This is a genomic window from Desulfomonilia bacterium (assembly GCA_036567785.1).
Taxonomy (GTDB): domain Bacteria; phylum Desulfobacterota; class Desulfomonilia; order UBA1062; family UBA1062; genus DATCTV01.
Genome location: DATCTV010000034.1, coordinates 230,687 through 288,357 on the forward strand (window position 1 = coordinate 230,687; position 57,671 = coordinate 288,357).

Annotated in this window: 55 protein-coding genes and 1 tRNA gene (2 of these 56 running past the window's edge); 16 read left to right on the forward strand and 40 right to left on the reverse strand. The window is 45.1% G+C overall.

The window, feature by feature from the left end; translation table 11 throughout:
• From VIS94_09355 to VIS94_09375, 5 genes are all read right to left on the reverse strand, one after another.
• Positions 1 to 2,334, reverse strand: partial view of an alpha-L-rhamnosidase C-terminal domain-containing protein gene (locus VIS94_09355; protein ID HEY9161279.1) — the 5' portion only. 261 nt of this gene lie to the left of the window's left edge; only the first 2,334 of its 2,595 coding nucleotides appear in the window; the start codon lies at positions 2,332 to 2,334; the stop codon falls past the left edge of the window.
• 558 nt (positions 2,335 to 2,892) lie between these two features.
• Positions 2,893 to 4,260, reverse strand: coding sequence for an AMP-binding protein (locus tag VIS94_09360; protein ID HEY9161280.1), 1,368 nt, complete (start codon positions 4,258 to 4,260; stop codon positions 2,893 to 2,895).
• The gene (locus VIS94_09365) at positions 4,257 to 5,606 is read right to left on the reverse strand and encodes a lipid biosynthesis B12-binding/radical SAM protein (protein HEY9161281.1); all 1,350 of its coding nucleotides are present in this window, start codon (positions 5,604 to 5,606) and stop codon (positions 4,257 to 4,259) included. Before VIS94_09365 ends, VIS94_09360 begins: the two co-directional genes overlap by 4 nt.
• A gap of 9 nt (positions 5,607 to 5,615) precedes the next feature.
• The gene (locus VIS94_09370; protein HEY9161282.1) at positions 5,616 to 7,766 is read right to left on the reverse strand and encodes a beta-ketoacyl-[acyl-carrier-protein] synthase family protein; all 2,151 of its coding nucleotides are present in this window, start codon (positions 7,764 to 7,766) and stop codon (positions 5,616 to 5,618) included.
• A 2-nt stretch (positions 7,767 to 7,768) separates the two neighbouring features.
• Positions 7,769 to 9,013: a radical SAM protein gene (locus VIS94_09375; GenBank protein ID HEY9161283.1), complete on the reverse strand. Its 1,245-nt coding sequence runs from the start codon at positions 9,011 to 9,013 to the stop codon at positions 7,769 to 7,771.
• Between the two features lie 114 nt (positions 9,014 to 9,127).
• Between VIS94_09375 and VIS94_09380 the strand changes: the two genes are divergently transcribed.
• Positions 9,128 to 9,385 (forward strand): phosphopantetheine-binding protein, encoded by a 258-nt coding sequence (locus VIS94_09380; GenBank protein HEY9161284.1) that lies wholly within the window; start codon positions 9,128 to 9,130, stop codon positions 9,383 to 9,385.
• A gap of 71 nt (positions 9,386 to 9,456) precedes the next feature.
• Here VIS94_09380 and VIS94_09385 read toward each other — a convergent pair whose 3' ends face one another.
• From VIS94_09385 to VIS94_09415, 7 genes are read right to left on the reverse strand one after another with little or no spacing between them, the layout of a single operon-like run.
• The gene (locus tag VIS94_09385) at positions 9,457 to 10,269 is read right to left on the reverse strand and encodes a purine-nucleoside phosphorylase (protein HEY9161285.1); all 813 of its coding nucleotides are present in this window, start codon (positions 10,267 to 10,269) and stop codon (positions 9,457 to 9,459) included.
• Positions 10,259 to 10,450, reverse strand: coding sequence for a Trm112 family protein (locus VIS94_09390; GenBank protein HEY9161286.1), 192 nt, complete (start codon positions 10,448 to 10,450; stop codon positions 10,259 to 10,261). Before VIS94_09390 ends, VIS94_09385 begins: the two co-directional genes overlap by 11 nt.
• A gap of 10 nt (positions 10,451 to 10,460) precedes the next feature.
• Entirely contained in the window at positions 10,461 to 11,273 is an 813-nt protein-coding gene (speB, locus tag VIS94_09395) for an agmatinase (protein ID HEY9161287.1), read from the reverse strand.
• On the reverse strand, positions 11,273 to 12,115 hold the full coding sequence (speE, locus tag VIS94_09400) for a polyamine aminopropyltransferase (protein ID HEY9161288.1): 843 nt from the start codon (positions 12,113 to 12,115) through the stop codon (positions 11,273 to 11,275). Before speE ends, speB begins: the two co-directional genes overlap by 1 nt.
• Positions 12,116 to 12,121: 6 nt before the next feature.
• The gene (locus VIS94_09405) at positions 12,122 to 12,589 is read right to left on the reverse strand and encodes an arginine decarboxylase, pyruvoyl-dependent (protein HEY9161289.1); all 468 of its coding nucleotides are present in this window, start codon (positions 12,587 to 12,589) and stop codon (positions 12,122 to 12,124) included.
• Position 12,590: 1 nt separating this feature from the next.
• Positions 12,591 to 12,995, reverse strand: coding sequence for an adenosylmethionine decarboxylase (gene speD, locus VIS94_09410; protein HEY9161290.1), 405 nt, complete (start codon positions 12,993 to 12,995; stop codon positions 12,591 to 12,593).
• A gap of 56 nt (positions 12,996 to 13,051) precedes the next feature.
• Complete coding sequence (locus VIS94_09415) at positions 13,052 to 13,588, reverse strand: cupin domain-containing protein (GenBank protein ID HEY9161291.1); 537 nt, start codon at positions 13,586 to 13,588, stop codon at positions 13,052 to 13,054.
• 332 nt (positions 13,589 to 13,920) lie between these two features.
• On the opposite strand from VIS94_09415, the gene VIS94_09420 reads away from it, so the two are divergent.
• The 3 genes from VIS94_09420 to recR all read left to right on the forward strand — a co-directional run bounded on the left by VIS94_09420 (position 13,921) and on the right by recR (position 16,110).
• The gene (locus tag VIS94_09420; GenBank protein ID HEY9161292.1) at positions 13,921 to 15,030 is read left to right on the forward strand and encodes a hypothetical protein; all 1,110 of its coding nucleotides are present in this window, start codon (positions 13,921 to 13,923) and stop codon (positions 15,028 to 15,030) included.
• Positions 15,031 to 15,189: 159 nt separating this feature from the next.
• On the forward strand, positions 15,190 to 15,507 hold the full coding sequence (locus VIS94_09425) for a YbaB/EbfC family nucleoid-associated protein (protein ID HEY9161293.1): 318 nt from the start codon (positions 15,190 to 15,192) through the stop codon (positions 15,505 to 15,507).
• A gap of 3 nt (positions 15,508 to 15,510) precedes the next feature.
• A complete protein-coding gene (gene recR, locus VIS94_09430; GenBank protein HEY9161294.1) occupies positions 15,511 to 16,110 on the forward strand; it encodes a recombination mediator RecR in 600 nt (199 codons plus the stop codon).
• Here recR and VIS94_09435 read toward each other — a convergent pair.
• From VIS94_09435 to VIS94_09505, 15 genes are all read right to left on the reverse strand, one after another.
• Complete coding sequence (locus VIS94_09435; protein HEY9161295.1) at positions 16,105 to 17,364, reverse strand: pitrilysin family protein; 1,260 nt, start codon at positions 17,362 to 17,364, stop codon at positions 16,105 to 16,107. The two genes, recR and VIS94_09435, sit on opposite strands and share 6 nt — an antisense overlap.
• Positions 17,365 to 17,367: 3 nt before the next feature.
• On the reverse strand, positions 17,368 to 19,455 hold the full coding sequence (gene pnp, locus VIS94_09440; GenBank protein HEY9161296.1) for a polyribonucleotide nucleotidyltransferase: 2,088 nt from the start codon (positions 19,453 to 19,455) through the stop codon (positions 17,368 to 17,370).
• Positions 19,456 to 19,461: 6 nt separating this feature from the next.
• A complete protein-coding gene (gene rpsO / locus VIS94_09445) occupies positions 19,462 to 19,731 on the reverse strand; it encodes a 30S ribosomal protein S15 (protein ID HEY9161297.1) in 270 nt (89 codons plus the stop codon).
• 103 nt (positions 19,732 to 19,834) lie between these two features.
• Entirely contained in the window at positions 19,835 to 20,731 is an 897-nt protein-coding gene (gene truB / locus VIS94_09450) for a tRNA pseudouridine(55) synthase TruB (protein HEY9161298.1), read from the reverse strand.
• The gene (locus VIS94_09455; GenBank protein HEY9161299.1) at positions 20,722 to 21,639 is read right to left on the reverse strand and encodes a bifunctional oligoribonuclease/PAP phosphatase NrnA; all 918 of its coding nucleotides are present in this window, start codon (positions 21,637 to 21,639) and stop codon (positions 20,722 to 20,724) included. The genes truB and VIS94_09455 overlap by 10 nt, the downstream gene beginning before the upstream one ends.
• Entirely contained in the window at positions 21,629 to 21,982 is a 354-nt protein-coding gene (gene rbfA / locus VIS94_09460; protein ID HEY9161300.1) for a 30S ribosome-binding factor RbfA, read from the reverse strand. The genes VIS94_09455 and rbfA overlap by 11 nt, the downstream gene beginning before the upstream one ends.
• On the reverse strand, positions 21,979 to 22,263 hold the full coding sequence (locus VIS94_09465; GenBank protein ID HEY9161301.1) for a DUF503 domain-containing protein: 285 nt from the start codon (positions 22,261 to 22,263) through the stop codon (positions 21,979 to 21,981). Before VIS94_09465 ends, rbfA begins: the two co-directional genes overlap by 4 nt.
• Positions 22,260 to 24,872, reverse strand: coding sequence for a translation initiation factor IF-2 (gene infB, locus VIS94_09470; GenBank protein HEY9161302.1), 2,613 nt, complete (start codon positions 24,870 to 24,872; stop codon positions 22,260 to 22,262). Before infB ends, VIS94_09465 begins: the two co-directional genes overlap by 4 nt.
• Entirely contained in the window at positions 24,869 to 25,471 is a 603-nt protein-coding gene (locus tag VIS94_09475; GenBank protein ID HEY9161303.1) for a YlxR family protein, read from the reverse strand. Before VIS94_09475 ends, infB begins: the two co-directional genes overlap by 4 nt.
• On the reverse strand, positions 25,416 to 26,651 hold the full coding sequence (nusA, locus tag VIS94_09480) for a transcription termination factor NusA (GenBank protein HEY9161304.1): 1,236 nt from the start codon (positions 26,649 to 26,651) through the stop codon (positions 25,416 to 25,418). Before nusA ends, VIS94_09475 begins: the two co-directional genes overlap by 56 nt.
• Positions 26,652 to 26,668: 17 nt before the next feature.
• Positions 26,669 to 27,118 (reverse strand): ribosome maturation factor RimP, encoded by a 450-nt coding sequence (rimP, locus tag VIS94_09485; GenBank protein HEY9161305.1) that lies wholly within the window; start codon positions 27,116 to 27,118, stop codon positions 26,669 to 26,671.
• Between the two features lie 32 nt (positions 27,119 to 27,150).
• Positions 27,151 to 27,226: transfer RNA gene (locus VIS94_09490), tRNA-Gly, on the reverse strand.
• A gap of 117 nt (positions 27,227 to 27,343) precedes the next feature.
• The gene (locus VIS94_09495) at positions 27,344 to 27,742 is read right to left on the reverse strand and encodes a secondary thiamine-phosphate synthase enzyme YjbQ (GenBank protein HEY9161306.1); all 399 of its coding nucleotides are present in this window, start codon (positions 27,740 to 27,742) and stop codon (positions 27,344 to 27,346) included.
• Positions 27,742 to 28,536, reverse strand: coding sequence for a TatD family hydrolase (locus VIS94_09500; protein HEY9161307.1), 795 nt, complete (start codon positions 28,534 to 28,536; stop codon positions 27,742 to 27,744). Before VIS94_09500 ends, VIS94_09495 begins: the two co-directional genes overlap by 1 nt.
• A gap of 2 nt (positions 28,537 to 28,538) precedes the next feature.
• The gene (locus tag VIS94_09505) at positions 28,539 to 29,291 is read right to left on the reverse strand and encodes an inositol monophosphatase family protein (GenBank protein ID HEY9161308.1); all 753 of its coding nucleotides are present in this window, start codon (positions 29,289 to 29,291) and stop codon (positions 28,539 to 28,541) included.
• A 45-nt stretch (positions 29,292 to 29,336) separates the two neighbouring features.
• Here VIS94_09505 and VIS94_09510 point away from each other — a divergent pair, with 45 nt between their 5' ends.
• The 6 genes from VIS94_09510 (at position 29,337) to gyrA (ending at position 37,715) form a co-directional block, all read left to right on the forward strand.
• Complete coding sequence (locus tag VIS94_09510; GenBank protein ID HEY9161309.1) at positions 29,337 to 29,846, forward strand: hypothetical protein; 510 nt, start codon at positions 29,337 to 29,339, stop codon at positions 29,844 to 29,846.
• 115 nt (positions 29,847 to 29,961) lie between these two features.
• Complete coding sequence (locus VIS94_09515; protein HEY9161310.1) at positions 29,962 to 30,732, forward strand: AAA family ATPase; 771 nt, start codon at positions 29,962 to 29,964, stop codon at positions 30,730 to 30,732.
• The gene (locus tag VIS94_09520; GenBank protein ID HEY9161311.1) at positions 30,729 to 31,580 is read left to right on the forward strand and encodes a ParB/RepB/Spo0J family partition protein; all 852 of its coding nucleotides are present in this window, start codon (positions 30,729 to 30,731) and stop codon (positions 31,578 to 31,580) included. Before VIS94_09515 ends, VIS94_09520 begins: the two co-directional genes overlap by 4 nt.
• A 169-nt stretch (positions 31,581 to 31,749) precedes the next feature.
• The gene (dnaN, locus tag VIS94_09525) at positions 31,750 to 32,877 is read left to right on the forward strand and encodes a DNA polymerase III subunit beta (protein HEY9161312.1); all 1,128 of its coding nucleotides are present in this window, start codon (positions 31,750 to 31,752) and stop codon (positions 32,875 to 32,877) included.
• Between the two features lie 11 nt (positions 32,878 to 32,888).
• Positions 32,889 to 35,264, forward strand: a complete 2,376-nt coding sequence (gene gyrB, locus VIS94_09530) for a DNA topoisomerase (ATP-hydrolyzing) subunit B (protein HEY9161313.1) — start codon at positions 32,889 to 32,891, stop codon at positions 35,262 to 35,264.
• Positions 35,265 to 35,288: 24 nt separating this feature from the next.
• On the forward strand, positions 35,289 to 37,715 hold the full coding sequence (gene gyrA, locus VIS94_09535; protein HEY9161314.1) for a DNA gyrase subunit A: 2,427 nt from the start codon (positions 35,289 to 35,291) through the stop codon (positions 37,713 to 37,715).
• Positions 37,716 to 37,747: 32 nt separating this feature from the next.
• Here the strand turns inward: gyrA and VIS94_09540 are convergent, their stop codons facing one another.
• The 5 genes from VIS94_09540 to VIS94_09560 all read right to left on the reverse strand — a co-directional run bounded on the left by VIS94_09540 (position 37,748) and on the right by VIS94_09560 (position 42,237).
• Positions 37,748 to 38,854 carry a D-alanine--D-alanine ligase family protein gene (locus VIS94_09540; protein HEY9161315.1) on the reverse strand — a complete coding sequence of 369 codons (1,107 nt, stop codon included), beginning with the start codon at positions 38,852 to 38,854 and terminating at the stop codon, positions 37,748 to 37,750.
• Positions 38,844 to 39,314, reverse strand: coding sequence for a metallophosphoesterase (locus tag VIS94_09545; protein HEY9161316.1), 471 nt, complete (start codon positions 39,312 to 39,314; stop codon positions 38,844 to 38,846). The genes VIS94_09540 and VIS94_09545 overlap by 11 nt, the downstream gene beginning before the upstream one ends.
• A 3-nt stretch (positions 39,315 to 39,317) precedes the next feature.
• Positions 39,318 to 40,526, reverse strand: coding sequence for a 2,3-bisphosphoglycerate-independent phosphoglycerate mutase (locus VIS94_09550; protein HEY9161317.1), 1,209 nt, complete (start codon positions 40,524 to 40,526; stop codon positions 39,318 to 39,320).
• A gap of 86 nt (positions 40,527 to 40,612) precedes the next feature.
• Positions 40,613 to 41,560, reverse strand: coding sequence for a tRNA-dihydrouridine synthase family protein (locus tag VIS94_09555; GenBank protein ID HEY9161318.1), 948 nt, complete (start codon positions 41,558 to 41,560; stop codon positions 40,613 to 40,615).
• 2 nt (positions 41,561 to 41,562) lie between these two features.
• Positions 41,563 to 42,237 (reverse strand): acetate--CoA ligase family protein, encoded by a 675-nt coding sequence (locus tag VIS94_09560; protein ID HEY9161319.1) that lies wholly within the window; start codon positions 42,235 to 42,237, stop codon positions 41,563 to 41,565.
• Positions 42,238 to 42,402: 165 nt separating this feature from the next.
• Here VIS94_09560 and VIS94_09565 point away from each other — a divergent pair, with 165 nt between their 5' ends.
• The gene (locus VIS94_09565) at positions 42,403 to 42,726 is read left to right on the forward strand and encodes an RNA-binding protein (protein ID HEY9161320.1); all 324 of its coding nucleotides are present in this window, start codon (positions 42,403 to 42,405) and stop codon (positions 42,724 to 42,726) included.
• A gap of 156 nt (positions 42,727 to 42,882) precedes the next feature.
• Positions 42,883 to 43,647, forward strand: a complete 765-nt coding sequence (locus tag VIS94_09570) for an enoyl-CoA hydratase-related protein (protein HEY9161321.1) — start codon at positions 42,883 to 42,885, stop codon at positions 43,645 to 43,647.
• Between the two features lie 6 nt (positions 43,648 to 43,653).
• Here VIS94_09570 and VIS94_09575 read toward each other — a convergent pair whose 3' ends face one another.
• The 4 genes from VIS94_09575 to VIS94_09590 are packed head-to-tail and all read right to left on the reverse strand — an operon-like array spanning position 43,654 to position 49,620.
• Positions 43,654 to 44,568, reverse strand: a complete 915-nt coding sequence (locus VIS94_09575; protein HEY9161322.1) for an ROK family protein — start codon at positions 44,566 to 44,568, stop codon at positions 43,654 to 43,656.
• Positions 44,562 to 46,385 carry a LysM peptidoglycan-binding domain-containing protein gene (locus tag VIS94_09580; GenBank protein HEY9161323.1) on the reverse strand — a complete coding sequence of 608 codons (1,824 nt, stop codon included), beginning with the start codon at positions 46,383 to 46,385 and terminating at the stop codon, positions 44,562 to 44,564. The genes VIS94_09575 and VIS94_09580 overlap by 7 nt, the downstream gene beginning before the upstream one ends.
• Complete coding sequence (locus tag VIS94_09585; GenBank protein HEY9161324.1) at positions 46,386 to 48,839, reverse strand: PBP1A family penicillin-binding protein; 2,454 nt, start codon at positions 48,837 to 48,839, stop codon at positions 46,386 to 46,388.
• Positions 48,840 to 48,897: 58 nt separating this feature from the next.
• A complete protein-coding gene (locus tag VIS94_09590) occupies positions 48,898 to 49,620 on the reverse strand; it encodes a ubiquinone/menaquinone biosynthesis methyltransferase (protein HEY9161325.1) in 723 nt (240 codons plus the stop codon).
• Between the two features lie 157 nt (positions 49,621 to 49,777).
• On the opposite strand from VIS94_09590, the gene VIS94_09595 reads away from it, so the two are divergent.
• Together VIS94_09595 and VIS94_09600 are read left to right on the forward strand one after the other, a co-directional pair.
• A complete protein-coding gene (locus VIS94_09595; GenBank protein ID HEY9161326.1) occupies positions 49,778 to 51,400 on the forward strand; it encodes an amidohydrolase in 1,623 nt (540 codons plus the stop codon).
• Positions 51,397 to 52,626 (forward strand): zinc-binding dehydrogenase, encoded by a 1,230-nt coding sequence (locus tag VIS94_09600; GenBank protein HEY9161327.1) that lies wholly within the window; start codon positions 51,397 to 51,399, stop codon positions 52,624 to 52,626. Before VIS94_09595 ends, VIS94_09600 begins: the two co-directional genes overlap by 4 nt.
• Positions 52,627 to 52,693: 67 nt before the next feature.
• Here VIS94_09600 and VIS94_09605 read toward each other — a convergent pair whose 3' ends face one another.
• From VIS94_09605 to VIS94_09620, 4 genes are all read right to left on the reverse strand, one after another.
• The gene (locus VIS94_09605; GenBank protein ID HEY9161328.1) at positions 52,694 to 53,533 is read right to left on the reverse strand and encodes an arsenite methyltransferase; all 840 of its coding nucleotides are present in this window, start codon (positions 53,531 to 53,533) and stop codon (positions 52,694 to 52,696) included.
• A gap of 16 nt (positions 53,534 to 53,549) precedes the next feature.
• Positions 53,550 to 53,822: an HgcAB-associated protein gene (locus VIS94_09610; protein HEY9161329.1), complete on the reverse strand. Its 273-nt coding sequence runs from the start codon at positions 53,820 to 53,822 to the stop codon at positions 53,550 to 53,552.
• A gap of 309 nt (positions 53,823 to 54,131) precedes the next feature.
• Positions 54,132 to 54,326: a hypothetical protein gene (locus VIS94_09615; GenBank protein HEY9161330.1), complete on the reverse strand. Its 195-nt coding sequence runs from the start codon at positions 54,324 to 54,326 to the stop codon at positions 54,132 to 54,134.
• A 205-nt stretch (positions 54,327 to 54,531) separates the two neighbouring features.
• Entirely contained in the window at positions 54,532 to 55,929 is a 1,398-nt protein-coding gene (locus VIS94_09620) for a CoA-binding protein (GenBank protein HEY9161331.1), read from the reverse strand.
• 184 nt (positions 55,930 to 56,113) lie between these two features.
• Between VIS94_09620 and VIS94_09625 the strand changes: the two genes are divergently transcribed.
• Together VIS94_09625 and VIS94_09630 are read left to right on the forward strand one after the other, a co-directional pair.
• Entirely contained in the window at positions 56,114 to 56,716 is a 603-nt protein-coding gene (locus VIS94_09625; protein HEY9161332.1) for a peptidylprolyl isomerase, read from the forward strand.
• 306 nt (positions 56,717 to 57,022) lie between these two features.
• Positions 57,023 to 57,671: the 5' portion of a peptide chain release factor 3 gene (locus tag VIS94_09630; protein ID HEY9161333.1), read on the forward strand. The gene runs 968 nt beyond the window's last position; only the first 649 of its 1,617 coding nucleotides appear in the window; the start codon lies at positions 57,023 to 57,025; the stop codon falls past the right edge of the window.

Genomic DNA, 57,671 nt, shown 5'->3' on the forward strand with positions numbered 1-57,671 from the left:
GAGAAAAGCAAGGCCGCCCATTTGCGGCATTACTTCGAATTCGTCATATCCGGGTTTGACCGGGCGGATCCCGGCTGCATACATCGATAGAAGCGTCAGCGGCCCCCCGCTCCAGGCATGGTTGTAAGTGCCACCGCCGTATTCAAGACTTCCTATTTCCCAGCCCTCCCAAAGTGTTGAATAAGGGCTTTGAACCATTTCGGCATAGCGTTTTTTCATACGGCTCAGGGCACACTCTTCAAAGCCCATTAAAAACAGAGCTTCAAGGACATATTTTTCCATATACGGACTTGCATGAAAAGCGGTTGAAAGTATTCTTTTGATATCGGCATAATCTTTTATATCTGCCAGGCCCGCCACCACCGCCAGGGCATTGGCGCGATCATCGGTGCCGCGTTTATAGCCCGGAAACCGGTAGGCATTATACCTGGTGTTCCAGAAGTTTTTCCTGAAATTCTCTCTTATAAGCCGCATCTTTTCTTCGTAATCTTTGGCCTCCTCGGGCCTGTCCGCGACATCGGCCATTGCCCCGAGTCCTTTAAGGGCCAGGTAATACCATTCGGCCTCCAGAAGTCTCACATCCGCATTTTCTCCCCAGTCGCCCCAGTCCCATTTTGTCTTGCGGTGACTAATCTTTCCTTCTGAATTTACCTGCCACAGATCAATGTATCTTTTCACTTTAGGGTAGACCGTCGTTATCGTTTGTTTATCACCTGTATTCAGGTAATAGTTCCAGATGCCGAACCACCCGATACCCGCAAGGCTCTGCAGTGACAGTTCAATATTCCAGTTGCCTGACGGGACAGGGGAATAGAGCGAGCCGTCTTTTTTCTGCCATCCGCAAAGTTCATGTATGGCCTTTTTTGCAAGCATATGACTGGACGGGTCAAGGGCATAAAATGATTCTCCGATCTCAATGACGGCATCTCCCCACCATTGGGCGCGCTCCCTGTCGGGACAGTCCATATAGTTGTCGCGCATTGTCACATAAAGCGTACGGCGCGCCTTTTGCCACAGCTTGTTCAAAAAAGGATCGCTGCATTCAAATTTTCCGGCAAAGTCAGTATCAAATCCGGTTTCACGGAATTTGAGAGAAAGAATCCGAATACCTTCGGGAAACGAGTATATAACCTTATGTCCGTTCATCCATGCAGGACATTCAAAGGTCTGTTGACCTGCCCTTGTAATGTAGCAAGTCCGTATGCCATATTCCCCGCCGCCCTGATAATCATCCGTCCTGATGTCCACAAATAAACCTGCCTGTGCTTCGATTTCAAAATATGGCTGCACCTGTGCGTTATACGGAAGCAGGCATTCAATACTTTTGCCGTCGGAAACAACCGGAAATATTCGTGAGTTCACATATTCTTTCAATCCATAATCTTTCCACATGGGGATCGGCCTGGGTATAAGGTTGTTCCATGGTGATACGGGAGGCCTTCCTTCAAGTCTGACTGGTTTGAACAATTCGCCGCTGATATCTCCGGAAGTCCATCCAGGAATGTCCTTGTTTGCATCAAATAAGACATTAGATTCCGCCAGGCGGAAGTTGGGTTTAGGACCACCTGTTGTCTGAAATGCAGGATGAATTGCGGCAGTCCATGACGAATCCGAGATAAGACAGATTTCCTGGGAAATGGCATTGAATATGAAACCGGCCTGACCGCTATTCTTGTGAGAAAAAGAATTCCTGCCGAAATGCCAGACCAGAACCGCTATCAGGTTTCTCCCTTTTTTCAAAAAGGGGGCGATATCGATTGTATCATAATAAGTATCATACGGGTTGGGGCCGCGCTTTAGTCCTCCCTCTGCGACAACCTTATCACCGTTGACCCATAACCAGTATTTGCTGTCCGCTGCTATATCGGCATATAAATGCCCGGGGATGTTTTCCATATCGAATGTTTTTCTATAGCATATCCAGATATTCGATTCTGACATATCCGCCTTTGTGTCAGGGAGAATCCATTGGGCATTCCATCCGGTATGGGGTTTCTTATCTGGCACATGCCACCTGCCGGCCTCTTCCCTTTTTGCAGAGTTTACCTGAAAAATTGAATAGATGGCCGCAGCAAGCAGTATGAGTGATAATACTAAAGCGGAAGTCCTGTTATAAATAACCGAAACCGGATCAAGATCTGTAATTGCAATCCCTGACAACACGACTGCAATGCAGCAGATGAAAAAAACCTCAAGTACCCGGTAAAACTTCGCAGCTGTAATAATGCTGAAAAGGGAAAGCCTGATCTGATTAACAAGGATTATAAAAATGGAGAAGAAAATAGTCAGCACAAACATGGCTGATATTGCAATAGGGCCGTTTGTTTTTTTCATGTTCAGATGCAAAAAAAATGTTGTAAAAAAAAACACGGAGAGAAACAGGATAAGCAAAAAGACAGTCAATACCCATTTAATCTTAAGCCCGGTTGCCTTGCATATGAATTTGTTGATTTCCTCCCACAGGGGCCTGATTACCAAGAGCAAGACATCAAAGAAAGCCAGAAAGAACCCTGTAAGGCCCAGAATAAAAGATTGCATATTGCTTTGAATGATTCCCATATCCTTTATAAGGATAATTTATCCGGTGATGTTTTCAAAGGGAAATTCCATCAAATAACTTTGCGCTATTAACCGGAATCATTTCAAAATTTTGTTTCCGGGGTTGATTGAAAAAAATAATCGATTAAAATATGCATATATCGAGTACCAATGAAAAATGGCAAAGGAGGAAATTATGTCCAAGAGTCAGGATATCAAAAAAGACGTGAAAAAGAAGCCCACCAAATCCTTGAAAGAAAAGAGGCTTGAAAAGGCGGCGAAAAAGGCTGGCAAATAGCAAAACCTGAGATTGGAGCCATATTATATCCGGGAATGCATGCCCGGTATAATATTTTATCCCCGCAGCAATCCAAGCGCCGCCTGCCTGTCTTTTTTCCCGGCAGGTGTTACGGGGATGGAGTCTACTTTTAATATATGACGAGGCATTTCAATCGGGCTCAGTATCTTCCTGAAAAGTTTTTTCAGTTCTTTTATATCCAGGCTCGATTCAACAATGGCGGCAACCTCGTTATCACGCCCCTGTTTTGCGTTTACCTGAAATATGAAAATATCCTTTACGGCTTTAATTGACCTGAGTTTCTGTTCCACCGCATCGAGTTCTACACGGTTTCCTCCCACCTTGACAACACTGTCCACCCTGCCCAGGAGTTCGAAGCCTTCTTCCGAAAGAATCGCCCTGTCACCGGTCAAAAAATAGTCTTCGTCGTCAAGAGGAAGGCCTGGGGATATGAATGGGGACTTGACCAGAAGCCTCTCCTTTTCGATCTTCCATGACACGGGAGGAAAGGCCTTGAACCCTGTTTCGTCACGCATGCGGCTTCTGTGGGCAATTCCTCCCGTTTCGGTTGACCCGTACACCTCCTCGACCGGCGTACCGGTTGCCCTTGAAAATGCCAGACTGTGGGCCTTTTCCAGAAAACCTCCTGACGAAAAGGCAAGTTTGATACAATCTGGCACTGATCCTCCAACGGCAAGGGCTTTATAATGAAGTGGCGCCCCGATATAAACAGTAGCCCTGCTTGATGATACCCTCTCGATAATCTCAGCCGGGAACACCGGGGAACCCTTAATGATACGGGCCCGGGCGACAAACGGAAGCAGGACTGAAAAAAGCAGCCCGTAGATATGCCTTGGAGACACAGAGGCCAGAATGATATCATCGGGTGTAATCTTAAAATACTCCCTTAGAAAAACAGTTTCTGCAAACAGGTTTAAAGGTGTCTTGGGCCATATTATCGGCCTTCCGGTGGAGCCTCCAGAATAAAGCCACAAAAAGGGGGCATCGAAAGCCTTAGTTATGCTCAGGCTTTTTGAAAAATGTTCCTTTTCCAAGGGGATTATCTGCAGCAGGCTGTCAGGGAGCGCCTGCTTTTTTTCTGATATCACGGTTCCGGTTTTTTTCGCCATGCAGGCATCAATAATGACCTTCTCCGTCAGCACATGAGGAAATATCAGCTCAGGCCCTCCTGACAAAGAGGCCAGGATGGAGGCCATTATAAAACTTCTGTCTTCGCTGCAAACACAGACCGAGCTTTCATCAGGAGCTTTCCTTTTAACCGTCTCTCTTATGATTGCGGTCTTTTCAAGCAGTCCGGGGCCTTTTTCTCCGTCCGGGTCATGTTCTAAATCAGCACCGGCAGCAAGATCATCAATAAGGCATGCCAGCTCTTTTTCCATATCTTTTTTTATATTTTTCTTCATCCGATCAGTTTTTCCCACAAAGGTCCGACCCTTCCCCTTGAATAGAGCCTTGCCATGATCCTGTTCATTTCGCTGCCGCCCGAACCTATGACCCAGTTCCTTCTTCCGGCGGCCTTACTGACAATCATTTCCTCAATCTCTTCTGGTGATATCCCGTCGGAAAGGTAAAAAACAGGTTTGAGCAGATCTTCATCCGGTGAAATTCTTCCTTCTGCGAGCGCCATATTATAAAGCCCGGTACCCGGATATATCCTTATCCCGCAGAAAAAGAAAAATGCAGCAGATTCCAACTTTTCCGCATTTTCAAGCGTTTCCTTTATGCTCTCAATGTTTTCACCAGGGCCTCCCAGCAGGAAATAGTGACAGACATGAAGGCCTGCCCTTATGGCTGATTCGTGAGCGCTCATTACATCACCGACACTGAATGGTTTCCGGTATGTCAGGAGCATCTTCCCGGACAGCGATTCGGTGCCGAATTCGCAATGAGTGAGCCCTGATAATTTGAGTTTCTGATAAAGCCCTTCCTGGTCTTTGAGCGGAGAGAAAAAACCTCCCCACGGGATATCAAGACCTGCCTTTTCAAACTCTTCGGCGACCTTCAGACAATGTTCATAATCCGAATTGAAAACGCTGTCTGCAATATAGATATATTTTGCGCCCTTTTCTTTGAGGCTGACAGCCGTTTTTGCGCAAAGAGCAGGGTCGGCCCTGCGGATAGCCGCACCTTCAATAACAGGGTACGTGCAATATATGCAGTTAAACGGGCATCCGCGTTTTGTCTGCATGTTGAGCATGCCGGAGTTTTGAACGTAAAATTCGTTTGATGAGGCATTTTCAGGCAATTCCCTTCTGATGTCTCCTTCCCAGGGCGCAGGCCGTACAAAACCCTTTTGTCTGCAAACAACACCGGGAATGTCTTCTGGAGCGCTGCCTTTTTTAAGGGCATCCAGAAGAAGATTCAGGCGCTCGCCCTCTCCGGCAATACCATAGTCTGCCCCCAGTTCCCGGAAAAGGCTTTCCGGAAACAGGGAAAAACCAGCCCCGCCAAGTATCAGGGGAGCGCAAGTAGAATCACGTATGATTCTGGCAATCTCCCTGTATTCTTCTATATAGCTTATGGAATCCGTCGCCTCGCTGTTGTCTATGTTGCGAATTGAAAGGCCAACGCAATCAGGCTGGAACTCTTTTATCTCAAGAGGAATTGCTGAAAGGGCGTCCTTGTCGATAAGATCAAGCACTCTGACGGCATGTCCCGGCTTTAGCGCGCCTGCAAGATAATCAAGTCCTATCGGATATACCGGAAAAGGTGCGCGTACTTTATTTGCTGAAATCAGAAGAATTTTCATTTCAAGTTATTAAGGATTTATTTCTATGGCGCTCAATACACTGCCAAGTCCTAGTAGAAGAATTCCTCTACTGGCAAGTTCCGATTGGCCGCCGGAAACAATAAAGGGCAGCGTCCCTTTCTCCAGACAGGCTAAAGCATATGCGGCAGCTACTGCGCTAGATGTTGCAAACTGGCCGAAGAACTTTCTGTAATCGAATACTGCTCCTTGAAATGTCGTGCCTGTTATAACTTCTTCAATCTGAGATTCTGCATTTTGTTTTTCATTGGATGGAATTCCAGCAAAGATCGCGGCAAAGCGTTCGTTGATCCCTATGCTCTTGAGCTTTTCAATAAGGCCCTTCAAATGTTCCCTGGAATTTCTTTCATAAAAAAGCAGGGTTAATGAAGGACCGGCCAGAGCCGCTCCGCCGCTTACCAGAAAAGCCGCTCCGCCGTCCGCGTTGTCGAGTGAAATACCGGAGGAGGCATCGAGAAGGGGGGTCATCTCTTCGTGGAATTCATCGGCACCGATTAGCAGGGACTGCCTTCCCGTTTCATTTAGCAACTGCGCCATAAAGAGTGCCTGCTCGAAACTTGAATCTCCTGATGTGGCTGTGACATTGGCGCCTTTTGCACTGAAAAACAGGGCTGCCTGGCCTGCAGGGGCATTGTGGACCGAGCCCACAAAATCCGTCGGGCTTCCGTATTTGCCGCCTGTCTCGAAAATTTTACTTAAAAAATCACTTGTTTCGCTGAGTGCTCCCCATCCGGTTCCGAAAAAAACAGCCTCCGGTTTTTCAGAAGAACCGCCGGCCTTATATGCGGAATCACACAGTGCCAGGACTATCTGAGAGAGCCTGCCCAGCCTTCTGACAAGACGCGGGGGTAGATCTTTTGCAATAGAGTCAATATCCAGCCTGCCAGCACAGGGTTTCCCTTCCTCCAATGCTGTCATGATCTCTGCTGTATGGCCTGCGCCTGTTATCATTGAAAAACCTTTAACTTTAAGGCTTCTGATTTTTTTCTCCCGGATCATACCTGTTTCAGCCGGTTTTGAAATTATGAGCGATGCATTGTTGCCGCCAAAGCCGAATGAATTCGAGAGTACCGTATCAACACGGGTGTCCAACGTGTCAGAGACAGGAACAATTCCCAGTGTTTCATCTATCCGGTCAAGGCCCGTATTTGGCGGGATGAAATCATGCTTTACTGCAAGGCAGGCATAGCCCGCTTCGATAGCTCCGGCCGCTGCCAGGGGATGACCTGCAAGGCCTTTTGTAGAAGAAAGCAGGGGCGGTGTTTCACCGAACACATTCAATACAGCCTTTGCTTCAGCTGCGTCGTTATCCGGTGTGCCGGTGCCGTGAAGGTTTATATAACTAACTTCCTCCGGTTTAACGCCCGCATCTCTAAGGCAGGCGTTCATTGCCGCGATTGCGCCCTCACCTTCGGGATGCGGTTTTGTTGCATGATAGGCGTCGCAGCTGAGCCCGCCTCCCTTGAGTTCGGCAATTGCATTTGCAGGGGATATGTCTGCCGCTTCAAGGAGCAGCATGCCCGCACCTTCGCCCACAGTCATTCCGAGTCTGTTCTTATCCAGCGGCCTGGCCCCTGTTGGGTCGATAAGCTGCAACGTATAAAACCCGTAGCAGGTTAGCCTGCACAGGGCATCCACTCCGCCTGCGAGTATCTTCCTTGCAATGCCAGCACGTATCATTTCCAGGGCTGCTTTGAGGGCCAGGGCGCCGCTTGAACAGGCAGTGGAAACAGTGAACGCAGGACCGTTGCAGCCGAGCTCATGTGCAAGATATTCAGCAACCGTTCCTGTGCCATGATATTTATATGCTGAAGGGTTTCTAATCTTATCTTTCAGAAGTTCTTCAGACAGAGGCATTCCGCCGGTTGTGCTGCCTATTACCACCGCATCGGGCGGACCAGAATTTTTCATGGCCTCTCTTGCGGCCATTAAGGCCAGCGTATGCGTTCTGGGAAGCCCCGGTGATTCATTGACGGGAAATGCAATTTCTCCTGCCGGTGGCGCATTTTCGGCAGCCTCGAAATTAAAAAGGGTAAGCTTTTTTATGAACGTTTTATTGGCGCTCAGCGAAATAAGGTGTTCATCGGCATTCGAGCCAGCAGGCGAAATAAGACCTAAACCGGTTACAAATGCCCTCGGCATGCTCAATCTCCAGAGACAGATTTTTTTTCGGGATTTATGCTCATTCGTTCCTTCCTGCGCTTTTCCCTGAGAAGATTTGCTATGAGCCTTGTCATTTTTACGCTTTGCGGCTGCTCGCGGTAAAAGGAATCCCATGCATAATCATAGAGTTCCTGGAGTTTTTCAGGGCTCATCTGAAGGGGCTTGAATACAACGTTTCCGGCATTATATCTGGCCCAGTTCGTATCGATTATACGGCCCTGAGAACTAAGCTCATCCCAGACCTGGGTTTTCGGGAAGGGCGTCAGCACAGTGAATTCGGCAAGGTCGAGATCTATTTCCAGAAGGAAATCCACAAAGCGCTTGAGAAAATCTTCGGTATGATCATCCATGCCCAGAAGGATTGTGCCTTCAACCCCTATGCCGTGATCGTGGTAAAGTTTGATCCTGTCCTTTATCTTATCTGATATTGTGTATACGGCATGATAGACATACCAGCAGCCCGCATCTTTGGCCAGTTTGAGGATTTCCGGCTCAGCCGAAACCGGATGCGCCACCCAGTCCTTGCCCATGCCTTTCATTGCCGTGAATAGTTCTTTCTGCCAGGACACACTCTGCTCAAGAGAGTTGTCCACAATAAAAAGCCTGTCCGAGGCTGCTTCGATATCCTTAAGGACGTGATCTATCGGCCTGGTGCGATGTATGCGCCCGCCCAGGTACGGTACACAGCACGGGTAGCAGTTGAACCGGCACCCTCTCGATGTCTGGACCAGATCGACAAGTTCCCAGCCCTTGTGGGTATAGTGTTTTTTCTTGTCATAGAGGTCGCGCCTGGGGTTGGGGATATTATTGATATCAGGAAAGTCTTTCATTATGTAAGAGGGTTTGAGGCCTCCTTCCTGAAAGTCGAAGAGCATCTGTTCTATCAGACCCTCGCCCTCACCGACCACGATTGAATCCGCATGAAGGGCCGCCTCTTCCGGACAGAGCGCCACATGAAGCCCTCCCATGACAACCTTTTTACCTCTTTTCCTGAATTCAGCCGAAAGTTCATAGGCCCTGGGCGCCTGACAGGTAAGCATGCAGCCTATCCCGACCAGGTCGCAATCCCTGTCCATATCTATATTTTCAACATTTTCATCTGTGACAAAAACATTTATCCCATCCGGGACGGAAGCAGCCGCAGTGATGACGCCCAGGGGCGGCAGGTTGAATTCGGTCTGATATTTAAGCTTCGGCCATCTCGGATATATTATATGGAATTTCAAATGGTTGCCCTCCATCAAAAACTATAACGGTTGACTGAAAACCGGTTTTCAATTTATATATTAAGCCTTGCTGGTAGTAAAGCAGATTACAATACATTTGACAGGCGGGTGTTGATGAACAATCTGATGGAAGAGCTCAAGCTTAAAGTTCTGGAAAGGCTTAATATCAAAGACATAACTCCGGAAGAAATCAACGCAGAAACCCCAATGATCGGAGAAGGGCTCGGGATCGATTCAATCGACATACTTGAGCTTGTGATAATGATAGAAGAAGATTACGGCATCAAGATCGACAACAAGGAACTCGGGGCCAAGGTGTTCAGAACATTCGGAACAATGGTCGAATATATTTCAGCCAACAGGAAAAAATAGCTTTTCAGATAAGACAGCCCCTTATGAATTTTATTGGGGCCTTTACCTTTCACATGGTTTTATTCCGAGCTTTAATCACTTGAGATTGAATTAAGGACATCTTTGAATATCGCCGCAATTTTTGGTCCGGCCTCTTCCGCCATCGAGATTATATAATCAAGGGACGCCCCTTTATAGTCATCCGGGTTATTGTTGTTCGTTACGGCCGAAATCCCCAGGACATCCATCCCGCAATGAACGGCCTCTATGACTTCCATAACGGTTGACATGCCGACAGCATCCGCGCCAAGCCTCTGTATCATGCGTGTCTCGGCGGCTGTTTCCATTGAAGGGCCCAGAAGCTGAATGTAAACTCCTTCATGCAGCTTTATTCCCAGCCTGTTCGCCGATATCCTTGCCCGGTTCATAAGCTGAGGAGCATACGGCCTGTCCATCTCGGGAAACCGCGGGCCCAGCTCGTCATTGTTGGGACCAACAAGCGGATTTCTGCCTGTAAAATTTATATGATCCCTTATCATCATGACAGAACCCGGTGTAAGATCGGGCCTTAACCCGCCCGCCGCATTTGAAATGAAAAGTCTCTTTACGCCCATGAGTTTGAAAACTCGGACAGGAAAGGTTACTTCAACCGGGGTATAACCTTCAAAAAGATGGAATCTCCCGCTCATCGCGATGACCGGCACATCGCCGAGCCTGCCGAATATCATCCTGCCTGAATGATGCGGGGCGGTTGATCTGGGAAATCCCGGAATATCCCCGTATGGATAGACCTTTTCAATTGCAATGGCTTCTTCCATGATCCCGAGTCCTGTTCCGAGAATAATCGCTGTATCGGGTTTTGAAGCATGCGCCAGAAAGAAGGCGGCCTTTTTTTCAATTTCCATTCGCCGGGTTCCTCGCAAGGTCTATCGCCTCGTCTATGAGCATGATAGGGATTTCATCTTCTATTTTGTATTTGAGCATGCAGGCATTGCAGATGAGTCCGGATTGATCGTTTTCAAGAACCAGTTTCCCTTTGCATTTCGGACATGCAAGGATGTCAAGCAACTCCTTTTCCACAGGCATGATTTACCTCCTAAACCTTTCTTCCGATTGCTATCAGGCATTCTCTTACCAGTTTTGCAGCCACAACGGAAGAGGTTCCGGTAAGATCGCACATCGGGCAAAGTTCCACCATGTCGATAGCGGCAATATTCAAAGAGTTTATCAATTTAAGAAGTATTCCGGAAAGCTCATTAAAGGTTATTCCGCCGGGTTCAGGAGTGCCTGTTCCGGGAAAGATGGAAGGATCCAGTATATCAAGATCACAGGTCAAATAGATCGGGCTATTATGAGCCCATTTTATGATTTCCTCAGGGGTTGAGGATAATTTTGCTGCAAGTTCAGCCTCGGATCGGTCTGACGACCTGACGCCTATTTGTTTTATGCGATCAAAGCCTACTGTTTCCGAAATGCGCCTTATTACCGTGGCATGCGAAAACCTGGAGCCAAGGTATTCCTCCCTTAAATCCGCATGTGCATCGAGATGAACAAGCCTGATGTCACGATAATGTCTTTCAACCGCTTTAAAAGTACCGAGGGTTACCAGATGCTCTCCTCCCGTGAGAAAAGGGATTGCGCCGGATGACAGGATGTTGGAGCTTTTTTCTTCAATCATAAGAAGGGCTTGAGCGGGATCTCCGAAAGGCAGTTCCAAATCTCCGGCATCGATAAAGGAAATGTCTTGAAGGTCCATTTTCTGAACCGGCGAATATGTCTCCAGTCCGTGAGAGGCCTCCCTTATCGCCTGAGGCCCGAATCTGGAACCTGGTCTGAAACTAGAGGTCGAATCAAAAGGCGCACCGAAAAGACATATCGCTCCTTTTTCCTTCGACGCAATGAATCTCATTAAAGGGCCTTTTTTACATAATTAGGCAGTGCGAACGCAGCCCTGTGCATTTCAGAATTGTAGTACATGCAGTTTTCAGCAACTGTTTCAGCCTTTTTTTCATCGAAAACCAGAGGATTGCCAGCATCCTTGAATCCCAGAGCAAAAGACCAGAGTCCGGAAGGGTAGCACGGTATCGGGCAAAGATAGAGGTATCCATTTCCGAAAGCTTTCCTGATATTCCCCATGATACCCGCAACATCACCCATTCGCCATGCGGGTGATTCTGTCTGTGCTCCCATAGTTCCGCCTTTCTTCAAGGCATTACGGACATTTTTGTAAAATCCGTGAGTAAATAATCCTGTTGCAGGGCCTACAGGATCGGTGGAATCGATAAGGACACAGTCGAATTCATTGGCATGCGCCTTGACATATTCTATGCCGTCTCCGATGAAAATCTCCACCCGGCTGTCATTCAGAGATGAGGACAATGTCGGGAAATAATCCTTTGCTGCCTTTATTACCATCTCGTCAATCTCGCACAATACGATATGTTTGACTTCTTCATGTTTTAAAACTTCCCTTACCGAGCCTCCGTCGCCGCCACCGATAATAAGGACCGATTCGGGATTTCCAGCACACATCATAGGGACATGAACAAGCATCTCGTGGTAATAAAATTCATCCTTTTCCGTCAGCATCACAAGGTCATCAAGAAGCAGGACATTCCCGAAAAAGGGGTTGTTTAAAACCTTGACTTCCTGAAACCGGCTTTTCCCTTCAAAGAGCACATCGAAGACCCTGAAACTTGCAGCACCGACCGTTCCCTTGTATTCCTCAATGAACCAGCTGTCTAAAATCATGGCCTGCTACTCCCAGAGAACAACTGCGGCGAATGCGCAGCCGCATTTATTGACCCGGTGCTCTGCGGCAACACTCTTGATCTCGCGGATGGCCTTGCCTCGCATTTTCATACCTTCTTCTGCCATTTTCCTTACTTTCTTTTCGACAATGCTTCTCGATTCATGGGAGGAATATTCCATTATAAGACCGGCATGGTCTTCATCGTCAGGAAATGCAATGGCAACACCTGCCGCAATTATTTCACCCGCGCTTTCCGATGTGATTTCCGCATATGCCACAGGTACGAGCGAACCGTGAGGAATGTCCACTTTTTCAACTTCAGTGCAGTACGGTGGACATATGCTGCTCATCTTGACGAGATTTGTGTTTCCAATCCCGGCATTCATCAGCGCCCCGTCAAATGCATTGAGCGTCGTATAGCCTTCTGATATCCCCGTTGTCATAAAATATTTTACCGGTGTTTTTATGATCATCTCATATACCTCCTGCCGAAACCACGGCTGGCTTGTGTCTGAGTTCCTGGCCGACCACCTGAATCTGTCCTCTTTTCATTTCCATTGTCGAAAAGTGGCTGCTTTGAAGCTTGTCCCTTAGAAATACAAATGCCTTCCAGGGGTCTACGGTGTCACCACAAGTGAATATATCGACAGCCGCATAACCGTATTCGGGCCATGTGTGAATTGACAGATGGCTTTCGGCAATCACTATCACCCCGCTTACACCGAACGGGTTGAATGTGTGGAAGGCGCTTTTCACTATTGTTGCCCCTGCTTCGAGTGCGGCCCTGTTCATATATTTTTCTATCAAAATCTCGCTGTTAAGCAGGTTTCTGTCGCAATTGTAATATTCCGCAAGAATTTGTATCCCAAGCGCATTCATTTTCCGCCCTCCCGATATACCGGATTTTTTTGCCTTTTTTTCATTACACATCTCCTCTAAAAGCTCGGCGGAGATGATATCCACAATACCTTGGCTTCGGTCTTTGACCTGTTTTCAAGCCAGTGCTGTTTGTTCGCCTCGTAATAAAAGGCATCTCCTTTTTCGGCCTTGTATGTTTCCCTGCCCGCTACAATCCATACCGATCCTTCCAGGACAAGCCCGCATTCATCTCCACTGTGCGATCGTTCTTTAGGTGTTGCCGACCCCGGAGCAAGGGTCACTATGATCATGTCCATTTCCCGTCCCTGAGCTCCAGCTATCGGCACCTCGGTTATCATTCCGTTCTCATTGTCTATCACCACACGTTTTTCTTTTGGAAAAACAACATTCACAGCCTCCTCGTCTTCGAAAAACTCCGCCAAAGACGTATCCAGGGCATTTAGAATAAGTTCCAGCGTATCCAATGACGGCGATGTGAGATCGCGCTCGAGCATGGATATGAACCCCTTTGTCAGGTCTGCACGATCCGCCAGATCCTCTTGTGTAAGCTCTTGTGCAAGCCGTAAATTCTTGACTTTCTCGCCGATCTTCATTCAATCCTCTTATACATATAATAGTTATAGAAAGTTTAATATACTAAACCATAGGTTCGCATTTTTAATTTATTATGTGGCATAATGTCAAGAAAAATATTTAATATATTGAACAAATAGTTTTATACAGAAAAATACCACCAGAGGAACCTTAAAAATATGCCTTATTAATGAAATGATTTAACCATAAAAGGGGTAAAAAATTTCACTTTAAAATTCTCTTCTTAATAATATCAGGATGTTGTATTAGGCATATACATTGCTTAGGCTATTAGTGAAGACCTTCCTCGCTTCATATGAGGAATTAAACGGGCACTCGAAAGGAGATAAAAATGAAAAAAGGAAAGCAGATTTTCTTTATAATGATTTTTTCCATATTGCTCTTTAGCGCATGCGGAGGCGGAGGAGGCGGTGGTGGAGGGTCTTCTGACGAAGGCACTCCGGATGATACAGTTGATGTAAGCGCAGAACGGGCTCAGACTGAAGACGTATTGTATGCAGCCTTCGCGGGTTCAGCGGATGATGGGGTTACATTTCCCTTATATGAGATAATGGTAAACGGTTTCATTAATATGAGCACCTCTCTTGTCTATGATATTTTAGGAGAAGTGGATTTATCAAATCCCTTTGGAACGCATACCTTTACAATTACAAAAGATGCCTATACAGCGGTTTTGACATTAAAAGTTCCTATTGGTTTAACCTTCCCTGTTAAATTTGAGGGAACTTTAAATGTGGACATGAACAGTAATGGATATCAACCTTCATCCGGATTATGTACATATAAAGGAACGAAAAATGGAGATGAATTAGTTATAATTTTTAACGGTTATATTGACAGTGAATTCAATCCTTATATTCGGACGCTTAATATAACCGCTACAAATCAACTGCTGGCATTGTACGGAACCAAAACCGCCAAATATGACAATTGGAACATAGCCATGAATATATTTTACGGCAGCGAAGACCCCTATGCCGGAAAAAATGATCCAATAACAGAAAAAACGGTCAGCTCGACCAAAACTACCAACTTCAGTTTTTTAAGCGGTAGCATGACAAATGAAACAAGAGATTTTACGGTAGGAGGATCATTCATTCTTGCTGAAGGGACATACACTTTCACAAGCGGTTTCAAATATATCCAGTCTCTTGATACTACAGGAAAGCTGCTGCTTACTTCCGCAAACGGCAAAATAAAAGTCCCCGGCATGGCCAGCACTGCAACAATAAAAAGTTCTTTCAGCACCTCGAATCCAACGGGTAACAAAACTATTGCTTCCGCAGCCGATTCTTATTTATGGGATTCCGGTCAGATGACGATAACCGGCCAATCAGGAAGCATTATCGCAACTTTTGATAACGGTACTGTAAATTTCAGCGGTGATTTGGGCAAATGGTCATTAGCCGGCTGGCAGCTTTTACTTGATCCTTTGGCATAGCGTTACAAGAGGACTTCGGTTTTACTTAATGCCTGGAAAATAGGGCCACGTTATAGTGTGGCCTTATTCTTTTTTTGATTCATCCAACAAAATCAAAGCCCTCGTTTTAGACATTTAACCGATTGACTCTTAAAGGCATCCCGTCATATAAAAATCGTCATGGAAATCAATCTTACTGAAATCATGAAACAGGTGCAGAACATCCAATCACAGGTAAAGGACGTTCAGGATAAGCTTTCCCGGCTCACGGTTACGTCTGAAAGCGGCGGCGGCATGGTGAGCGTAACTGTTACCGGAAGACAGGAAATAAAGGACATAAAGCTGGATCCGATCTGTGTCGATCCCAGGGATGTCCCCATGCTTGAGGCCCTTATAATCGCCGCCGTCAACCAGGGAATTAAGAAATCAAAAGAACTCTCCTCCGATGAAATGAAAAAGCTGACCGGAGGAATTCCGCTCCCTATCGACTTGAGCTAAGGTATGGACCCTTACCCGAAACCGCTAAGAAATCTTATACGGGAACTGAAAAGGCTGCCGGGAATCGGGGAAAAATCAGCAACCCGACTGGCTCTTTATATACTGGGAGACAAAAAAATGCTTAGAGAAGGGCTTGTCGCTGCGTTGGAAGATATTCGCCAGATTCAGCTCTGTCCCATATGCTTTAACCTGACAGATAATGATAAATGCCCATTTTGCACGAACCCTTCACGTGATGCATCTCTTATATGCGTGGTGGAAGAGCCCGGGGATATTCTCTCGCTTGAGACATCAGGAGAATTCCGGGGCACATATCATGTCCTTCACGGCCTTATTTCACCGATGAACGGTGTAGGTCCCGGAGATATCCGCATAAATGAGCTTATTGAAAGATTGACACCTGAAATTAAAGAAGTGGTGACTGCGCTCAGCCCTTCTGTTGAAGGAGATGTAACTGCACAATATATCTCAAAACAGATAACATCGTCCGGACGCAATATTAATGTTACAAGGCTTGCCTCTGGAATACCGATGGGAGGGGAACTCAGATATATGGATCAGGTGACAATAGCGAGCGCAATCCGTTACAGAAGGGCTTTATAGCTGAAGAACCGAAGGTAGTTTCTGCTGTTCCTCAACATCTCGGCCAAGTGTTACAAGCGTAAGATTTTCTTCGGTAAATATGTTTCCCGCCAGTTCAATCAATTCTTCCTCGCTTACCGCATTTATCTTTTCTATGATCTCTTCAACCGGGATTTCTCGCTGAAAGAACATCTCGTTTTTAGCAATAGATGACATCCTGTGTTCGGTAATTTCCTGTGAAAGAAGGATATGCCCCCTCATCTGGGCCTTTACTTCATCAAGCTTGATCCCGCCGAAGTCTCCTTTTTTAAGTTTTCTCATCTGTTCGGAAAGGACTTCAAGCGTTTTTACCATATTTTCCGAGGTGGTTGCGGCATTGACGGCCAGAACCCCACAGTCTTCATATATGTTGAGGTATGAATATATGGAATATACCAATCCCAGCTTTTCCCTGATTTCCTGGAACAGCATCGAACTCATGCTTCCGCCCAGAATGGAATTGAGAACCGAATATACCCAGCGCTTTTCTTCCCTCATAGAAGGTCCCCTGACGCCCAGCGTGAAATGAATCTGTTCAAGATCCCTTTCGTATGCCTTGTGATTCAGCCCTCTGGGTTTGATTACAGGAGAAGTGCTTCTCGTCATGCTTTTGACGGTTTCGAATTTATTCCCTGCTATACCAAGCAGCCCTTCATGTTCAAGGTTTCCGGCCCCTGCAACAATAATGGAATCAGCATCGTAACAGGAGTTTATGTGATCCATCATATCGTTTCTGAGAATTGACCCGATTGAATCTGCATCTCCTAAAATCGGTTTTCCCAGGGAGGTGTCCTCGAATATCGCATCGGCAAACATCTCGGAAATAAGATCTTCAGGAGAATCTTCAACCATGTGAATCTCCTGAAGCACAACCTTTTTCTCCTTCTCAATCTCCAGGGGATCCAGTTCTGAATTGAGAAAAATATCAAATAAAACTTCTGATGCCTTCTGAAGGTGTTCATCCAGGACTTTGATATAATAGACCGTGTATTCCTTGCCTGTAGAGGCATTCATGATTCCGCCAAGGGCATCGATTTCTTTGGCAATCTGCAGCGCGCTTCTGGTTGTCGTCCCCTTAAAGAGCATGTGCTCGATAAAATGCGCGATCCCTGTTTTTTTTGCCGGATCATGACGGCTTCCCGTTTTAACCCAGACACCGAGAGAAACCGACCGGACCTGAGGAATGGTCTCGGTCAGTATTCGCACACCATTGGACAGGCGTGTCGATTGAGGCATATTTTATTTCCCTTCGGTCTGTTTAAGGGCTTCCTTGCGGCTCAGCCTAATCTTGCCGTTTTTGTCTATTCCGATTACCTTGACCACTACTTCGTCGCCCTCGCTGACAACATCTCGCACGTTCTGCACTTTTTCATTGGCAAGCTGAGATATGTGTATAAGGCCTGAGTCTCCGGAAGGGAAATCCACAAACGCACCGAAATCCATTATCTTAACAACTTTGCCCACGTATACCTTATCGATTTCGAGCTCCTCTGTCAGGTTGTTTATAATATCAACAGCCATGCGGGCATGTTCTTCGTCCGGCGAAAAAACATTTACAGTTCCGGAATCGTCGATCTCGATTTTTGTTCCCGTGCGGGCGGTGATGTCTTTTATTACTTTACCCCCTGGACCAATGACATCCCTTATTTTTTCCGGATTGATCTGTATGGTGAATATCCTGGGGGCATACTGGGATATCATCTCGGAAGGTCTGTCGATAGTTTTTGACATTATATCCAGAATTTTGAGTCTGCCAATTCTGGCTTTTTCCAACGCATCTTCCAGAACATTTTCCGGAATTCCTTCGATCTTTATATCCATTTGTAGTGCCGTGACCCCATCTTTCGTACCGGCAACCTTGAAATCCATATCGCCCAGGTGATCTTCATCACCCAGGATATCGGTCAATACGATATAATCCCCTGCTTCACGGATAAGACCCATCGCTATTCCGGCAACTGGTTTTTCGATAGGCACACCAGCCGCCATAAGTGACATTGATCCGCCGCATACGGTGGCCATGGAAGAGCTGCCGTTTGACTCTAGGATTTCCGATACAAGCCTTATTGTATATGGAAATTTGCCTATGTCCGGCAGTACCTGTTTCAACGCTCTTTCCGCCAGATGGCCATGCCCGATTTCACGTCTGCTGGGACCTCTTAATGGTTTTACCTCGCCGACTGAAAATGGCGGGAAGGAATAATGCACCATGAAGGTCTTTGAGGTTTCGCCAAGAAGGTTTTCCAGCTTCTGTTCATCACGGGGTGTTCCTAATGTCGTTATTGCCAGAGCCTGTGTTTCTCCCCGTGTAAAAAGCGCTGATCCGTGAGTCCTTGGCAGAATCCCCGTTTTGCATTCAATTTTCCTTATCTCGTCAAATTTCCTGCCGTCAACACGGATCTTTTTTTCATGCATCAAAGACCTTACAACTTCACGCTCCAGTCTTTCAATGCAGGCCTTTACCAGAGAGATCCTTTCTTCATCCTGGTCTGCATACTTTTCTAGCACCTTCTGCCAGATGGCAGCTGCCCCATCTCTGCGCCCCTGCTTTGTTGATCCCGGCACAAAAACCTTGTCCAACCCATCGGCAACAAGCTTTTTAATTTCATTATAAAGGGCCTCGTCGCTTGCCGGTGGTGCAACCTTCATCTTGGGCTTGCCGGATAAGTTTCGAAGCTCTTCCTGTGCTTCAATAATTTCACGAATACGCAAATGGGCAAACATGATTGCATCAAGGATTACCTTTTCTGGAAGCTCTTTTGCCTCACCTTCGACCATTACTATTGCATCTTTTGTCCCTACTACCACCAGCTCCATGTCACCTTCTTCAGTCTGGCTGTAAGTCGGGTCAATTAAAAACTCGCCGTTAACACGGCCAATCCTGACGCCGCCTATGGGTCCTTCGAACGGGATGCTCGACACATGAAGCGCAGCTGAAGCTCCGTTTATGGCCATTACATCAGGGTTTACCTGGGGATCGGCGGAAAGAACATTGGCGACGATCTGAAGCTCATTGTAAAAACCATCAGGAAACAGCGGCCTTATGGGCCTGTCAATGAATCTTGCAGTCAATATTTCCTGGTCTGAAGGTCTCCCCTCTCTTTTAATGAATCCACCCGGAATTCTTCCCGCAGCATAAGACATTTCCTGATAATCGACTACAAGAGGCAGAAAATCCGTGCCCTTTCTTACATCTTTTGAAACCGTTGCCGTTACAAGAACAACACTGTCTCCCTGATAGACCAAGACCGAGCCATCAGCTTGCCTGGCAACCGTACCCACATCAAAGATGAGGGGTTTAACAGAACCTTTAGTTTGAACCTGCATAATGTCCTACTTACGCAACTTCAGTGCTTTGGCCAATGACCTGTATCTCTTTATGTCTTTTTCCTTGAGATAATTCAAAAGTCGTTTGCGCCGACCAACCAGCATGAGAAGGCCTCTTCTTGAATGATGGTCTTTTTTGTGCGCTTTGAAATGATCGGTAAGAGAATTTATCCTGGTTGTCAGAAGGGCAACCTGCACTTCCGGTGATCCGGTATCACTCTCATGAGTCCTGAAATTTTCGATTACTTCTTTTTTTACCTGTAGATCTAATCCCACTTTTTTCCTCCTGAAATTTCTTTCTTCGCCTTTGTTAGAGCGAAACGTTTAGCATGCCTTAAATACGCTGTAAATAGTTAATATGCCTTCATCCCGAGGATTATTAAAAGAATCCTCTTTCAATATATCCGAATATTCCGCCTGAACGTTTTACCCTTGCCATACACAGCAGATTATCTTCTTCATCCTTAATTGCCACAAAAGATTCCTCCTCTGCGCTCACATCATTAAGCATTGTTGAAATCTGAACCGGCTTCCCTTTGAGAATGGCTTCTTTCCCTGCGGCATTCACCTTTGCAACTGGCAGTTTTATAGCTTCAAGCAGTGGTACCAGGATGTCCTTCCCGTTTTCGATTTTCTGTTTTATTTCATCTATTGTTAATGCATCTTTGATTGAAAAGCCCTCGCTTTCAAGTCTTCTCAATTCTCTTAAATACCCGCCGCATCCAATATGCTCTCCCATGTTCCTGGCCAGAGACCTTATATAAGTCCCCCTGGAGCATACAATCTTCATTTCTACTGACGAATCATCGATTGAAATCACTTCCATACTATGAATGATAACTTTTTTTGCCCTCGGGCTGACTTCCTTGTTCTGGCGTTTAAGTCTGTATAGCGGTTTTCCGTTAAGTTTCTGGGCACAATATACAGGCGGCATCTGAATTATTTCTCCTGAATTGATGGTTAACCATTCCTCGAACTTTTCCCTGTCAAAGTTTATCTTCCCAAACGCTTTCTCAACATTACCCGTAATGTCATCGGTATCTGTAAACATCTCCAGACCCACAGTTGCGATATAAGCCTTAATATTGTCTTCCATATAAGGCAAAAGCTTTGTTCCATTGCCGATCCCGATACATAATAAACCCGTTGCAAATGGGTCCAGGCTGCCGAAATGACCGCCTTTTTTTTCACCAAGTGATTTTAATACTATATCAACCGCTTTTCTGGACGTAATGCCTTTGGGCTTGTCCAGCAGGACCACCCCGCTTAAACCCATTTTGATCCCTCTTCCATTACCCTGTTCAACAGCAATGAAGCCTTTCCCTTGACAGAGAAACCTGCTGCACGCTCATGTCCGCCGCCTCCAAAAGCCAATGCCGTCATCAAGGCTGCAGGTCCGGTCCTGCTTCTCATGGAACAGCGGACCATGCCATCTTCAGCATCCCTTAAAAAAATGCAAAGTTCCGAACCTCCTATTGATGAAATTTCTTCGACAATTCCTGAGGCGTCCAACGGAGTGGCCCCAACTCTATTCAAATCATCATTCGTAATATATGTGCCGAAAACGGTGTCTCTGATCGTAAGCCTTTCCATGGCATTACATAGAAGCTTATAGTACCAGATGGTTTTGCTCCTCTTTAATTTAAGAGCTATGGAATATGCATCCGCCCCTGATTTTGTCAGGTCATGAACGATCTCGAAAATCCTCGGCTTTATATTCGTATGTGTGAATCCCCCGGTATCCCCGAAAATTCCCATGTAAAGGTTGGACGCTATGGCCGGAGTGATTCTGGTAAACCCATGCAGAAGATCATAGATCATCTCACAGGTTGATGAATATCTGGGGTTGACCCAGCTGATATCCCCATAACCGTTGTTTGATTTATGGTGGTCTATTACTGCTATCATGCCTTTAGGTTTTATATTGCCAAGCATCTCCATATCTGAAACATCCAGGAGAAAGGACACTTCGGGAGACTCGCACAAATAATCCTTGTGGGCAGGTTGTATTGTATATTGTTCAGCAATGGCAGTGGTATATATGCGCCCGGCTTTTTTCCCTAATCCGGAAAGGGCGAGCGCCAGCGCCGATGTCGATCCAACGGCGTCTTCATCAGGAAGTTCGTGAGTCAGAATCTCAAAAGTATGCTTGCTTTGAATTAATTCAATTATTTTATCTTTCATCTACATGTATCTTGTTGAGCAATTCATCTATGTGTGATCCATAATCGAATGAGCTGTCATATATAAAATTGAGTTCCGGGATGCGTCTCAAATCCAGTGATCCCAGCATTTCATGCCTTAAAAACCCAGCTGCACTTTCCAGCCCCGCCAGAGTTTCTTCTTTTATTGCGTTGCCATGAACGCAGAAAAAAACATTGGCCTTCCTTAAATCGGCACTTACCTCCACACCGGTAATTGTAAGATCATGTACTCGCGGATCTTTCACTTTTCTTAAAAGAACTTCAGTTATGGTTTCCTTCAACAGGTCTGAAACTCTTGCCTGTCTTAATCTTCCCTGTTTCATAGATGAATGATCTCCATATTGCTGCCGATTACTTCCACATTCATGTTATTATTAATATTCTGAATGAATTTATCCATCATGGAATTTACATGGGCAGCATCATTGCTTACAAAAGCAGCTCCTAATGTAGCGGCCTGCCACAGGTCATTATCATCAACCTCGGCCACAGACGCGTTCATAGCCATTGCCTTGTCTTTGATGGATTTTAAAACCTTACGTTTTTCCTTCAGCGATCCGGCACCTTCAATAAGCAGTCTTACTTTGAGAGCTCCTATTATCACAATAAAGACTGCTCCTGTTTTTCTTTTGTAAAGGCCTGGATGATGTCCCCTTCCTGAAGATCATTAAAGCCTTCGAGAGATATCCCGCACTCATAACCGCTCGTAACTTCTTTCACATCGTCTTTGAAGCGCTTCAGCGATGCAAAACGGCCCTCCCATATAGTATCTTTTGCACGAAGAAGCTTTACCTGTGCCGTCCGCTGGATTTTGCCATCTATAACCATACAGCCGGCAATTGTTCCTATTCTGGAAATTTTAAATACATTGCGGACTTCAGCGCTTCCCTGAAGCACATCTTCATAAACAGGCTCAAGCATGCCTTGAAGCGCCTGTTTAATGTCGTCCAGAAGCTCGTATATTACCGTATATAACTTGATATCTATTCCATAGTTTTTTGCCAGATTTTTTACCTTCGTTTCCGGTTTGATATTAAATCCAATGATAACAGCCTGACTAGTAGAAGCTAACATGATATCATTTTCCGTTATGCTTCCGACACCTGAATGTACAACATTAATCCTGATGCTTTCACCCGTTTCGACACCTTTAATGGCGCCGGTGATAGCTTCAACTGTTCCGTGAACATCTCCTTTGATAATCACATTCAAGGCCTTTAATCTGCCTTCCATAACCTGGCTGTAAAGATCTTCAAGTGTTACCTGCGTCTTCTGCTCTACCACATTTTTCTGTTTAATCTTCAAATCCAGATATTCAATGATCTCTCTGGCTTTTTTATCATTAGGCACTACAAAGAATGTGTCCCCTGCAGAAGGTGGACTTGTGAGTCCTATTATTTCTACCGGCGTACTTGGTAATGCACTGTTTAAAGACGCACCCTTGAAATCATACATGGCCCTGACCTTGCCCCATGTCATTCCGGCAACAAAGGTATCTCCCTGCTTCAGTTCACCTGACTGGACAATAATCGTTGACATGGGCCCTTTGTTTCTATCAAGTTTGGATTCCAACACGGTTCCTCTTGCCGCACCCTTGGAATACGCCTTGAGATCAAGCATTTCTGCCTGCAGAAGTATCATCTCGAGGAGTTCATCTATACCGATATGCTTTTTGGCAGACACCTCCACAAAAACAGTATCTCCGCCCCAATCTTCCGGTACGAGACCCTGGTCTGCAAGCTGCTCTTTCACCCTTTGAGGGTTTGCATTCGGTTTGTCTATTTTATTTACGGCTACAATTATTGGTATATTTGCTGCCCTTGCATGGCTTATCGCTTCTTTTGTCTGTTCCATTACACCATCGTCCGCTGCAACAACAAGTACTACAAAATCAGTAACCTGCGCCCCCCTTGCCCTCATGGCAGTAAATGCCTGATGGCCAGGCGTATCAATAAAAGTTATCAGTTTATCTTTGCATCTTGCCTGATATGCACCAACATGCTGGGTGATTCCGCCAAATTCGCTCTCTGTAACGTTTTCTGACCTTATAGCGTCCAGAAGCGATGTTTTTCCATGATCGACATGTCCCATTACAGTAACAACCGGCGATCTGCTGACAAGTTCCTCTTCCGGATGTTTAGGGGGAGTCAGATAGTCTTCCAGTATATCATCTCTTGTTTCTTCGATTTCATAACCCATTTCGGCAGCAGCCAGAACGGCCTCGTCAGATGTTATGTAATCGTTTTCCCTTACAATCATTCCAAGCATGCCAAGCACTCTGATAACTTCTGAAACCTTGACTCCCATTTCTCTTGCAAGCCCAAGCACGGATATATCCTTGCCGATGCGGATTTTTCTCTTTTTTGCAGGAATCGGGATATGAAGCTTTTTGTCTTTATGTCTATGGGGTTTTTTTGAAAATGCTGGCTTGATGTCATAAATTTCAACCTGAGGAAATATTTCTGTTTTCGGTATTTTTACTCCTGTTCTTATATTCTTTAAATCTACAATCTCGAGATCCGAGTCATCAGTAATAACATCAACGACTTTCCCCTTCTTTTTGGGCTTTTTCTTCTCACGTTTCTTTTCTTCTTCTTCTATTAATTTTCTTGCCTCTTCTTTGATTGGCGGTTTTTCCTGCTGTCCCGCCACTTTCTTTTCCGGCTTAACTTCTTTTACCGGAATCGGCGGCTGTTCTTCTTTCTGAGCTGCTGCCGGACGAACCGGGATTTTTGTTTCCTTTTGGACAATTTTCTTTTCAGGTTCGGCGGTTAATTCTTTTTTCTCCTGCAATGAAGCTTTCACATGAGTCTGTTTAGCTTCTTCTTTCTTGTGTTCAGGTGTTCGTATTTCGGATTTTGCTTCAGCTTCCACCGGTTTATGCTCAATAATTTCCGGAGTTTGTATTGTCTGGGTTTCTTCATGATCCGTTACGGGCTTAACCTCTTCAACTTCAGCCGTTGTAATTTTAGCCCTTCGTCTGATAATTTTTGAACTTACGCGTTCTTCATCAAAGGATTCAGTCTTTGTTTCATCCTGTTGTTTATCGGATGATTTTTCAAGTCGTTTTTTTATTCTATCGATATCGTGAGGATCAACCTGACTCATCTTGTTTTCCGCTGAAATAGCGAGATCTTTACATATTTTCATGAGCTCTTTTTCATCTATTGAAAATTTCTGCGCTAATTCAAAAATCCTCATTTTTTTTATCATAAAACAGCACCTCTAGAAGAAAGGCTTTGTATTCTTTCCAGATCCCTTTGCATTTTTTTCTGCAATGGCCAGCTACCTTTTATTATTGCAGTTTCAACAAACATATCCTTGCAATTTTCTTGAAGATTATAGATTTTAACACCTAGACTTCTGGCTTTTTCAAGTAATTTCTCAGATCCTGATATATTATCATTACCTGCTATTAAATAATCTTTAGAATCAATGGGTTGTTCCGCATTTTTTTGCATATAGCCCATTTTGCTGCATAATCTGATATATCTTAATATTTCATAAATAATCTTTTTTTCTATTTCTTCTTTAAGTCCTACAAGTGTTTCTTTGGAAAAACCCAACAGGGACTTTTTGCCATTTATGATTTTTTCTAAACATCCTGTTTCAGGGCAAATGTATATACCTCTGCCATTCATTCTAGAAGAATGATCATACAAGGTATTTCCTCTTGGTGGTTTGATCAACCTCATTAATTTATCCTTTGGCTGCACTTTTTTACACACGCAGCACCGTCTGAGAGGTCCGCTCTCTTTAACTGCCGACAATCTTTTTTGCCTTTTTAAGGATGAGTTTAGCCGTTTCTTCATCAATTCCTTCTAATTCAATCAAATCGTCCTCTGTCGCTTTTACGATGTCATGAAGGGTTTTGTAACCGGCTGATGTCAGTTCTTCTGCTATAAAATCATCAATTTCCTTGATTCTTGTAAGGGCATATTTGTCTTCGGAAGAAACCACTTCTTCCATTCCATCCGACCTTACATCGATTTTCCATCCAGTAAGTTTTGCCACCAGTCTTACGTTTTGTCCGCGTCTACCTATAGCCAGGCTGAGCTGATCATCTGCGACAACTACATCCATGGCTTTATTTGTTTTATCCACGATAACTTTTGAAACACGAGCTGGTGCAAGGGCATTGCATACAAATTTAACAGGGTCTTCCGACCATACGACAATGTCCTGCCTTTCCCCTCTGAGTTCCTGAATAACATTCTGAACACGTGCGCCTTTAACACCGACACATGTACCTACCGGGTCGACATTTGGATCATGGCTTCTTACGGCAATCTTCGCCCTTATACCGGGATCTCTGGCCACTGCTACTATTTCCACAATTCCTTCTGCAATTTCTGGTACTTCCATTTCAAAAAGCTTTTCAAGGAACTTCGGATGCGTCCTGGAAAGTTCAACTTGTGGAATCTTAAGAGATCTTGTTACGTCAAGTATATATGCCTGCACTCTGTCGCTTCTTCTGAAAAGCTCACCTGGTATCTGCTCCTTTTCCCTGAGAATGGCTTCTGCCTTGCCTAAATTAATTATAGCATCTTTTCTTTCAAATCTTTGAATAAAGCCGGATATTATTTCTCCCTTGCGTTCAATAAATTCTTTGTAAACAACATCCCTTTCAACTTCTTTAACTTTTTGCATCATAACTTGTTTTGCGTTCTGAGCTGCAATTCTGCCAAGTTTGCTGGCATCAAGCTTTTCACCAATTTCATCGCCTACCTCGCAGCCTGGATCAAGGATTTTTGCATCTTCAATCGCAATTTCCATGGATGGATCAAAAACATCTTCAGCAACCACTTTGAATTGAAACACTTCTACTTCATCGGCGTCTGCATTATATTGCGCCTCGATATTTGGATAATCCCCATATACTTTTTTTGCAGCACTTAGAATCGCCGCCTCAATTACACTTATGAGGTCGTCCTGTTTTAAACCCTTTTCCTTTGCTATCTGCTCCAATGTTTTTGATAAATTCAAGCTCATACGCATACTCCCTAAAACTAATAATCTAGATTGGCCTTAATTATCTCTTTCAATAAAAATTCATGTACAATCTTTCCAGTATCTATAAAAATATTTATTCCATCCGTTCCCTTTAGTATGCCCTGTATCATCCCCTGTTCTGTATGAATCTTAACTTTCCTCCCTGTAAAATGTTCATAGTCCTTTATTGATGTCAGCCTCCTGGTAAGTCCGGGAGAAGATACTTCCAGTCTGTAACGACCTTCTATCACGTCTATAGCATCAAGCAAAAGACCAACACGTCTGTTTACATTTACACAGTCGTCCAGTGTTACGCCCTCAGGTTTATCTATGGTCAGCTTTAATACACCCCTAACAAAACTGATATCCAGCAAATCCAGCCCCAAAGGCGCCATTTCTTTTTCAATTTCTTTTTGTATTTTTTCTAATAATTCATTTTCTTTCATGTTAAATAAAAAAGTGGGCATAAGCCCACTTTCCTCCCCTAGCCATCGCTTTCTGGAGCGGGCAACGGGGTTCGAACCCGCGACATTCAGCTTGGGAAGCTGACACTCTACCAACTGAGCTATGCCCGCACGAATATTATTAATAGAATATGAATAATCCTATTGTCAACAAATCTTTCAGCCGGAATCTTTATATGCGGGTGTTTTTAAATACTATCAAGCCCCATTTCTTTGAATTAGATGTGATTAATTTGGAATTATCTTTACCAATACAGATCGTTGTCTGGGCCCGTCAAATTCAGCAAGGTATATACCCTGCCAGGTACCCAAGACCAGAGTTGAACTCTCTGCAAAAACTGTTACGCTCGACCCTATAAGGCTCGCTTTTATATGTGCGTGAGAATTTCCTTCTATGTGACGGTAATGGCTGTCCTTTGGCACAAGTTTTTCCATTGTTTCCTTAATATCCTCCTTAACATCCGGGTCGGCATTTTCATTAATAGTAATCCCGCATGTTGTATGGGGAACATAAATTACAACAATACCGGAAGAAACTGCCTCTGTTTTGATGATGGATTTAATATGAGATGTTATGTCGATAAATTGGCATGCGCTGGTCGTTTTAACTTCTATTCGTTTTATCATTATATCCTCTCTTTCCTCTTTGGTGCATTATTTGAAAGAAAAAGTTTTTCAAAATTAGAAAAAGTTATTTCTGATAATTCTTCCATACCCATCTTTTTAATTTCTGACAACATTTTAAGAACCTCAATCAGATATGCAGGTTCGTTCATTTTCCCTCTATATGGGACAGGAGACAGGTAAGGCGCGTCTGTTTCAATAAGCAGCCTGTCCAGAGGAGTCACCTTGGCAACCTCTCTTAATATGTCAGCTGATTTATAAGTAATCACTCCGGTAATTGATAAATAAAAACCTTTTGAAAGGATATATGCGGCAAAATCCGTGTCACCAGAAAAGCAGTGCATTACCCCTCCCATGGACCATCCATCATTTTCATCAAGAACGCGGATGGTTTCCTTATGGGCTTCCCTGTCATGTATGACAAGGGGGAGCGCATAGTCCTTCGACAATTTTATATGGGCCTTGAATATCTGTTCCTGTTCAATATAGGAAGCGGGTGCTCGAAAAAAATCAAACCCGGTTTCCCCCACCGCTACTACCTTTTCATCTATTTGTCTGGATAAGTTATATACATCTTCTGTTGAATATTTTACGGCCATTTGGGGGTGAATCCCGACCGTGCTGTAAAATCCCTTATATCTTTCAGAAAAAATCTTGGCCTTCATGCTGTCATCAGGATCAATTCCAACTAGAAGAAATTTTTCAATCCCGGCACTAAAAGATCTATTTATAATATCATCAAGGTTTTTTCTACATTCATCAAAGTGCAAGTGATTATGTGAGTCAGCGATCTTCATATTTACATGATCTTCAAAAAATCATCATGAATAATTTTATTGGTTGCAACAATATCTCCTTTATGGAGATCAAAATCAGCTCCATTCATACCGGTGATTTTCCCGCCGGCTTCATTAAGAATCAAAACCCCCGCTGCCATATCCCAGGGTTTCAGCCCCATCTCCCAGAAAGCATCAAATCTCCCGCATGCCACATAGCATAGATCAAGTGCGGCTGAACCGAATCTTCTTATTCCTTGGACATTTCCAACGACATTGAAGAAGCATTGTATGATTTTATCCATATTTTCGCTTTTATATGGAAACCCTGTAGCAACTAACGAATCGAGAAGATTTTCGGTCCTGGAAACATATATTGGCATTCCATTAAGGAAAGCCCCTTTGCCTTTTTCAGCATGAAATGTTTCACGAGTTGAAGGATTGTGGCAGACACCAATTACCGGTGATGCATCTTTGTATAGTGCTATAGAAACACAAAACATAGGTACTCCGTGTACGAAATTGGTAGTACCATCTATCGGGTCAATATACCAGGCAAACCCATCTTTTCCCTGCTTATCATATCCTTCCTCTGCTATAATGGCATGATCGGGAAATTTTTCCACAATACTTTTAATAATCATTCCCTGAGAAGCCTTATCTGCATTGGTAACAAGATCAATGCGGCCTTTATGTTCAACGAGAATCTCTTCGCTTGACTGATTTAATATGTATTCGCCAGCCTCTTTTGAGAGATTAATTAAAAATTCGAGCATATAACCCCTTGCTAAATTATAAATAATTGATATAGCATAGAGAACATGGAGAAGGTTTACAAGATAAAAAACAGTCTGAGAATACCCATGATGATTGCAATCATCCTTTCAATCCCTGTATTTATTGATTTGTTCAGCAAGGGAATAGCAAGACAGCATATAGTTATTGTGAGTATACTGGTCCTTGTTTTTATAATTTTTGCCTTTAATAATCTTTTAAGAAAAATATGTATTTTCGATGACAGGATATCTATTTTCAGTATTGCCGGCAAAAAAATCATCCCCTTTAACGAAATCACCTCTGTCGATGGCATTTCATTGGGCAGAAGACAATACATATCAATAGTGCATAAAAAAAAGACGACTCTTGTTCCGAACAGCTTTCGTGATTTTCAGAGTATACTCGTTTCTATCAAAAATATTGTTCCGGAAGATATTATCGGGCAAGGACTTAAAGATATTGAGAGTTACCCCCTTTCCCGAACAGGAGACACGATAGGCGCCTGGATCACGGTAATTATTCTCGCTGTAATCCTTGCAACCCGCTTGGGATGATTATTTAGTTCCGGTCTTTACATCATTTGAAATTGGTTATTCCATCGCTTTTTTTAAAATGTTTCACGTGAAACTTTTTGTTTTTTTATATTTTTTTTTATGCTAATTTTCTCTTGTGACGGCAAAAATTATCAGTATTTCAAATCAAAAAGGCGGGGTCGGAAAAACAACCACGGCTGTCAATTTAAGCGCTTCTCTTTCATTGCTTGGTTGTCGTGTTTTGCTTGTAGATTTTGATCCTCAATCTAATACCTCTTCGGGCATTGGGGTTGTCCTGGGGGGGGATGATAAGCATATATATCATTCTTTGATTGGAAGTTGTCCATTCAATGAAATTATTAGGGAAACCCGCGTTAAAAATCTTTTTCTTGCCCCGAGCAACAACAGTCTTATCGGTTCTGAAATAGAGCTTCTGGAAATCGATTCAAGGGAGTCTGTTCTCTCTGATATATTGAAAGAACAGGTTGAAAATTACGATTATATTATTATCGATTGTCCTCCTTCCTTGGGTTTGCTGACTTTAAATGCCCTTACTGCCTGTGATTCCCTTCTTGTTCCTGTGCAGTGTGAGTATTTTGCCCTGGAGGGGCTTAAAAGTCTTCTGGGAACCTTTGATCTTGTAAAGAAGCGTTTGAATCCATCTATAATTATAGAAGGTTTTTTGCTAACGATGTTTGACTCCAGGACTAGGTTAAGCCATGATATTTCAGAAAATGTCCGTCACCATTTTGGCGACAGGGTTTTCAATACGGTTATTCCTAGAAATATTAAGCTCTGCGAAGCTCCCAGTTATGGACTTCCCATTTGCCTTTATGATATTTCTTCAAAGGGTGCCCAGCACTACCTTATGCTGGCACGCGAAATTAATGAGAGGTATAGCAAATGAAACCAAAACAGCGGTTGGGACGCGGAATAGATGCTTTATTCAGTAATACGACTATATCCACCAGCTCCGATATTGTTGATCTTCCCGTGAAAGATGTTTTGCCCAATCCAACACAGCCCAGGAAAAACTTTGATGATGATAAACTGGTCGAACTTTCGGAGTCTATCAAAAAAAATGGTTTATTATCACCTCTTCTCGTAAGGAGAAGCGGTTCAAAATTCGAGATAATTGCCGGAGAAAGGCGTTATCGGGCTGCTTTAATGGCCGGTATGGAAAAAATTCCATCTATTATTCATGATGTATCTGACAGCGATTCTTTCAGGCTTTCAATAATTGAAAATGTTCAGAGGGAAGATCTAAATCCAATGGAAGAAGCCGAGGCTTATTATGCGTTGAATAAACATTTCCATCAAACTCACAATGAAATTGCTGCGGCTGTTTCAAAAGATCGTTCCACCATCTCTAACGCTCTGAGATTGATTTCCCTCCCTGAGCCGGTAAAAGAATCGTTGAGGTCCGGAGAAATAACAACCGGTCATGCCAGGGCGATTCTCATGCTTTCCGGCTTTCCCGAACAGATATCCCTTTATAAAACCGTTATTTCAAAAAAGCTGAGCGTCAGGGAGACGGAAACATTGGCATCAAAAAACAATAGAAAAAAAACTTCTTCCAAAAAAGGAGGGTCCTCCGATCTTGAGCGGCTTTCTCATATTCTGTCCGAAAAACTCTCGACAAAGGTTGTGTGTTCCTGGACAAAGAAAAAAGGGAAGATTCTTATAGAAATTCTTTCCAGAGAAGATTTTGAAAGAATAGCTTCTCTTTTTTCTTTAAATGAAAAGCCTTTATGAATATAAACATTTTATCTACAAATAAACAGAATTCAGATACCAGAAAATACTTTTTCGGTTTTTTTCTTTGTTCAGTCTTGAATTTTTCCAAAATAATTAAATGCTTATATAAGATATCGACATATCAACATCAGTATTTATATTTTTATTTAAAACAGGGAGAATTTATATGAAAATAAAAATCTCTAAGCAGTTGTTACACAATATCCTTTCCAAGGTTATGGGTTTTACCGAGAGAAAAACCACATTATCAATTCTCAGTCATGTTCTCCTTGAGACAAATGAAGATTTACTGATAATAAAAGCTACTGATCTTAATACATCTATTCAGGTATCCTCACCATGCACAATTGAAGAACAGGGAGCATGTGCCGTAAATTGCAAGGATCTTCTGGAAGTGATCAGAGAGATGCCTGATGGAGACATATCACTTTGGACAGAGAAAAATATAAGACTTAATATCGTTTTATCCAAAAACAAAGCCAAGTTGAATATTATGGATGCTGAAGAATATCCCATGGTTGATCTTCAACAAAGAGGAACAGGTCTAAGTGTCGATCCTGAAGTTATTAAATCCATGATAGACAAGACAATTTTCTCTATCTCGACTTCTTCAGAAACGGATACAAAGTATACTTTGAGTGGCGCAAAATTATCTTACGGAGAAGATGATGTTACAGGAATTTCCTTTTTAGAGATGACAACTACGGATAGTAGAAGGCTTTCGATAATAAGACAGGATATCCCGGAAAAACTGGATTTGGGAGAAGGAATAATTCTTCCCAGAAAGGGAATGCAGGAATTAAGAAAACTCATAGAATTTGGAGAAGAAGACTCATATGTAATTTTAACAAAGGATTCCCTGTACTATAAATCTGCCGATACAATAGCAACTGTTCGTCTTATAGAGGGAAGATTTCCTGATTTCAGAGGAATACAAAATTTAGAAATGTATACGACGCATGTTATCGTAAACCAGATTGAACTGGTAAATGCCTTGAAGTTTTGCTCAACAATGGTTTCGGATGTCGTAAATTGTGTCAGATTCACTTTCAAAAGTGATCAGATTATTCTATATGCTAACAACCCAGAGAGGGGAGATGTAGAAGTTCCGATCTCATGCGAGCAAAAAGGAGAAGAAGTAGAGATAAATTTCAATCCGAGGTTTTTCCTCGACTGTCTAAATCATATATCCGGGGAGGTAGAGCTTAGACTTAAAGGAACCCAAGGACCATGTCTTATAACACCGTTTGGAAGACATGACTGCAAATGGATAGTTATGCCGCTTAGATACTAATGGAGAAAAAGATGGAAAAAAGTGAATATACTGCAAAGGATATAAAAGTCCTGGGGGGATTTGAGGCCGTTCGCCTGCGACCTGCAATGTATATAGGGTCAACATCATCCCAGGGGCTGCATCATCTTGTTTATGAAGTGGTAGACAACAGTGTGGACGAAGCAATCGCAGGTTTTTGCAAAAATATAAAAGTTACAATTCACATGGACGACAGCATAACGGTAACGGATGACGGGCGGGGAATACCGACGGAGATTCATGAAGAAACTGGCAGACCGGCAGCAGAAGTTGTTCTTACAACACTGCACGCAGGAGGAAAGTTTGAAAATTCGGTGTACAAAGTTTCAGGGGGACTGCATGGGGTCGGCGTTTCCTGTGTCAATGCCCTTTCCGAATCGCTCGAGCTTGAAATTCACCGTCAGGGAAATATCTATATCCAGCGGTACGAAAGGGGAGTTCCTGTTACCGACCTGGAAAAAAAAGGACCCACAGATAAAAGAGGCACGATAGTTCATTTTAAGCCGGATGCGGATATATTTGAAACAACTACGTTCGACTATGATGCCCTTCTCAACCGGTTGAGAGAAACCGCCTTTCTGAACAAAGATATAAGGATCACGCTTGAAGATGAGAGGACAGATACAGTAAACACTTTTCATTACAAGGAAGGACTCCTGGATTTTGTAAATTACCTGAATGCCAAGAAAAAGACCCTGCATGCCCCGGTAAGCTTCAGAAAAGAAAGGGGAGATGTTGTGATAGAGGGGGTCATTCAATATAATACTTCATATTCCGAAAGCCTTTTCTCCTTTGCAAACAACATAAACACCCACGACGGAGGGACTCACGTATCAGGCTTCAGAAAGGCCCTAACAAGGACCATCAACAATTACGCAAAGGAAAAAGGGTTCCTTAAAAATTTCAAAGAAGGAATTCAGGGTGACGACACAAGGGAAGGGCTGTGTGCAGTTATTTCAGTAATGCTCCCCAATCCGCAGTTTGAAGGGCAGACAAAAGGAAAACTGGGCAATTCAGAAATACAGGGGATAACGGAAAGCATAGTTAACGAGGCCATAGGGGATTACCTTAACGAAAACCCAACAGAAGCGGCAATGATCATAAAGAAAATCATTGACAGCGCCCAGGCCAGAGAAGCAGCCAGAAAAGCGCGGGAGCTGACCAGACGGAAAAGTGCACTTGAAAACACGTTTCTTCCGGGTAAGCTTGCAGACTGTCAGGAAAGAGACCCAGCGCTCTGTGAAATATTCATTGTCGAGGGAGATTCTGCAGGTGGCAGTGCAAAACAGGGACGAGACCGCAAAAATCAGGCCATCCTCCCGCTCAGGGGAAAAATACTTAATGTGGAAAAAGCACGGGTCGACAAGATGCTGTCCAATCTGGAGATAAAGTCTCTTGTGACGGCATTTGGTACCGGAATAGGCTCTGATAATTTCGATATATCAAAACTCAGGTATCACAAAATAGTTATAATGACGGATGCTGACGTAGACGGAGCACACATAAGGACACTCTTGCTCACTTTCTTTTTCAGACAGATGCCCGATATAATTGAGCATGGGTACCTTTACATAGCACAACCTCCTTTGTTCAGGGTCTCCAAAGGAAAGACTACGAGCTACCTCCTCAATGAAGATGCACTCGAGGAGTATCTTCTTTCAGGTATATCCAAAGAATGTACAATCAAGGGAGAGGTGGAGATATCAGGCCAGGAGCTTATACGTTTCATCAGACAGATTCACCGCCGCGAAAATATTCTTGTGAACTATGAAATGAGAAATATGGATGATCGAATAGTTCAAGCCGCTTCATACATGGACCCGGAAGAAATCAAATCAGAGTTTTCGGGGGTACTTGTAAGCGAAAGCGTGAAAGATATCACAAAAGCATGGTTTCCAAATATAGGCCCTGTTCGCTCAGAAGTGAAGGACGATCACGTAATCTTTTATACTGTCAAAAACGGCCTGAGAAAGGAGACGCTGATCGACAAAAAGCTTTTCGAATCAAAAGGGTTCGAAGAACTTGTAAAGATACATACACACCTCAAAAAAGTTGGAAAACCTCCTTTCCATATCATAAGAGGGTCTTCCGTACACAAAGTGGATAATCTTAATGAAGCCATGCTCAAAGTTCAGGACGAGGCAAAAAAGGGGCTGAGCCTGCAGAGATATAAAGGATTGGGAGAAATGAATCCGGAGCAGCTCTGGGAAACCACCATGGATCCTGCGAACAGAACCTTTTTAAAAGTTACAATAGAAGATGCAGTTGAAACGGACCAGATATTCTCTACCCTTATGGGAGATGAGGTTGAGCCAAGACGCGATTTCATACAGACAAACGCTCTCAGGGTTACAAACCTGGATATATGATTTTTTAAAACAGGGGAAAAATAAATGCCTATCAATAATATAGCCATAGATCAGGAAATGCGTAAATCCTACCTTGATTACGCCATGAGCGTAATTATCGGGAGGGCTATACCCGACGTAAGAGACGGACTGAAGCCGGTTCACAGGCGGATTCTTTACGCCATGCATGAAGCGGGCAACACCCACAACAGGGCATATAGAAAATCGGCACGCTGCGTAGGTGATGTCATAGGTAAATATCATCCGCATGGCGACCAGGCGGTTTATGATTCCATCGTTAGAATGGCACAGACATTTTCTTTGAGATACATGCTTATCGACGGACAGGGCAACTTCGGATCAGTGGATGGTGATCCTGCAGCCGCAATGCGATACACGGAAATCCGCATGTCCAGAATAGCCGACGAAATGCTCTCCGATATAGAAAAAGAAACGGTGGACTTCAGTCCCAACTATGATGAAAGCCTGCTTGAGCCACAGGTTCTTCCTGCAAAAATTCCGGCACTCCTGCTCAACGGATCATCTGGTATTGCCGTTGGAATGGCGACAAGCATTCCGCCGCATAATCTAGGAGAACTGATTAATGCCCTTATTGCAATAATCGACAATCCTGCCATAACCGTTCATGATGTTATGAAGCTCGTTCCGGGTCCGGATTTTCCGACTGGAGGCATTGTATATGCAGGCAGCGAACTTGATAAAAGCTATTCAACCGGCAGAGGCGTAATTACCATACGGGGCAAGACACATATAGAGGAAGAAAAAGGCGGAAAGGAAAAAATAATAATTGATGAGCTCCCGTACGCGGTAAACAAGGCGGAGCTGATAGAAAAGATAGCGCTTCTTGCCCAGGAAAAGAAAATCGAAGACATTACAGCTGTCCGGGATGAAAGCGACAAGGACGGCATGCGGGTCGTCATCGAACTTAAAAAAGGCGCTCAGGCCGGAATCATAGAAAATCTTCTGTATAAGCTCACAAATCTTCAATCGTCGTTCTCAATGAATTTTCTTTCAATTCACAACAACCGTCCGCGGGTGATGAACCTGCTTGAGCTATTAAGCGCCTTCCTCGATTTCAGGGAAGAGGTAGTAACAAGACGATCCCAGTTTGAACTCGCAAAAGCAAAAGCAAGGGTTCACATATTGGAAGGCCTTCTCAAGGCCCTTGATCATATTGATGAAATAGTGGCATTGATCAAGGCTTCTGCAACACCGAAAGATGCGTTGGATGCCCTGATGAATGCATTCGGATTCTCCGAGATTCAATCTCAGGCGATCCTGGATATGCGCCTTCAGAGGCTTACTGGCCTTGAAAGGGATAAGCTGGCCGATGAGCACGCATCGCTTATTAAAGAAATTGCACGCCTGGAAAAAATCCTTGCGGACCGGAATGAATTGTTCAAAGTAATCAGGGCGGAGCTTGTTGATATCAAGAACAGATATTCTGACCCGAGAAGAACCGAGATAGTATATGGAGAGCTCGGAGATTTCCACATCATTGATCTGATACCGGATGAGAAAATGGTGGTAACCATAACACGAAGGGGATACATCAAAAGGAGCGAGCTTGATAAATACCGGACCCAGAACAGAGGAGGGGTTGGAGTCAAGGCAGGGGCAACCGGGGAAGACGATTTTATAGAGCATGTCTTTACGGCAAACAACCATGCTTCAATCCTGTATTTTACAAACAAGGGACGTGTCTACCATACGAGGGTTTATGAAATACCAGAGAGAGACCGGGCACTTAAGGGCGTACCCTTGAACAATATAAGACCAATCCATAAGGATGAGAGGATCTGTGCCGTTCTCGTTGCCCCGGATATCACAATGGCCGCCAATGTAATAATGGTGACGGCCAAAGCCAATTGCAAGAGAGTAAATCTTAAAGATTTCAGTAACATACAGAAAACCGGTATAATCGCCTGCACTCTCGACGCAGGAGATGAAGTGATTTCTGCAAGGCTTACCTATGGCAGTTCAAATGTGGTTGTCGCGTCAAGCGCCGGCAAGGCGATTATCTTCCCTGAAGATGATGTAAGGGTTATGGGCAGGCAGGCTCAGGGGGTTAGGGCAATAAGGCTTGATGAAAATGAAACCGTTGTGGGTATGGATGTCGTTCACTCAGAAGATGAGTTCATTATAAATCTCACTGCAAACGGTTACGGTAAAAAGACATCAGTGTCTAAATATCCTGTTCAAGCGAGAGCGGGCAAAGGCGTTCTTACAGTGGAAATTACGGAAAAAACCGGCTCACTCGTTGGCGTCAGGGTCGTCAGGGCCACTGACGAACTTATCGTGATTTCTTCATCAGGACAGATTATCAGGGTGCCTGTATCCCAGATCAGGACAACGGGAAGGTCTGCGCAGGGAGTAAAGACGATCAGCCTAAAGGACGATGAAAAAATTATGGATTTCACCCTTTATGTTGAGGATGAACCGGTAGAATAGCGATTAAAAGGGGCTAAAAAGGCCCCTGTAATTTAAACTCCAAGCGCTTTTTCCAGGACAATAGTTTTAATGAGGGATTCATCTTCTTCAAAACGCTGTAAAGCCAGTTCTATCAATCTGGTAATGAGCTCGGTATACCCGATCCCTGTTGCCTCCCATAGTTTCGGGTACATGGAAATGCTTGTGAAGCCAGGCAGAGTGTTGATCTCGTTTATGTATGCCTGATCACCTGATACCAGAAAATCAATACGTGCAATTCCTGTCCCGCCAATAGCCAAAAAGGATTCTCTCGCCAGAAGCATCACTTTTTCAGACAACGAATTGGAAATTCTGGCTGGAATTATAAGCTGCGCTGAATCGTCAATATATTTGGCATTAAAATCATAAAACTCACCTGCTGGTATTATCTGCCCGGGAATGGATGCCCTGGGGTCGTGATTTCCCAGAATGGCGACTTCAACTTCGAGCGGATCAGTTATTGCCTGTTCAACAAGGACTTTGTGCGAATATGAAAATCCATTATCAAGTGCGGCTGCGGTTTCATCGAGCGTTTTTGCCTTAACGATGCCTATACTTGAGCCCATCGTTGAAGGTTTGACGAAAACAGGGAATTCAGTAGTCTCCTTAATTTTCCTGAGTATTTCTTCACGCGCTCTTTTCCATTCATGCAGAGCGATACATGTGCCATAAACCACCGGAAGCCCCTTTTGTTTAAGAAGTCGTTTGGTAAGGTCCTTGTCCATGGCAATAGCAGAAGCGGCTGTTCCGCAGCCTACATATGCGAGACCGGCCAGGTCCATCATGCCTTGTATAGTCCCGTCTTCACCTCTTGGTCCGTGAAGAACCGGAAAAATGACATCGGTATGAAAAATCGTCCCGTCATTCAGGCTTAAAAAGCCCTTTTTATCAGGATCGGTTGATAAGATGACGTTATGGAGTCCCTCACGGTCGCCTGTTTTAAGATAATTGAAAGCGGACTGCCCTAGATACCACCCGCCTGATTTGTCGATAGCAACGAAAATGGGATCAAAAAGATTTTTATCTATTGCCTTTGCGATGGAAGATGCTGAAATTATGGATACATCATGCTCGGTCGACTGGCCGCCAAATATTATTGCGATCTTTTTTTTAGAGTTCAATCACTTCCGCCTTTCCTGTTTCGGTTTCAAATATAACAAACGATTTCACCTTAACCAATACCCCCGAAACAGTACCGGGATTGATTATCTTCATAGGTGTTCTTTCGTCAATCATCAGCTTGTGCGTGTGTCCGAAGATTAGAATATCCACCCTTTCCGGGTCAATATAATCATTTATAAACGGTTCATGGAAAACAACTATGCTCGTTCCTTCTGCTTCGATGTGTCTCGGTGACGGTTTGATATCGACAGTCTGTGCAAGATGTATCTTGTCCCCGTCATTATTACCGAAAACGCAGTAGGCGGGAATGCCGGTTTCACGGAGACTCCTTGCTATAAACGGTGAACATAAATCTCCAGCATGAATGATCATCCGGCAATCTCTGGCCTTTGCAATCTCCAGCGCCTTTCCGGTTGCATGGGTATCGTCATGGGTGTCAGACATAATAGCGATCTTCACTGTTTATGCCCCGTATTTTGTCAGCTTTTCTGCGTATGCCATTGCAAGCGGCATGATATCGACATGTCTTATATGGCCAAGACCTCCGGCCTGACAGGCCCTTTCGCCAAAAGAAGTGCAGGCATCGGTTAAAATGTTGTCCGAATGCAGGAGAAAGGGAAGTTCATGCCAGGAATGCGACTTCAATTCGGCAGGAGTTGAATGATCTCCTGTAACTATTATAACGTCCGGGTTAAGACCCAGAATATCAGGCAGAACCTTGTCTGTATTTTCTATGACCTTTATCTTTGCATCAAAGTTGCCGTCTTCACCGGCGGAATCGGTTTTTTTAACATGGAAAAAGAAAAAGTCATGGTCTGACCAGTTTTTTTTCAATGCCTCAACTTCATCTTCGATAGTGTCACAACCGTCAATTATCTTCATGCCCACAAGCTTTGCCAGTCCTTTATACATGGGGTATGTGGCTATGGCGCATGCATTAAGCCCGTAGACTTCTTTAAAACCGGGCAGCCCTGGGTCTTTTGCAATACCTCTCAGTGTACAACTGTTCGCCCGGGGTTCATCCTTGAGAATTTCAAATGCTTTTTGAAGCCATTGATTGAGCAGACGCGCACTTTTTTCAGCGGAAGGATTAAGGGCCTTTACCGTAAGCGGTTTTAATCCTACCTTTTGCGGATCTGTTTCAGACAGTCCCTCCTCCAGTCCGGCACCCTCAAGGACCAGGGCAAACCTGTAGTCTTTCACGGGTTTTATTATTACGTCCACGTCTTCTATTTTTTTTATAGCGGCGAGCCGTTCTACAACCCTTTCGCATTCCGATGTTGGAATGCGACCAGCCCTCCGGTCTGTAATAAGTCCGGAAGACAGGTCCATTGTGCAGAAATTGCCCCTGACCGCCAGACTGGTAGGCTTTAAAACGAGACCGATTCCCAGGGCCTCGAGAACGCCCCTGCCGATTTTGTATTCAAGGGGATCATATCCGAAAAGACCAAGGTGTCCCGGACCGCTTCCCGGTGTTATGCCAGGGGAAACCGCAGTCGAAAGCCCGAGAATGGATTTTTTTGCCAATTCGTCAAGATTAGGTGTCGATGCTGACTCCAGTTCGGTTTTTCCGGTTTTGTTCGGAATGCCGCCGAGACCGTCCATTACAACGAGGACAATTTTTTTATCGGAAATTACATGAAGCGTTTTCATTAATTCGAGCTGGTTCATTATGGAAAACCTCCAGTGTTTTTATATTAAGGTATGTTCTCTTTATCGGTTTTTTGGCAAACAAAACATGAGCGAAAGAATAAAGATCAACTCATGCCCTCCAGGAAGGCTTCATTTATCTGTCTTCGCATATCGTTAATGCCCGGACCTTTGATTGTCTTGACAAAATGATGTCCGAACCTAAGGTTTTGAGAAAGCCAGGGCAAGGCCAGCTTAAACCGCTTTGTTGCGATTTCCGGAGGAAACCAAGCCTCGATACCCTCACATAAAGCCAAGATGACTTCCTTGGTGGAAGGGGGATTAGAAATCGTGTTCCCGGAAAGGAGCTCACGGATTTCCCTGAATATCCATGGTCTGATGATGGCACCACGGCCGATCATCACGCCGTCACAGCCTGTTTCATCAAACATCCGTACCGCGTCTGACGCGGATAGTACATCACCGTTTCCGACAACGGGAATTTTAAGTTCTTGTTTAAGTTTAGAGATATATTCCCACCTGGCCGGCCGGGTTAAGCCGTCCGGTTCAGTCCGGGCATGAAGAACCACGAAGTCGGCTCCGGCGGATTCAATCATTCTGCTGAACTGGAGCAGATATGAAAGATCATGTTTCTGGCCGATTCTTATTTTGACTGAAAGTGGTCTTGCGGTGGCTTTTCTGGCTGCAGAAATGACCTTTTCGGCTATAAGAATATCCTTCATCATAGCCGCACCCCAGCCGTGGCACGTTATTTTTTTAAGATAGCAGCCCATATTAATGTCGATTCCACGGGGGGAAAAGCCATCAACCCGTTCTGTTGACAGCCGAATTTTATCAGGGTCGTTTCCGATAAGCTGGATTATTAAATCATCTGTTTTTTTAAATCTGAGATATGGCGAAAAGTCAGGATTTTCATTGGGAACCATCCGCGAATTGAGCATTTCGGAATAGAACAGGTCACAGCCCCCGAAACTGCGCACGAGTTCTCTGTACGGCTCATGGCTTAAGTCAACCATGGGCGCCATGAACAGCGCCCTTCCTGGAATAACAGGCATTTCTATTTTTTCTTTAGAACCACCAGGGCATCAACGGCAACAGGGGTGTCGCCTTTTATGATAAGAGGGTTAATATCAATTTCTGCAATATCGTCATTCTCTATGCCGATATTTCCAAGGTTTACAAGTATCGATGCAAGCACATCCCTGTTGACTGCAGGCTTGCCCCTGAATGCATCAAGAAGTTTCTTTGATTTTATCTCATCCATCATTTCAAGGGCATCTCTCTTTTCCAGCGGGGCGACACGAAATGTTACGTCCTTCAGAACCTCTGTGAAGATGCCGCCTAGACCGAACATGACACACGGGCCAAACTGCGGATCTCGGACAAGCCCGGCAACAAGCTCGCGCTCCCCCTTCACCATTTCCTGTACGAGAATTCCCTCAAGTTCCCCCTGACCTCTTTCTTCCAGGGCCTTGAATGCCTTGACAAGCTGATCATCATCACCGATGTTGAGCTCGATCATGTTTTTTTCCGTCTTATGGGCCAGCGTTTTTGAATGGCCCTTCAATACGACAGGATAACCGATTTGAGAGGCATAGGATTTAGCCTCATCGATTGTTTTGGCAATTAATTCTTTTGTTACTGGAATTGAGTATGCCTGCAGAACTTTTTTTGAATCGTATTCACTTAAATTTTTGTCTCCTCTTGCGATGGCTTCTTCGACTATTTTCATTATGTTACCTCCGATTCGGGCTTGAATTCCATCCCTTTAGCAGATTTAATCATATATGAAAATGGCCTTTTGGTGAACGCTAAAGTTGAAGACGTCTTGCATATTGCTGGTTATTCAATATCAAATGATGTATAAGGCTCCTATTACAAATTTAGGAGAAATAATTTGAAGATTTATGTAGGAAATTTAGCGTATCAGGTGACAGATGAAGATTTAAAACAGGCATTTGGGGCTTTTGGACAGGTCGAGTCGGCAAATATCATCAAAGATAAATACTCGCAGCAGTCAAAAGGTTTCGGGTTTGTTGAAATGCCCGCCAGTTCTGAGGCCCAGGAGGCGATAACGGGTCTTAACGGACAGGAATTAAAAGGAAGGGCCATTAAAGTCAATGAAGCAAAGCCCAGGCCTGAAGGCGGCGGCAGCCGGGGTGGCTTTCGCAGTGGCGGCGGAAACCGCGGCGGAGGTGGCGGCGGCGGAAGACGCTACTAAATAATTGTTCATCAATATTGGGGCAATATAAAAGTTGCCCCAATATTTTTTGTCATTTTCTGCAGATGTATTCTTGAAACATTTTTTGGGTTGAAAATCGTGTTTAAATCGTTTTTCTATCTAGATACTTTCATTAAAAAATAATGGGAGGAAATAATGGAATATTCAAATGTCATTGTTGAAAGAAAAGGTCATTCAGGTATTCTCACAATCAATCACCCACCCGCCAATGCTATCAATGTTGCTACACTGGAAGATATAAACAAGGCGCTGGACGATCTTGAAGAAGATAAAAATGTAAGGGTTATTGTATTTACCGGTTCAGGTGAAAAGGCATTCTGTGCGGGATTTGATGTAACAGATGCCGGAAAGGCGGATATAGCGCTGCAGACAGGACAGGGCACATGGACAAGAATCGACAGATTAACCAAACCGACAATCGCTGCAATAAACGGCTTTGCGCTCGGAGGCGGATGCGAGCTGGCGCTGGCCTGTCATTTCCGCATAATGTCTGATAACCCCAAAGCGGTAATAGGTCTTACCGAGCTTAACCTTGGAATTATTCCGGGCTGGGGCGGAACAGTCAGGATGACAAAATTGCTCGGCCGCTCAAAAGCCCTCAACCTTATTCTGTTCAGCAAAAAAGTTGGTGCGGCCGAAGCTCTTGAAATCGGGCTTATCGATAAGGTTTCCTCCGATGTAATGAAGGATGCGATGGAGCTGGCTGAACTGATAGCTGAAAGACCACCTGTAGCCGTATCGTGTGTGCTCAAAGCAATGGACAGTCTGAATTATGGCGGGCTGAACGAAGGTCTGAAATTGGAGAGGGACGGGGTGAAAACAGCAGGCCGAAGCGCTGACGCACGTGAAGGCTTTGCCGCCTTTTTTGAACGCCGCAAACCCGTGTTCAAAGGCGAGTAAGTTTTTTCAGAGAACAATCCTGCCTTTTTCCATGCACAGGTAAGCTGCGCCCAGGACACCTGCATAATCCGGGAAGGTGGAACAGACCACTCCCTTTGGAGGAAACATATAGGGTCTGGTGCTCAGCATCTCTCTGAGCTTTTCTATGGCCCTGCTCAGAAAAAGCCCGGATGATCTTGAAAGTCCGCCGGCAATGATAATAACTTCGGGATTCAGGATAATAGTATAATTGTATAATGCAATTCCCAGATAGGATGAGTATTTTTCCATGATCTTCAAGGCCAGGGCATCTCCCGAAGAAGCGAGCATGCAGACATCTTTTGCGGATTTAATATCGAGCCCGTCAGAAACTGCTATTTTGGCAAGGGCCGTTGCCGAGCAGAATGTTTCGATGCAGCCCGAGTTGCCGCACCCGCATTTGTAGACGCTTTCTAAACCCATTGCAATATGGCCCCATTCGCAACCCAGGTTAAGGCCACCGTGCAGGACTTTGTTGTGCAGAACAGCACCTGTCCCTACACCTGTGCCGAGTGTTACCGTTATGAAGGTTGACGAGGAAGCGGCCATTCCTACCCAGCCTTCAGCCAGGGCGGCGCCAACCGCATCGTTTTCGCAGAATAAAACCAGCCCGGTTTTTTCCTGAAGGATTTCAACAACAGGGACTTCGGTGAGGCCCTTTATATTGACCGGATAGAGCAGCAGGCCTCGCTTTCTGTCCACCTGGCCGGCAGAAACAAGTCCGGCTCTTTTAACTTCCGGATATTTCTCCTTTAACCCTAGAACTGTTTCAACGATAGCCCCCATGACCTCATCGCATTCCCCTTTTGAATAAGGCCTTGCAATGTAGTCCAGGATATTGCCTTCATTATCTACAACACCTGCATGAATATTGGTTCCGCCAAGATCTATCCCTATTACCATATCAACACCTGAGCCCCTGTAGATGAAAGGTATTTTATGATGTCTTTATCGATATTTTTTTCAAGAATTATATATTTGCCTACCTTTATTCCCGGCACTTCAATTTCCGTCCGTGTGTCGGCCACACTTATTTTTAAGGGAGGTCCGCTGTGCTCAAGCTCGACCGCATCGATAATTTCATAAACTGAGGCGGTATTTGAATCTATAATTTTATAACCTTTTTTTATCAGCATTTCCTTTATGTCATCATCAACATGCGATGGTGTGATGATGATTTTTCCTGCCAGGACAGGGGCATTATATGAGACATTGACAGTCTCATCTTCCATGAGGACTATTTCTTTGTCTTTTTTGTATTTCACATCCAGGAAGTCAAAAAGGACCTTGTATGAATGGTTCATCTCTTTAGGCTCTTTTGTCAAAAAACCGGATCCGGAGTCCTTTCCGCCGATGTCGATGATATCAAGGCCGAATCGTGAGGCATACCCCGTGATAGTCTTTGGAGTTCGTATCTGGTTATCATTCAGGATGTTTATCACATAGACATTGCTTCTGGTAAAATCCTTGTAGACAATCCACTTGCCAGAAAGTTTGACCTTTTCGTCCAGACCTACGATAATCGGATCGCCATCCTTGTTTATTGAAAAGTAACCGGAAACATTTAAAACCTTATCCATTACGGTCTCTAGTTCTGTTCCCGGTTCGCTGATTATCCTGCAATCAGGGAAGGTTTTTTCGATAAGAGAAGTCACCTTTGGAGAGAGCTTTCCATTGAAATCAATTATTATCTTTTTCCCGTTATCGAGTTCAAGCACAGGGATTTCCTGTGTGTTGATAGCGACATTGCCTCCGGAAACGGGCATATAATATTTTCCGTCTTCCCTGCTGGAAGCTCCCATCTGTTTGAATGCCGGAATAAGAGAATTTTTGATTATCCTGCCCGCTTTTGCCCTGTTTACGGCTACGGTATCGATTTTAATGTCCTCAGCGGGTTTTGCCGCAGGTGAAGAAGGTGGGGCACTGTTCTGCTGAGAGAGAACGTTTTCCTTCTGATTTGAAATCCTTGTTTCTTTGTTAGGAACTGCCACTGCAGGCGGCTTTTGTTCAACAGGAGTCTGCCTGGGAAGCTCTGTCTTAATTTCAGGCTGCGGGGCTTTTATTGCCGCCTCGGGCAGAACAACGGGTGTCTGCGTTTTAGTATCAGCCGTAACAGACAGGGCAGGAAGCTCTTTTTTCTGCATCTGGACAGGCGCAGGCTCTTTTGCGGTGTTGGCAGGTTTTATATCAGCCGGGGATTTTTCTACAAGCTGTCTGGGCATTTTTATGCGCTGACCCGGAACTACATGGTTAAGGTTTTTTATTTCAGGATTGAGTTCAGATATGGCCTTCAGATATTCTTTCTGAATGTCTTCGTCGGAGAGTTTGTAAACCCTTTTTAAAATCTTAATGAGATGCTCATTCTGCTTGATTGTATAATATTCTTTGCCAACCTCCTGCATTTCGACAGATTGCGAAGAAGGTTTTTTTCTGTTTAATGCCGGCAGAACAACCTTTTTGTCGGGCTGAATTATGTTTAAATTCTTGATCCCGGGATTCAACAGTTTGAATTGATGATAAAGATACGGCATCTCTTCCGGCTTGGCCCCGAGCGATCCGGCAAGGATTTTATATAAAGTGTCATTGGGCTTGATGGTGTAAGATGACGTCTCCTCAACGATGGGGGCAGATCTTCTCGCATGTTTGATGAGGGTTATGTCATCGGCATAGGCGGAACAGAAAACAGAAATCACCAGGAATGGAAGAAGCCCTTTTTTCATCTAAAAAACCTCCTTCATCAAGGTGTCTTCGGCTACCGGGACTTCATCCTCTTTTTTGGGCAGGGTGCCTTCTTTATAACATTCAAACCTTGAACCGGGTACGGGATTCGATGTAACAAGACCGGTTTTCGGGTTTATCTGGGCAAAGACTATGCCAGAAGGCACCTTGAATCCGGCGGCTGATTTTCCCTGTTCCGCCACACGCATGAAATCAAGAAATATCGGTGCAGCAGCCCTTCCCCCGGCCTCTTTTTCCCCAAGCGACTGCATGTCGTCATATCCGACCCAGACCCCGCATAGAATGCCAGGCGTATAACCGATAAACCAGGCATCCTTGAAGTCGTCGCTGGTGCCCGTTTTGCCTGCGACCGGTCTGCCCAGGGCCTTGACCCTCGTGGCTGTACCATACTGGACTGCATCGATGAGCATGTTGGTGATTATGTAGGCGGTCTGCGGTGAAATGATCCCCGGTTCTTCATACTCCTGCATGTCAGTGGCAGCTTCTGCATCGACACTGTCTTCTTCAGAAGAAACGGGTTCTTCTTCCGAGGTTGCAGTATCTGGGGGATTTTCTTTCTCTGGCGGGTTAAAACCGGCTTCTGCTTTTTGTTCCGCCGGATGCTGAGGCATGATTCCGGAGGATGTATAAATTGCCGCACCTGTCTGCGGCGCAGTATATATTGATGTTCCGCTTGCCTCCAGGATGCTGTCTATGACGGTCGGATCAAAAGGCCTGCCGCCGTCTGCAAAGACCGCAAATCCTTTTGTAAGATTATACGGAGTGACAACCCCGGTTCCCAGGGCGAGAGAAAGATCCCTGGGAAATGCCCCTTCCATCCCGAATTTTTTCAGATAGTCGAGCGCATAGCCTATACCGATGTCCCTGAGAATCTTTACAGTAACGACATTCCTTGACATGACAAGGCCCGTCCTCAGTGTCGTGGCCCCGTAATATTTTCTTTCATAGTTCTGGGGATTGTAACCCGTATCCAGCTCGTCTTTCTTGAATGTTTCCGGGGCATCTATAATAATGGTTGTTGTAGTGTATCCCTTATCGATCGCCGCCGCATAGATAAACGGCTTTATTGAAGAGCCGCTCTGCCTTTTGGCGCTTACAGCCCTGTTGAACTGGCTTTTTGAGTAATCAACCCCGCCTACAATTGCAATAAGCTTGCTGCCCGATAAATCGAAGGCAACGAGTGCAGATTGAATGAGGGGGTCCTGTGTGAGAATAAAATCCTTACCGGTACTGAGTACCCTAATGAGATCGCCGGGCTTAAGCATGCCTGCAGGGTCCCATTTCTTGACAGGCGTTATCCACTCATAGGATTTTGGTGGAAGGTCAATAATCTTTGTCCCCAGATTGACTTTAAGCGGTGAAACCGAAATGACCTCTCCATAGTAAAGCTCGTAATTTATGATACCTTCCCATTCGATGCGATTTTTCTGGAAGGCCATAATATCCTCGATTTGTGTTTTATCCAGACCCTTAACGGGGCCCCGGTAGGCACCCTGTCGCATTTCAAGCTCTATGACCCCTTTTTTGACCGCCATTTCCGCTGCATCCTGCAGATCGGGAATGATGGAAGTCCTTATAGTGATACCGGTATTGAATATTTCAACCCCGTATTTCTGGCTTACAAGCTGGTGAACATAGTCGGTTACATACGGATATCGTGTGAACATTGCGTAATTCTTTCCTGTAATCCGCAAAGGTTCCTGATATGCTTTTGCGGCCTCCTCCTGGGAGATGTATCTTTCTTCAGCCATTCGTGAAAGGACATACTGCTGTCTTTTCTTGGCGGAAGGCAGGCTGTTGAGAGGCGAGTATCTTGCGGGAGCAGGCGCAAGACCCGCAATAAGAGACATTTCCGCAAGTGTAAGCTCTTTGCATTCCTTGTTGAAATATCTGAGCGACGCGGCCCCCACTCCGCTTGCACCGCTTCCAAGGTAGACCCGGTTGAGATACAGGTTAAGTATCTGGTCTTTTGTAAGCGAGCGCTCGATTCTTATGGCAAGAACCGATTCACGGATCTTTCTGTAAATTGTCTTTTCCCTGCCGAGCAGGTATGTTCTGACAACCTGCTGTGTTATGGTTGAGGCGCCCTGTGAATATGAAGCCGCTCTGATGTCGGTGATGATTGCGGCGATGATGCGCCTGTAATCAAGCCCAGCATGAGAATAAAAGGTTGCATCTTCTGCGGAAATAAAGGCTTTTTTGAGCATTTCCGGGATATCCTTGTCGTCGAGGATAACCATGCCTCCCGGGGGATAATATCCTATGACCGAACCGTCTGCTGCCAGTACCCTGCTTACAAGGGTTGCCTGAGGTTCCTTGAGCTCCTGAATGGATGGAAGCCCCTGCATCATAAAAAGCCAGAGGCCGGCTGCAAAAATTATTATTGCACAGAAAAGCCCTAATAGAATTACGGGAATCCACCTGACTTTTTTCATGAAAGAAGAATAAATGCAACATGGCCAAGATTCAAGGATAAATAACGGGATTCTGCCATTATAATAAAGATTTTTTTATAAGGTAAAGATAAGAGGCGCCGAAAAATGCAGGTGATTTTTCAAGAACGTCAAAACCGCAGTCTTTCATTATGGCGGCAAGACTGGCAGGCGCTGGAAAACCTATGACGGAATCTCTGAGATAGCGATATGAAGCAAAATCGCCTGATATAAGCCCCCCCAGGTAAGGAAGAATGAAACGGAAATAGACAAGATAAACACATCTGATAAAAAAGTTTTGAGGGATTGATAGTTCCAGTATGGACATAAGGCCTTCGGGCTTGAGTACCTTATGGCATTCTTTTAAAAAAGCTGCAGTGTCAGGGATATTCCGTATGCCGAAGCATATCAGCATCTTTTCAAAACTGTTATCAGGAAACGGCATAAAAAGGGCGTCAGCTTTAACAGGGTGGAATTTACCATTATTTCTGTACTTATTGAGGCGGGTTTTCGCCCCGGCCAGCATGCCCGTTGAAAGGTCCAGCCCGATAACCGTACATCGGGCCCGCCTGAAGGCCTCAAGAGCCGACATGCCTGTCCCCGTCGCAATATCAAGAACAATATCGCCGTCTTTAATATTGAGGGCATTGACGGCCTTAATACGCCACAACCTGTCGATGCCAAGGGAGAGCACCGTGTTTATGAGGTCATAGGACGAAGCGATACTGTCAAAGAGCCTGCCTATTCTGCCGGCGGATTTGTCCAGAAATTTTTCATTTCCCATTTTTTAACCATATATATAAGCAAGATCAAAGGAAACAAGATTTCTTATTCTGATGGTATTTCGGTTTGTTGTGACTGGACAAGCCCCTGTTTGAGGCACATAATCCTTTATAAGAGATCAGGCAGGCACGGGAGTGCCCCGATTGCAGGAGGAAGGCGTGAAAGACAAGCTCTTCATTAACGGCCGGATTTACAGCATGGACAAAGAGGGTGAATTATTCAATGCGATGCATGTGAAAAACGGCCGCATACACAAGATGTTCTCATCATCAACAGATGCGATGGTGGAAAGCGGCAGATATGAAATAGTCAATCTTCAGGGAAAAACGGTTATCCCGGGTATGATCGACACTCATGCGCATTTCGTCATGACGGTCGCTTCCGTTGCCATGGGAGAAAGGGTTTCGGAAGTGACGTCAACTGGTCTTGTCCCGACAGACCTGAAAGGGGTTCAGGAAAAACTTATCGCCGTTGCAGGCAAAAAAAATAAAAACCAGCCCCTGCTTTTTTACAACTATGTAATCCCTTCCATTGCTGAAACGAGGCTCCCTGAAAAAGCGGAGATCGACAGATGGCTTCCGGGCCGGATCGTTATAATCATTTCCATGGACGGCCACAGCAGTTCATATTCAACTTTGGCATTGAAGGCGATTGGGCTTGAAGACCCTTACGGAAACGGCATTCTTACAGGTGAGGCACATGAGTTCAACATGGGCAGGGTCAATTCTTATGTGCAGTCGAAACTCTCGCCCTGGATGCTGCTTAAAGGGCTTATTGCCGTTACCAATGATGCCGCGGCGCACGGATTGACATCCATTCACTGCCTTGACGGCTTTGACGATGATCCGAAGGATATGACAATCTGGTTTATAACTCGTATTGCCTCGGTGCTCCCTCTAAGGCTCAGGACATATATACAGTATCTTGATCCGAAAAAAATCGGACGTCATTTGAAATATCTCAAAATGGGCCGCATAGGCGGCTGTGCGGCCTGGGAGATGGACGGCTCGGTCTCGTCTCAGACCGCGGCCTTTTATGATGAATACAGAAGCAAGCCCGGCTATACGGGCGAATGCTATTACACGGCCGAAAAGGTTGAAAGCCTTGTTGAAAGGGCGCATGACGCAGGGTTTCAGATAACATCACATGCCTTGGGTCCCAGGGCAATTGAAACCCTTTTGAGCTCATATGAAAAGGTGCTTGCGAAAAAGGGCGATAAGGAAAACAGACGGCGCCACAGGATAGACCATTTTGAATTTCCGACAGACGACCAGGTAAAGCGCGCGGTGGCAAGCGGGATTCTCCTTGCGGTACAGCCGGGCTTTTCATGGTTCGATGAAAAATATCAGAAAGGTTACCGCAAGTTCCTGAGCGACAAGGTCTTTGAAATGCAGGTACCCTTAAAAAAGGTCGTGTCCCTGGGCGGGATGCTTCTGGGCGGTTCGGACAGTCCCGTTCAGCATTTCAACCCGTTCCTCCAGATACAGGGCATGGTGAGTTTTCCGCTTCCCGAGCAGAGGCTGAGTGTTTATGAGGCGCTCAGGACGTATACCTGTAACGCCGCTTATTCGACCTTCGAAGAGAACGAACGCGGAACGCTCAAAGAAGGCAAAATCGCTGACTTTGCAGTTCTTGACAAAAATCCCTTTGAGATCGAAACCGAAGAAATACAAACCGTTAAAGTCCTCGATACCTATATGAACGGACAGGTCTGCAAGCCTATTACAAGTCCCTGGAGTCTTGTTTTAAAGGCGCTTCTCGGACGCAGGTCAAAAGCATGAGAAAAAATGGAAAGGATAAAACCATGAAAGCACTCTATTTTGATAACAGTCTTTTAAAGATCGTTATGATGCAGGCCGCTTCCATTTTTTATCATGATGCAGCGCTTACGACCATATCGCCGACTCGCTACGCAGAGGTGCCGGAGCCGCAAATCCCCAACCCCAGGTGGCTCAAGGTAAAGAACAAAGCGTGCGGGCTGTGCGGGTCGGACATACATTTCATATTCATGGAGATGGACCCGAAAAGTTTTCCCGCGGCAACCCCCGGGGTTTCAAGGAAATATCTTGGACATGAGCTTCTGGGCGAGGTTATCGAAACAGGCGATGAAGCAGGTGACTTTAAAAAAGGCGACAGGGTATGTCTGCGCATAGACTGGCCTTCATGCTATCAGATGGAGATAGACCCGATGTGCCCGCAGTGCCAGAAGGGCGATTACATGATGTGCCGGAACCTGGGCGCAAAAAAGCCTCCGCTTATTGATGTCGGGGGAGGCTTTTCTCCTTATATGGTGATGCACCGCTCACAGCCTTTCAAAGTGCCCGCCGAGCTCAGCGATGATGAAGCGCTGCTCATCGAGCCTGTGGCCTGCGCCGTGCATGGCGTCGGAAAGCGCATGCCGGAAAAGGGGGAGCGCGTGCTGGTTCTCGGGTGCGGCGCAATTGGCCTTTTAACTGTTGCGGTTGCTAAGGCGATGCAGCCGGATGCAGAGGTGTTTGCGCTGGCCAGGTATCCATTCCAGGCCGAAATGGCAAAAAAAATGGGTGCCGACGGCGTAATCATCAGGGAAATAAATCCTTACAAACGCATAGCCGAAATAACCGGGGCAAAATACTTCGAGGGGTATTTCGGGAACAGGATACTGCTCGGAGGATTTGACGTCATTTACGATACCATAGGTAATGACGGCAGCATAAATGATGCACTCAGGTGGGTAAAGAGCAGGGGGAGTGTCGTAATAATCGGCATCAATTTCAAACCGGGAAAGATAGATTATTCACCCATATGGCATCAGGAAATAAATGTAACCGGGATCAACTGCCATGCAAACGAAGGGGCGGACCTTACTTCATTTGATATAGCGGCAGGACTGCTGGTGAACAAACATATACCTACAGACGGCTTTATCACTCACAGGTTTCCCATGCAGAACTATCGTGATGCCATAAAAACGTTTTTTTCAAAAGGAGACGAAAAAGCCGTCAAGATCGTACTAGAACACGGATAATCAGCCTCTTTCCAAAACCTTTTGGTGAAGGCAGGGAGTGAAAGTTTCATAAGTTCCACTCCAGTTATTATGACGGCTTCCTTGCATAAAGTTTTATGCTCGTAACCGTTGAATTTAGCCTCTTTAATTCAGCCTTATCAAGATTCAAAGAACCGGCGGCTTCCTTTACGACAGGATCGCTTTCGATGAGATCAAAGGGGAAGCTCGTTTCGTCCATTATCTTTATATCAATGAAACCAGCCTGTTCGACCGCCTTGAGATAATCATCCTTGAGCATTGCACCCGCAACACAGCCTGCATAGGCTTCTATGGAATTCCTGACAACCTCAGGAAGTTCTTCCAGAAGTACCATATCCGACACCATGAGTCTGCCGCCCGGCTTGAGGACCCTGAAGGCCTCTCTGAATACCTGGGGCTTGTCGGTCGAAAGGTTTATGACGCAGTTTGAAATGATAATATCGCCTGTGGCGTCTGCAACCGGCAGATGCTCGATCTCGCCAAGCCGGAATTCGACATTTTTATATCCGCCGGTGGCTGCGTTGTTTCGCGCCTTTTCCAGCATCTCGGCCGTCATGTCGATGCCGATGACTCTCCCGGTATTACCTACCTTGGCCGAAGCAAGAAAACAGTCGAACCCCGCGCCTGAGCCGAGGTCGATAACGGTCTCGCCTTCTTTGAGCGAAGCAAGGGCCACCGGGTTTCCGCAGCCCAGCCCGAGATTGGCGCCTTGAGGAACGGAATCCATGTCTTCACTGGTGTATCCGATTCTAGAGCTTACGGTTTCCGCAGTTAACGTTCCCTGGCAACAGGACGATGCCGAGCAGCATGATGCCTGTTTCCCGGCTGATTTGGCTATGGCGCCGTATTTCTCCCTGACTACCCTTTTGATTTCCTGATCGTTATTCATGTTTTATTCTCCTTGATTATTTGGCAAAATTTCCCATGACCGGACCCAGAAAGTTCTGAACATGCTCAGCCAGATTGTCTGCCTTCATTAAAGCCAGGCAGCAGACCTCACCATCCTTTTGAAAACTTATGAGGGCAAGCTTGTCGCCAGCCTTTATGCCGGCCCTTTCCCTAAGCTCCTTTGGAAGGACCATCTGACCGCGCTCATCGACAGGCAAAAGGGACTCGACCCTGCAGCAGCTTTGTTCCCCCTGGCCGCAACAGCCTGAACCAGTTTTTGATTTCGCCATGACAAAACTCCTTTCATAATTTCCTATTATTCTGATAAGACTGATATAACTGATTGTCAAGGCTAGTCTGATAATAAAATTTTACTAAGGGAAGAAGTATGAGGACTTTTTTCTTGGCAAATTTGAGTAATTGTCTAGGAAAGGGCCTGACGCAAATTATTCCTACAGGCTTTTGCTGCAAACGTATTCCAGCCGCAAATAAAGCGTTCATAAGGTCTCAAACAGGATACTCAAGAAAAAAACAACCTGATTGATGAATCTTTTGCCTGCGTGAACAAAAGAGCAATGCTTTTAGAGGTTATCCTGCTTTCAACAGCTGCAAGTATCTCCGCAACCGCCTCCAGACGGCAGAGCCGATGTGAGCTGAAAGCCGGACCCTTCGGGAGTATCGATAAACTCGATTTTTATGGGGTTGGCTTTTTGATACAGTTCGGCGTCTATGACAAATTTTATGTCCTGCTCGATTAAAATAACATCCAGTTCTTGCGGCTCATCCAGAGCCATGCCCAGTCTGGGCCCGCCTCAACCGGCCTGAAGATACAATCTGATGGCCAGGGGTTCCTTCTGTTTTTTTAAAAAATCCTTGATCATGTTGCCTGCAATTTCCGTAACTTCTAGCATATTTCCTCCGAAGATGGTTTTCCTGATTCTGTTTAAAATTATTATATGCCTGTGCTTTATCTATAGACTCAAAATCGGCTGGTCTATATCAGCAATCAAGGTTGAGCCCCTCGGGCAGGTCTTCTTTCCTCTTCAGGAAACAGAACTGCCTGTAGGAGACTTCAAGCGCACGTACCGCCTCTTCAGGAGATTCGAACAGCGGCACATTGTATGTATTCCTGTAGTTCATGGTTTTTTCCGCCGAATTGGGTGTATAGATCGCCGCAGGTTTGCCATATTTCCGGCACTTGGCCACAAGGTCCTTGATTGCTTCAATCACCATAGGGTGCCACAGGCTCGGCACTGCAAGCAGGCCGTCGACCTCATCGCAGGATAGCAGGATGTCGAAGATTTCCTGGAAGGTGCTCATGGATATGGCGGGGCCGAGGTCTATGGGGTTGGTGACATTGAAAAGCTGACCGGTTTTGCTGAGCTTTTCCCGTGTTTCTTCCGAGAGCTCGGCCATTTCCAGTCCGGCCTCGACAAGCAGATCAGCCGTTATGCCGCCAAAGGCCCCTGAGTTGGTGAACACCGCAATTTTTTTACCCTTGAGAAGGGGCATGGACGTGAATATCTTGGGCAGGGAATGGAGTTCGGTTATGCTTTTCAACCGGATTATACCCGCCTGGCTGCATGCCTTTTCAAAAACAGTATCATTATTAGCCATGCCTGCGGTGTGCGACATGGCGGCCCTTGCTCCTTCGCCAGTGCGGCCCACCTTGAAGGCCAGCATGGGCTTTTCAACCTTTGAGGCCACATCGATCAGCTTGCGGCCGTTTTTAACGTTTTCAAGGTACAGCCCGATAACCTCGGTCGTATTGTCCCTGCTGTAGTATTCAAGCATATCGGCCTCATCGATGTCTGATTTGTTGCCGATGCTGACAATCTTGTTAACCTTCACGATGTCCTTGCTGAAGGATTCAAGGATTATGACGACTATTCCGCCGCTCTGGATAATGTACGAGATGCTCCCTTTGCTGTGTGCGAATGCATCGAAATCTTCCTGCGTTATCCCGTAGAAACAGCAGAATTTGTTCTGCGTATTGAGAACCCCCAGGCAGTTTGGCCCCATGATGCGTATGCCGTGTTCTTTAGCCGTTTTACTGATTTCTTCCTGGTATGACTGACCGGCAGTCCCGCCCTCTGAAAACCCAGAGCTCTCAATTATTATATGCTTGATACCCTTGGCTGCGCACTGCCTTACGAATTCGGGAACGGTGGCTGCAGGGGATATTATCACTGCAAGTTCAACATCCCCGGGTATATCGGTAACTCTTACATAGCCGCTGCACCCGTGAACGCTTTCGCCTTTGCGGTTAACGGCATAGACATCACCGGTGAACAGGGAATAAACCTTGACCGTCTGGATAATGGTGGCCCCGAGGTTGAAAAGGGAATTCGAAGCGCCTATCACAACAACCGATTTCGGATTGAAGAATACTTCCATGGCTGAAAAAGTCCTTTTAACGGGTCAGTTACAATCGCGAGCAAAAAATGTCAATTATTCTTGCCATCTCAAAAGGGTTCATACGTTTGATTTTTAAAAGACGTTGGTTTATAAGCATAGACTTGAAATCCGCAACAGATAAGGCTTGATAAAGTTCAGAAAGATAAAACAAGAGGAGGGATTGATCTTGAAAAGAACTGTTATCGCACTGATAGTCATGGTTGCATTCACCTGCAGCGCTTATGCCGCCAAGGCCCCCAAGACATCCAAACCGGAAGGAAAAAATCCCATCGTTCTGTTAAGTACCAGCATGGGGGATATAAAACTGGAGCTGTTCGAAAAAGAAGCGCCCATAAGCGTGAAAAATTTTCTAGGTTATGTGAATTCGGGTTTTTATTCAGACACCATCTTTCACAGGGTGATCCCCAACTTCATGATACAGGGCGGCGGCTTCACAAAGGATTTTGTTGAAAAGCCTACCAATGCGCCCATAAAGAACGAGGCCGGAAACGGCCTTAGAAACGAGCGCGGCACACTGGCCATGGCCCGTACATTTATTATCGACTCGGCCACGGCGCAGTTCTTCATAAATGTTAAAGACAATACTTTCCTGAACCACAGCAGCAATACCATGCAGGGATTCGGCTATGCCGTATTCGGAAAGGTGATCGAGGGCATGGATGTGGTGGACAGGATTGCAGCGGTTCCGACAGGAAACAGAGGTGAATTTTCCGATGTCCCGGTGAAAGAAGTTGTTATCAAATCAATGAAGGTTATTAAGAAATAAATAAAGGCTTTAGCAAATTAAACACAGGCACCGCCGGAGATGGAAGGGTCTTCTTAGGCGGTGTTCTTTTATCTTGCAATTTACTGTAATTTGGTGCTATGCGCCCCGCTATGAAAAATCCATCGCCATATTATATGAAGAAACATTCAACAGGCTGGATTAATTCCGGAAATACTCCGCCCTGAAATCAATAGTCCTTTCGTTTATCTGAAGAATAATCCTTTTATTACAGGAATGTTCCTTGAAGGTTTATTGAATCGGACTGATAACGGGCGAAAACAAAAGCAGCAGGAAAGGTAAAATATTATGAACGGCATGAATAACGAGATCGGAAGGCGCAGGACACTGGCAATCGTCTCTCACCCTGATGCGGGCAAAACGACCCTTACGGAAAAGCTGCTTCTCTACGGCGGAGCCGTTCAGCTGGCGGGGTCCGTCAAGGCCAGGAAAAATCAGCGCTCCACCACTTCGGACTGGATGGAACTCGAACGCCAGCGCGGCATTTCCATAAGCTCGACCGTGCTTTCTTTCGAATATAACGGACATCTGATAAACCTGCTCGATACACCCGGGCACAAGGACTTTTCCGAAGATACATACCGTGTGCTTACCGCAGTCGATGCGGCAATCATGGTAATAGACGCAGGCAAGGGCATCGAGAGCCAGACAAAAAAACTCTTTGAAGTCTGCAGGATGCGGGGCATCCCCATATTCACGTTCATGAACAAGATGGACAGACCTTCCCGGGAACCTCTGGAACTGCTGGACGAGCTTGAGAGCGTCCTTGGCATAGGGGCCTATCCCATAAACTGGCCGCTGGGCACTGGGCCTCAGTTCAAGGGAATCTGGGACAGGCGGACCAAGCTGGCACATTTTTACGAGCGCACCCCGGGAGGCTCTTTTCGTGCACCTGTTTCCAGCTTCGGCCTGACTGACCCGGTCGTCAGAGACCAGC

Excerpts from the sequence above, each read along its gene's own strand:
- VIS94_09360 (HEY9161280.1), bottom strand. The coding sequence starts at position 4,260 with ATGAAGAAAAATATAAAAAAAGATATGGAAAAAGAGCTGGCATGCCTT.
- VIS94_09365 (HEY9161281.1), bottom strand. The coding sequence starts at position 5,606 with ATGAAAATTCTTCTGATTTCAGCAAATAAAGTACGCGCACCTTTTCCG.
- VIS94_09370 (HEY9161282.1), bottom strand. The coding sequence starts at position 7,766 with ATGCCGAGGGCATTTGTAACCGGTTTAGGTCTTATTTCGCCTGCTGGC.
- VIS94_09380 (HEY9161284.1), top strand. The coding sequence starts at position 9,128 with ATGAACAATCTGATGGAAGAGCTCAAGCTTAAAGTTCTGGAAAGGCTT.
- VIS94_09385 (HEY9161285.1), bottom strand. The coding sequence starts at position 10,269 with ATGGAAATTGAAAAAAAGGCCGCCTTCTTTCTGGCGCATGCTTCAAAA.
- VIS94_09390 (HEY9161286.1), bottom strand. The coding sequence starts at position 10,450 with ATGCCTGTGGAAAAGGAGTTGCTTGACATCCTTGCATGTCCGAAATGC.
- speB (HEY9161287.1), bottom strand. The coding sequence starts at position 11,273 with ATGAGATTCATTGCGTCGAAGGAAAAAGGAGCGATATGTCTTTTCGGT.
- speE (HEY9161288.1), bottom strand. The coding sequence starts at position 12,115 with ATGATTTTAGACAGCTGGTTCATTGAGGAATACAAGGGAACGGTCGGT.
- VIS94_09405 (HEY9161289.1), bottom strand. The coding sequence starts at position 12,589 with ATGATCATAAAAACACCGGTAAAATATTTTATGACAACGGGGATATCA.
- speD (HEY9161290.1), bottom strand. The coding sequence starts at position 12,995 with ATGAATGCGCTTGGGATACAAATTCTTGCGGAATATTACAATTGCGAC.
- VIS94_09415 (HEY9161291.1), bottom strand. The coding sequence starts at position 13,588 with ATGAAGATCGGCGAGAAAGTCAAGAATTTACGGCTTGCACAAGAGCTT.
- VIS94_09420 (HEY9161292.1), top strand. The coding sequence starts at position 13,921 with ATGAAAAAAGGAAAGCAGATTTTCTTTATAATGATTTTTTCCATATTG.
- VIS94_09425 (HEY9161293.1), top strand. The coding sequence starts at position 15,190 with ATGGAAATCAATCTTACTGAAATCATGAAACAGGTGCAGAACATCCAA.
- recR (HEY9161294.1), top strand. The coding sequence starts at position 15,511 with ATGGACCCTTACCCGAAACCGCTAAGAAATCTTATACGGGAACTGAAA.
- VIS94_09435 (HEY9161295.1), bottom strand. The coding sequence starts at position 17,364 with ATGCCTCAATCGACACGCCTGTCCAATGGTGTGCGAATACTGACCGAG.
- pnp (HEY9161296.1), bottom strand. The coding sequence starts at position 19,455 with ATGCAGGTTCAAACTAAAGGTTCTGTTAAACCCCTCATCTTTGATGTG.
- truB (HEY9161298.1), bottom strand. The coding sequence starts at position 20,731 with ATGGGTTTAAGCGGGGTGGTCCTGCTGGACAAGCCCAAAGGCATTACG.
- VIS94_09455 (HEY9161299.1), bottom strand. The coding sequence starts at position 21,639 with ATGAAAGATAAAATAATTGAATTAATTCAAAGCAAGCATACTTTTGAG.
- rbfA (HEY9161300.1), bottom strand. The coding sequence starts at position 21,982 with ATGAAACAGGGAAGATTAAGACAGGCAAGAGTTTCAGACCTGTTGAAG.
- infB (HEY9161302.1), bottom strand. The coding sequence starts at position 24,872 with ATGATAAAAAAAATGAGGATTTTTGAATTAGCGCAGAAATTTTCAATA.
- VIS94_09475 (HEY9161303.1), bottom strand. The coding sequence starts at position 25,471 with ATGAAGAAACGGCTAAACTCATCCTTAAAAAGGCAAAAAAGATTGTCG.
- nusA (HEY9161304.1), bottom strand. The coding sequence starts at position 26,651 with ATGAGCTTGAATTTATCAAAAACATTGGAGCAGATAGCAAAGGAAAAG.
- rimP (HEY9161305.1), bottom strand. The coding sequence starts at position 27,118 with ATGCCCACTTTTTTATTTAACATGAAAGAAAATGAATTATTAGAAAAA.
- VIS94_09495 (HEY9161306.1), bottom strand. The coding sequence starts at position 27,742 with ATGATAAAACGAATAGAAGTTAAAACGACCAGCGCATGCCAATTTATC.
- VIS94_09500 (HEY9161307.1), bottom strand. The coding sequence starts at position 28,536 with ATGAAGATCGCTGACTCACATAATCACTTGCACTTTGATGAATGTAGA.
- VIS94_09505 (HEY9161308.1), bottom strand. The coding sequence starts at position 29,291 with ATGCTCGAATTTTTAATTAATCTCTCAAAAGAGGCTGGCGAATACATA.
- VIS94_09510 (HEY9161309.1), top strand. The coding sequence starts at position 29,337 with ATGGAGAAGGTTTACAAGATAAAAAACAGTCTGAGAATACCCATGATG.
- VIS94_09520 (HEY9161311.1), top strand. The coding sequence starts at position 30,729 with ATGAAACCAAAACAGCGGTTGGGACGCGGAATAGATGCTTTATTCAGT.
- dnaN (HEY9161312.1), top strand. The coding sequence starts at position 31,750 with ATGAAAATAAAAATCTCTAAGCAGTTGTTACACAATATCCTTTCCAAG.
- gyrB (HEY9161313.1), top strand. The coding sequence starts at position 32,889 with ATGGAAAAAAGTGAATATACTGCAAAGGATATAAAAGTCCTGGGGGGA.
- gyrA (HEY9161314.1), top strand. The coding sequence starts at position 35,289 with ATGCCTATCAATAATATAGCCATAGATCAGGAAATGCGTAAATCCTAC.
- VIS94_09550 (HEY9161317.1), bottom strand. The coding sequence starts at position 40,526 with ATGAACCAGCTCGAATTAATGAAAACGCTTCATGTAATTTCCGATAAA.
- VIS94_09555 (HEY9161318.1), bottom strand. The coding sequence starts at position 41,560 with ATGCCTGTTATTCCAGGAAGGGCGCTGTTCATGGCGCCCATGGTTGAC.
- VIS94_09560 (HEY9161319.1), bottom strand. The coding sequence starts at position 42,237 with ATGAAAATAGTCGAAGAAGCCATCGCAAGAGGAGACAAAAATTTAAGT.
- VIS94_09570 (HEY9161321.1), top strand. The coding sequence starts at position 42,883 with ATGGAATATTCAAATGTCATTGTTGAAAGAAAAGGTCATTCAGGTATT.
- VIS94_09575 (HEY9161322.1), bottom strand. The coding sequence starts at position 44,568 with ATGGTAATAGGGATAGATCTTGGCGGAACCAATATTCATGCAGGTGTT.
- VIS94_09580 (HEY9161323.1), bottom strand. The coding sequence starts at position 46,385 with ATGAAAAAAGGGCTTCTTCCATTCCTGGTGATTTCTGTTTTCTGTTCC.
- VIS94_09585 (HEY9161324.1), bottom strand. The coding sequence starts at position 48,839 with ATGAAAAAAGTCAGGTGGATTCCCGTAATTCTATTAGGGCTTTTCTGT.
- VIS94_09590 (HEY9161325.1), bottom strand. The coding sequence starts at position 49,620 with ATGGGAAATGAAAAATTTCTGGACAAATCCGCCGGCAGAATAGGCAGG.
- VIS94_09600 (HEY9161327.1), top strand. The coding sequence starts at position 51,397 with ATGAGAAAAAATGGAAAGGATAAAACCATGAAAGCACTCTATTTTGAT.
- VIS94_09605 (HEY9161328.1), bottom strand. The coding sequence starts at position 53,533 with ATGAATAACGATCAGGAAATCAAAAGGGTAGTCAGGGAGAAATACGGC.
- VIS94_09610 (HEY9161329.1), bottom strand. The coding sequence starts at position 53,822 with ATGGCGAAATCAAAAACTGGTTCAGGCTGTTGCGGCCAGGGGGAACAA.
- VIS94_09615 (HEY9161330.1), bottom strand. The coding sequence starts at position 54,326 with ATGGCTCTGGATGAGCCGCAAGAACTGGATGTTATTTTAATCGAGCAG.
- VIS94_09620 (HEY9161331.1), bottom strand. The coding sequence starts at position 55,929 with ATGGAAGTATTCTTCAATCCGAAATCGGTTGTTGTGATAGGCGCTTCG.